The sequence below is a fragment of the Nocardioides fonticola genome, assembly GCF_039536805.1.
Taxonomy (GTDB): domain Bacteria; phylum Actinomycetota; class Actinomycetes; order Propionibacteriales; family Nocardioidaceae; genus Nocardioides; species Nocardioides fonticola.
Genome location: NZ_BAAAZH010000023.1, coordinates 1 through 53,835 on the forward strand (window position 1 = coordinate 1; position 53,835 = coordinate 53,835).

At 72.6% G+C, this 53,835-nt stretch carries 61 protein-coding genes; 23 read left to right on the forward strand and 38 right to left on the reverse strand.

Annotated features, from left to right (window positions below; translation table 11 throughout):
- From infB to ABD671_RS14785, 5 genes are all read left to right on the forward strand, one after another.
- On the forward strand, positions 1-2,582 hold a 2,582-nt coding region (infB, locus tag ABD671_RS14765; RefSeq protein WP_344734183.1), incomplete at its 5' end, for a translation initiation factor IF-2.
- Positions 2,583-2,719: 137 nt separating this feature from the next.
- The gene (gene rbfA, locus ABD671_RS14770) at positions 2,720-3,202 is read left to right on the forward strand and encodes a 30S ribosome-binding factor RbfA (protein ID WP_344734184.1); all 483 of its coding nucleotides are present in this window, start codon (positions 2,720-2,722) and stop codon (positions 3,200-3,202) included.
- Entirely contained in the window at positions 3,199-4,074 is an 876-nt protein-coding gene (truB, locus tag ABD671_RS14775; protein ID WP_344734185.1) for a tRNA pseudouridine(55) synthase TruB, read from the forward strand. The genes rbfA and truB overlap by 4 nt, the downstream gene beginning before the upstream one ends.
- 26 nt (positions 4,075-4,100) lie before the next feature.
- On the forward strand, positions 4,101-5,039 hold the full coding sequence (locus ABD671_RS14780; RefSeq protein ID WP_344734186.1) for a bifunctional riboflavin kinase/FAD synthetase: 939 nt from the start codon (positions 4,101-4,103) through the stop codon (positions 5,037-5,039).
- Entirely contained in the window at positions 5,036-6,037 is a 1,002-nt protein-coding gene (locus tag ABD671_RS14785) for a hypothetical protein (protein ID WP_344734187.1), read from the forward strand. Before ABD671_RS14780 ends, ABD671_RS14785 begins: the two co-directional genes overlap by 4 nt.
- A gap of 92 nt (positions 6,038-6,129) precedes the next feature.
- Here the strand turns inward: ABD671_RS14785 and ABD671_RS14790 are convergent, their stop codons facing one another.
- Genes ABD671_RS14790 through ABD671_RS14805 form a run of 4 tightly spaced genes read right to left on the reverse strand, consistent with a single transcriptional unit; the run spans position 6,130 to position 10,190 of the window.
- Positions 6,130-6,387 carry an HPr family phosphocarrier protein gene (locus tag ABD671_RS14790; protein ID WP_344734188.1) on the reverse strand — a complete coding sequence of 86 codons (258 nt, stop codon included), beginning with the start codon at positions 6,385-6,387 and terminating at the stop codon, positions 6,130-6,132.
- 26 nt (positions 6,388-6,413) lie between these two features.
- Complete coding sequence (locus tag ABD671_RS14795; RefSeq protein WP_344734260.1) at positions 6,414-8,453, reverse strand: PTS fructose transporter subunit IIABC; 2,040 nt, start codon at positions 8,451-8,453, stop codon at positions 6,414-6,416.
- 13 nt (positions 8,454-8,466) lie between these two features.
- Positions 8,467-9,426 (reverse strand): 1-phosphofructokinase family hexose kinase, encoded by a 960-nt coding sequence (locus ABD671_RS14800; protein ID WP_344734189.1) that lies wholly within the window; start codon positions 9,424-9,426, stop codon positions 8,467-8,469.
- Entirely contained in the window at positions 9,423-10,190 is a 768-nt protein-coding gene (locus ABD671_RS14805; protein ID WP_344734190.1) for a DeoR/GlpR family DNA-binding transcription regulator, read from the reverse strand. Before ABD671_RS14805 ends, ABD671_RS14800 begins: the two co-directional genes overlap by 4 nt.
- A 90-nt stretch (positions 10,191-10,280) precedes the next feature.
- Between ABD671_RS14805 and ptsP the strand changes: the two genes are divergently transcribed.
- Positions 10,281-11,981, forward strand: a complete 1,701-nt coding sequence (ptsP, locus tag ABD671_RS14810; RefSeq protein WP_344734191.1) for a phosphoenolpyruvate--protein phosphotransferase — start codon at positions 10,281-10,283, stop codon at positions 11,979-11,981.
- Between the two features lie 168 nt (positions 11,982-12,149).
- On the opposite strand, the gene ABD671_RS14815 is transcribed toward ptsP, so the two are convergent.
- Positions 12,150-14,270 (reverse strand): molybdopterin-dependent oxidoreductase, encoded by a 2,121-nt coding sequence (locus ABD671_RS14815; protein WP_344734192.1) that lies wholly within the window; start codon positions 14,268-14,270, stop codon positions 12,150-12,152.
- A gap of 174 nt (positions 14,271-14,444) precedes the next feature.
- Between ABD671_RS14815 and rpsO the strand changes: the two genes are divergently transcribed.
- The 3 genes from rpsO (at position 14,445) to ABD671_RS14830 (ending at position 18,651) form a co-directional block, all read left to right on the forward strand.
- Positions 14,445-14,720 carry a 30S ribosomal protein S15 gene (rpsO, locus tag ABD671_RS14820; RefSeq protein ID WP_344734193.1) on the forward strand — a complete coding sequence of 92 codons (276 nt, stop codon included), beginning with the start codon at positions 14,445-14,447 and terminating at the stop codon, positions 14,718-14,720.
- A 304-nt stretch (positions 14,721-15,024) separates the two neighbouring features.
- Positions 15,025-17,277 carry a polyribonucleotide nucleotidyltransferase gene (locus ABD671_RS14825; RefSeq protein WP_344734194.1) on the forward strand — a complete coding sequence of 751 codons (2,253 nt, stop codon included), beginning with the start codon at positions 15,025-15,027 and terminating at the stop codon, positions 17,275-17,277.
- A 6-nt stretch (positions 17,278-17,283) separates the two neighbouring features.
- Positions 17,284-18,651, forward strand: a complete 1,368-nt coding sequence (locus ABD671_RS14830) for a M16 family metallopeptidase (protein ID WP_344734195.1) — start codon at positions 17,284-17,286, stop codon at positions 18,649-18,651.
- Positions 18,652-18,713: 62 nt separating this feature from the next.
- Here the strand turns inward: ABD671_RS14830 and ABD671_RS14835 are convergent, their stop codons facing one another.
- The 3 genes from ABD671_RS14835 to ABD671_RS14845 are packed head-to-tail and all read right to left on the reverse strand — an operon-like array spanning position 18,714 to position 20,426.
- Complete coding sequence (locus ABD671_RS14835; protein ID WP_344734196.1) at positions 18,714-19,265, reverse strand: hypothetical protein; 552 nt, start codon at positions 19,263-19,265, stop codon at positions 18,714-18,716.
- Positions 19,262-19,855 carry a transposase gene (locus ABD671_RS14840; protein ID WP_344734197.1) on the reverse strand — a complete coding sequence of 198 codons (594 nt, stop codon included), beginning with the start codon at positions 19,853-19,855 and terminating at the stop codon, positions 19,262-19,264. The genes ABD671_RS14835 and ABD671_RS14840 overlap by 4 nt, the downstream gene beginning before the upstream one ends.
- A 55-nt stretch (positions 19,856-19,910) precedes the next feature.
- Complete coding sequence (locus ABD671_RS14845) at positions 19,911-20,426, reverse strand: class I SAM-dependent methyltransferase (RefSeq protein ID WP_344734198.1); 516 nt, start codon at positions 20,424-20,426, stop codon at positions 19,911-19,913.
- 71 nt (positions 20,427-20,497) lie between these two features.
- Between ABD671_RS14845 and dapB the strand changes: the two genes are divergently transcribed.
- Positions 20,498-21,271: a 4-hydroxy-tetrahydrodipicolinate reductase gene (gene dapB, locus ABD671_RS14850; protein ID WP_344734199.1), complete on the forward strand. Its 774-nt coding sequence runs from the start codon at positions 20,498-20,500 to the stop codon at positions 21,269-21,271.
- 187 nt (positions 21,272-21,458) lie between these two features.
- Entirely contained in the window at positions 21,459-23,150 is a 1,692-nt protein-coding gene (locus ABD671_RS14855) for a M4 family metallopeptidase (protein WP_344734200.1), read from the forward strand.
- A gap of 81 nt (positions 23,151-23,231) precedes the next feature.
- Here the strand turns inward: ABD671_RS14855 and ABD671_RS14860 are convergent, their stop codons facing one another.
- Genes ABD671_RS14860 through ABD671_RS14870 form a run of 3 tightly spaced genes read right to left on the reverse strand, consistent with a single transcriptional unit; the run spans position 23,232 to position 24,884 of the window.
- Positions 23,232-23,540, reverse strand: coding sequence for an AzlD domain-containing protein (locus ABD671_RS14860; protein WP_344734201.1), 309 nt, complete (start codon positions 23,538-23,540; stop codon positions 23,232-23,234).
- Positions 23,537-24,235: an AzlC family ABC transporter permease gene (locus tag ABD671_RS14865; RefSeq protein ID WP_344734202.1), complete on the reverse strand. Its 699-nt coding sequence runs from the start codon at positions 24,233-24,235 to the stop codon at positions 23,537-23,539. The genes ABD671_RS14860 and ABD671_RS14865 overlap by 4 nt, the downstream gene beginning before the upstream one ends.
- Before the next feature lie 58 nt (positions 24,236-24,293).
- A complete protein-coding gene (locus ABD671_RS14870; protein WP_344734203.1) occupies positions 24,294-24,884 on the reverse strand; it encodes a GNAT family N-acetyltransferase in 591 nt (196 codons plus the stop codon).
- A gap of 62 nt (positions 24,885-24,946) precedes the next feature.
- Between ABD671_RS14870 and ABD671_RS14875 the strand changes: the two genes are divergently transcribed.
- Positions 24,947-25,960 (forward strand): aldo/keto reductase family protein, encoded by a 1,014-nt coding sequence (locus ABD671_RS14875; RefSeq protein ID WP_344734204.1) that lies wholly within the window; start codon positions 24,947-24,949, stop codon positions 25,958-25,960.
- Positions 25,961-25,982: 22 nt separating this feature from the next.
- Here the strand turns inward: ABD671_RS14875 and ABD671_RS14880 are convergent, their stop codons facing one another.
- Complete coding sequence (locus tag ABD671_RS14880) at positions 25,983-26,573, reverse strand: DUF3043 domain-containing protein (RefSeq protein ID WP_344734205.1); 591 nt, start codon at positions 26,571-26,573, stop codon at positions 25,983-25,985.
- A 146-nt stretch (positions 26,574-26,719) separates the two neighbouring features.
- Here ABD671_RS14880 and htpX point away from each other — a divergent pair, with 146 nt between their 5' ends.
- Positions 26,720-27,646: a zinc metalloprotease HtpX gene (htpX, locus tag ABD671_RS14885; RefSeq protein ID WP_344734206.1), complete on the forward strand. Its 927-nt coding sequence runs from the start codon at positions 26,720-26,722 to the stop codon at positions 27,644-27,646.
- 92 nt (positions 27,647-27,738) lie between these two features.
- A complete protein-coding gene (locus ABD671_RS14890) occupies positions 27,739-28,965 on the forward strand; it encodes a sensor histidine kinase (protein WP_344734207.1) in 1,227 nt (408 codons plus the stop codon).
- Between the two features lie 30 nt (positions 28,966-28,995).
- Here the strand turns inward: ABD671_RS14890 and nadA are convergent, their stop codons facing one another.
- Positions 28,996-30,180 carry a quinolinate synthase NadA gene (nadA, locus tag ABD671_RS14895; protein ID WP_344734208.1) on the reverse strand — a complete coding sequence of 395 codons (1,185 nt, stop codon included), beginning with the start codon at positions 30,178-30,180 and terminating at the stop codon, positions 28,996-28,998.
- Between the two features lie 44 nt (positions 30,181-30,224).
- Complete coding sequence (locus tag ABD671_RS14900) at positions 30,225-31,094, reverse strand: GNAT family N-acetyltransferase (RefSeq protein ID WP_344734209.1); 870 nt, start codon at positions 31,092-31,094, stop codon at positions 30,225-30,227.
- Between the two features lie 34 nt (positions 31,095-31,128).
- Between ABD671_RS14900 and ABD671_RS14905 the strand changes: the two genes are divergently transcribed.
- Positions 31,129-32,214 carry a glycerate kinase family protein gene (locus tag ABD671_RS14905; RefSeq protein ID WP_344734210.1) on the forward strand — a complete coding sequence of 362 codons (1,086 nt, stop codon included), beginning with the start codon at positions 31,129-31,131 and terminating at the stop codon, positions 32,212-32,214.
- A gap of 129 nt (positions 32,215-32,343) precedes the next feature.
- Complete coding sequence (gene erpA / locus ABD671_RS14910) at positions 32,344-32,706, forward strand: iron-sulfur cluster insertion protein ErpA (RefSeq protein ID WP_344734211.1); 363 nt, start codon at positions 32,344-32,346, stop codon at positions 32,704-32,706.
- 125 nt (positions 32,707-32,831) lie between these two features.
- On the opposite strand, the gene ABD671_RS14915 is transcribed toward erpA, so the two are convergent.
- Positions 32,832-33,047 carry a hypothetical protein gene (locus tag ABD671_RS14915; protein WP_344734212.1) on the reverse strand — a complete coding sequence of 72 codons (216 nt, stop codon included), beginning with the start codon at positions 33,045-33,047 and terminating at the stop codon, positions 32,832-32,834.
- A 91-nt stretch (positions 33,048-33,138) separates the two neighbouring features.
- On the opposite strand from ABD671_RS14915, the gene ABD671_RS14920 reads away from it, so the two are divergent.
- The 3 genes from ABD671_RS14920 (at position 33,139) to ABD671_RS14930 (ending at position 34,719) form a co-directional block, all read left to right on the forward strand.
- Positions 33,139-33,438, forward strand: coding sequence for a hypothetical protein (locus ABD671_RS14920; protein ID WP_344734213.1), 300 nt, complete (start codon positions 33,139-33,141; stop codon positions 33,436-33,438).
- A 153-nt stretch (positions 33,439-33,591) separates the two neighbouring features.
- Positions 33,592-34,392, forward strand: a complete 801-nt coding sequence (locus tag ABD671_RS14925; RefSeq protein ID WP_344734214.1) for a tyrosine-type recombinase/integrase — start codon at positions 33,592-33,594, stop codon at positions 34,390-34,392.
- A gap of 18 nt (positions 34,393-34,410) precedes the next feature.
- Positions 34,411-34,719, forward strand: coding sequence for a DUF2510 domain-containing protein (locus tag ABD671_RS14930; protein WP_344734215.1), 309 nt, complete (start codon positions 34,411-34,413; stop codon positions 34,717-34,719).
- A 7-nt stretch (positions 34,720-34,726) separates the two neighbouring features.
- Here ABD671_RS14930 and ABD671_RS14935 read toward each other — a convergent pair whose 3' ends face one another.
- The 9 genes from ABD671_RS14935 to ABD671_RS14975 form a co-directional block, all read right to left on the reverse strand.
- A complete protein-coding gene (locus tag ABD671_RS14935) occupies positions 34,727-35,128 on the reverse strand; it encodes a hypothetical protein (RefSeq protein ID WP_344734216.1) in 402 nt (133 codons plus the stop codon).
- Positions 35,129-35,193: 65 nt separating this feature from the next.
- Positions 35,194-35,709 (reverse strand): ImmA/IrrE family metallo-endopeptidase, encoded by a 516-nt coding sequence (locus ABD671_RS14940; RefSeq protein ID WP_344734217.1) that lies wholly within the window; start codon positions 35,707-35,709, stop codon positions 35,194-35,196.
- Positions 35,710-35,949: 240 nt separating this feature from the next.
- Positions 35,950-36,243 (reverse strand): hypothetical protein, encoded by a 294-nt coding sequence (locus ABD671_RS14945; protein ID WP_344734218.1) that lies wholly within the window; start codon positions 36,241-36,243, stop codon positions 35,950-35,952.
- Positions 36,240-37,070, reverse strand: a complete 831-nt coding sequence (locus ABD671_RS14950) for a tyrosine-type recombinase/integrase (protein WP_344734219.1) — start codon at positions 37,068-37,070, stop codon at positions 36,240-36,242. The genes ABD671_RS14945 and ABD671_RS14950 overlap by 4 nt, the downstream gene beginning before the upstream one ends.
- A complete protein-coding gene (locus tag ABD671_RS14955; protein WP_344733622.1) occupies positions 37,067-37,240 on the reverse strand; it encodes a hypothetical protein in 174 nt (57 codons plus the stop codon). The genes ABD671_RS14950 and ABD671_RS14955 overlap by 4 nt, the downstream gene beginning before the upstream one ends.
- Entirely contained in the window at positions 37,237-37,605 is a 369-nt protein-coding gene (locus ABD671_RS14960) for a hypothetical protein (protein WP_344734220.1), read from the reverse strand. Before ABD671_RS14960 ends, ABD671_RS14955 begins: the two co-directional genes overlap by 4 nt.
- Positions 37,602-37,964 (reverse strand): hypothetical protein, encoded by a 363-nt coding sequence (locus ABD671_RS14965; protein WP_344734221.1) that lies wholly within the window; start codon positions 37,962-37,964, stop codon positions 37,602-37,604. Before ABD671_RS14965 ends, ABD671_RS14960 begins: the two co-directional genes overlap by 4 nt.
- Positions 37,961-38,263: a hypothetical protein gene (locus ABD671_RS14970; protein ID WP_344734222.1), complete on the reverse strand. Its 303-nt coding sequence runs from the start codon at positions 38,261-38,263 to the stop codon at positions 37,961-37,963. The genes ABD671_RS14965 and ABD671_RS14970 overlap by 4 nt, the downstream gene beginning before the upstream one ends.
- Positions 38,264-38,358: 95 nt before the next feature.
- A complete protein-coding gene (locus tag ABD671_RS14975) occupies positions 38,359-38,667 on the reverse strand; it encodes a hypothetical protein (protein WP_344734223.1) in 309 nt (102 codons plus the stop codon).
- A gap of 115 nt (positions 38,668-38,782) precedes the next feature.
- Between ABD671_RS14975 and ABD671_RS14980 the strand changes: the two genes are divergently transcribed.
- Entirely contained in the window at positions 38,783-38,983 is a 201-nt protein-coding gene (locus ABD671_RS14980; protein ID WP_344734224.1) for a hypothetical protein, read from the forward strand.
- Between the two features lie 93 nt (positions 38,984-39,076).
- Positions 39,077-39,538, forward strand: coding sequence for a helix-turn-helix domain-containing protein (locus ABD671_RS14985; RefSeq protein ID WP_344734225.1), 462 nt, complete (start codon positions 39,077-39,079; stop codon positions 39,536-39,538).
- A gap of 136 nt (positions 39,539-39,674) precedes the next feature.
- Here the strand turns inward: ABD671_RS14985 and ABD671_RS14990 are convergent, their stop codons facing one another.
- From ABD671_RS14990 to ABD671_RS15010, 5 genes are read right to left on the reverse strand one after another with little or no spacing between them, the layout of a single operon-like run.
- On the reverse strand, positions 39,675-39,893 hold the full coding sequence (locus ABD671_RS14990; protein ID WP_344734226.1) for a holin: 219 nt from the start codon (positions 39,891-39,893) through the stop codon (positions 39,675-39,677).
- Positions 39,890-40,081 (reverse strand): hypothetical protein, encoded by a 192-nt coding sequence (locus ABD671_RS14995; protein ID WP_344734227.1) that lies wholly within the window; start codon positions 40,079-40,081, stop codon positions 39,890-39,892. The genes ABD671_RS14990 and ABD671_RS14995 overlap by 4 nt, the downstream gene beginning before the upstream one ends.
- Positions 40,078-40,287, reverse strand: coding sequence for a hypothetical protein (locus ABD671_RS15000; protein WP_344734228.1), 210 nt, complete (start codon positions 40,285-40,287; stop codon positions 40,078-40,080). The genes ABD671_RS14995 and ABD671_RS15000 overlap by 4 nt, the downstream gene beginning before the upstream one ends.
- Positions 40,284-41,042, reverse strand: a complete 759-nt coding sequence (locus ABD671_RS15005; RefSeq protein WP_344734229.1) for an endonuclease/exonuclease/phosphatase family protein — start codon at positions 41,040-41,042, stop codon at positions 40,284-40,286. Before ABD671_RS15005 ends, ABD671_RS15000 begins: the two co-directional genes overlap by 4 nt.
- The gene (locus tag ABD671_RS15010; protein WP_344734230.1) at positions 41,039-41,677 is read right to left on the reverse strand and encodes an N-acetylmuramoyl-L-alanine amidase; all 639 of its coding nucleotides are present in this window, start codon (positions 41,675-41,677) and stop codon (positions 41,039-41,041) included. The genes ABD671_RS15005 and ABD671_RS15010 overlap by 4 nt, the downstream gene beginning before the upstream one ends.
- Positions 41,678-41,805: 128 nt before the next feature.
- Between ABD671_RS15010 and ABD671_RS15015 the strand changes: the two genes are divergently transcribed.
- Positions 41,806-42,033 (forward strand): hypothetical protein, encoded by a 228-nt coding sequence (locus ABD671_RS15015; protein ID WP_344734231.1) that lies wholly within the window; start codon positions 41,806-41,808, stop codon positions 42,031-42,033.
- 39 nt (positions 42,034-42,072) lie between these two features.
- Here ABD671_RS15015 and ABD671_RS15020 read toward each other — a convergent pair whose 3' ends face one another.
- The 6 genes from ABD671_RS15020 to ABD671_RS15045 all read right to left on the reverse strand — a co-directional run bounded on the left by ABD671_RS15020 (position 42,073) and on the right by ABD671_RS15045 (position 51,985).
- A complete protein-coding gene (locus ABD671_RS15020) occupies positions 42,073-42,603 on the reverse strand; it encodes a hypothetical protein (RefSeq protein WP_344734232.1) in 531 nt (176 codons plus the stop codon).
- Positions 42,600-43,007, reverse strand: a complete 408-nt coding sequence (locus ABD671_RS15025) for a hypothetical protein (protein ID WP_344734233.1) — start codon at positions 43,005-43,007, stop codon at positions 42,600-42,602. The genes ABD671_RS15020 and ABD671_RS15025 overlap by 4 nt, the downstream gene beginning before the upstream one ends.
- Positions 43,008-43,042: 35 nt before the next feature.
- Entirely contained in the window at positions 43,043-45,538 is a 2,496-nt protein-coding gene (locus ABD671_RS15030; protein WP_344734234.1) for a beta strand repeat-containing protein, read from the reverse strand.
- A gap of 71 nt (positions 45,539-45,609) precedes the next feature.
- Positions 45,610-46,752, reverse strand: a complete 1,143-nt coding sequence (locus ABD671_RS15035; protein WP_344734235.1) for a hypothetical protein — start codon at positions 46,750-46,752, stop codon at positions 45,610-45,612.
- On the reverse strand, positions 46,752-48,632 hold the full coding sequence (locus tag ABD671_RS15040) for a hypothetical protein (RefSeq protein ID WP_344734236.1): 1,881 nt from the start codon (positions 48,630-48,632) through the stop codon (positions 46,752-46,754). Before ABD671_RS15040 ends, ABD671_RS15035 begins: the two co-directional genes overlap by 1 nt.
- Entirely contained in the window at positions 48,629-51,985 is a 3,357-nt protein-coding gene (locus ABD671_RS15045; RefSeq protein WP_344734237.1) for a hypothetical protein, read from the reverse strand. The genes ABD671_RS15040 and ABD671_RS15045 overlap by 4 nt, the downstream gene beginning before the upstream one ends.
- A 25-nt stretch (positions 51,986-52,010) precedes the next feature.
- Here ABD671_RS15045 and ABD671_RS15050 point away from each other — a divergent pair, with 25 nt between their 5' ends.
- Positions 52,011-52,214: a hypothetical protein gene (locus ABD671_RS15050; RefSeq protein ID WP_344734238.1), complete on the forward strand. Its 204-nt coding sequence runs from the start codon at positions 52,011-52,013 to the stop codon at positions 52,212-52,214.
- A 1-nt stretch (position 52,215) separates the two neighbouring features.
- Here the strand turns inward: ABD671_RS15050 and ABD671_RS15055 are convergent, their stop codons facing one another.
- The 3 genes from ABD671_RS15055 to ABD671_RS15065 form a co-directional block, all read right to left on the reverse strand.
- Entirely contained in the window at positions 52,216-52,557 is a 342-nt protein-coding gene (locus ABD671_RS15055; protein ID WP_344734239.1) for a hypothetical protein, read from the reverse strand.
- Positions 52,558-52,595: 38 nt separating this feature from the next.
- Complete coding sequence (locus tag ABD671_RS15060) at positions 52,596-53,168, reverse strand: hypothetical protein (protein ID WP_344734240.1); 573 nt, start codon at positions 53,166-53,168, stop codon at positions 52,596-52,598.
- An 86-nt stretch (positions 53,169-53,254) separates the two neighbouring features.
- A complete protein-coding gene (locus ABD671_RS15065; RefSeq protein ID WP_344734241.1) occupies positions 53,255-53,791 on the reverse strand; it encodes a phage tail tube protein in 537 nt (178 codons plus the stop codon).
- Between the last annotated feature and the right edge of the window lie 44 nt (positions 53,792-53,835).

The following is a 53,835-nucleotide window of genomic DNA, read 5'->3' on the forward strand; positions in this document are numbered from 1 at the left end:
CCGCCAAGCCCGCTCCGGCCCCCGAGGCACCCGCTGCCCCCGAGGCTCCGGCTGCGGCCGCCCCGGCCGCCCCGGCTGCCCCTGCCGAGGCTGCTCCCGCGCCGGAGGTGCCGGCTGCTCCCGCCGCCGCTGCCCCGGCTGCTCCCGCCGCGCCGAAGCCGCCGGCCCCGCCGGCCGGTGGCGCGACCCCCAAGGCCCCGGCCCCGCGGCCGGTCGGTCGCCCCGGCGCGCCGCGTCCGGGCAACAACCCCTTCGCGTCCTCCCAGGGCATGGGACGCCGTCCCGCCCCGGGCCCCGGTGGCGGCGCGGCCGCCCCGGCACCCGGTGCCGGCGCCCCGAGCGGCGACCAGCGTCCGCCGCGTCCGCCGGCCGGTCGCGACGGCTCGGCCCCGCGTCCGGGCATGCCGCGTCCCAACCCGGCGATGATGCCCAAGTCCCCGGCCGCCTTCGGTGCGCGTCCCGGCGGCGGCCCCGGCCGTCCCGGCGCTCCCGGTCGCCCCGGTCCCGGCGGTCGTGCCGGCGCTCCGGGCCGTCCCGGTGCCGGTGCCGGCGCGGGTCGTCCCGGCGGCGGTGGCTTCGGCGGCGGTCCCGGTGGCGGTGGCGCCCCCGGCCGTCCCGGCGGTGGCGGCGGTGGCCGTCCCGGCCAGCGTGGCCAGACCCAGGGTGCCTTCGGTCGCCCCGGCGGTCCCTCGCGCCGTGGTCGCAAGTCGAAGCGGGCCCGTCGCCAGGAGTTCGAGGCCATGGAGGCCCCGACGATCGGCGGCGTGCGCGTCCGCAAGGGCAACGGCGAGACCGTGCGTCTCGCCCGCGGTTCCTCGCTGACCGACTTCGCGGAGAAGATCGGCGTCGACGCCGCCTCGCTGGTGCAGATGCTCTTCAGCCTCGGCGAGATGGTCACCGCCACCCAGTCCGTGGGCGATGAGACCCTCGAGCTGATCGGCGAGGAGCTGAACTACGTCGTCCAGGTCGTCTCCCCGGAGGACGAGGACCGCGAGCTGCTCGAGTCCTTCGACATCGAGTTCGGCGAGGACGAGGGCGACGAGTCCGACCTGGTGGTCCGTCCGCCGGTCGTCACCGTCATGGGTCACGTCGACCACGGCAAGACCAAGCTCCTCGACGCGCTGCGCAACGCCAACGTCGTCGACAAGGAGGCCGGTGGCATCACCCAGCACATCGGTGCCTACCAGGTCGCGGCCGAGGTCGACGGCACCGAGCGCCGCATCACCTTCATCGACACCCCGGGTCACGAGGCGTTCACCGCCATGCGTGCCCGTGGTGCCCAGGCCACCGACATCGCGATCCTCGTGGTCGCCGCCGACGACGGCGTCATGCCGCAGACGGTGGAGGCGCTCAACCACGCCAAGGCGGCCAACGTGCCGATCGTGGTGGCGGTCAACAAGATCGACAAGCCGGAGGCCGACCCGACCAAGGTCCGCGGCCAGCTGACCGAGTACGGCCTGGTGCCCGAGGAGTACGGCGGCGACGTCATGTTCGTCGACGTCTCGGCCAAGTCCGAGCTCAACCTCGACGGGCTGCTCGAGGCCGTCGTCCTCACCGCGGACGCCTCCCTCGACCTGCGCGCCAACCCGACCCAGGACGCCCAGGGTCTGGTCGTCGAGGCCCACCTCGACCGCGGTCGCGGTCCGGTGGCCACGGTGCTGGTCCAGCGCGGCACGCTGCGCGTCGGCGACTCGATCGTGGCGGGTCCGGCCTTCGGCCGCGTCCGCGCCATGCTCGACGAGCACGGCCAGGAGATCGCCGAGGCCACGCCGTCGCGTCCCGCGATGGTGCTCGGTCTGTCCGCCGTCCCCGGCGCCGGCCAGAACTTCCTGGTCGTCGAGGACGACCGGATGGCCCGCCAGATCGCGGAGAAGCGGGAGGCGCGCGAGCGTGCCGCCCAGCAGGCCAAGCGCCGCGTGCGTCGCACCCTCGAGGACTTCATGGCCTCGATGGAGAAGGGCGAGAGCCAGGAGCTCAACCTCATCCTCAAGGGCGACGTGTCCGGTTCGGTGGAGGCCCTCGAGGACGCCCTCGCGCAGATCGACGTCGGCGACGAGGTCAGCCTGCGGGTCATCGACCGCGGTGTCGGTGCGATCACCGAGACCAACGTGGACCTCGCCGCCGCCTCCGACGCCATCATCATCGGCTTCAACGTCCGGCCCCAGGGCAAGGCGGGCCAGATGGCGGAGAAGGAAGGCGTCGAGATCCGCTACTACTCGGTCATCTACCAGGCGATCGAGGAGATCGAGGCGGCCCTCAAGGGCATGCTCAAGCCCGAGTACGAGGAGTCCACCCTCGGCCAGGCGGAGATCCGCGCGATCTTCCGGTCCTCCAAGATCGGCAACATCGCGGGCTGCATGGTCACCAGCGGCGTCATCCGCCGCAACGCCAAGGTCCGCGTGCTGCGCGACAACGCCGTCATCGCCGACAACCTCGACCTCGCCTCGCTCAAGCGGGAGAAGGACGACGCGTCGGAGGTCCGCGAGGGCTTCGAGTGCGGTCTGGTGCTGCGCAACTTCCAGGACATCCGCGAAGGCGATGTCGTGGAGGCGTTCGAGATGCGCGAGATCCCGCGCAACTGATCGGCGCCAGGTAGGACACCGACACCCTCGGGTGTCACCCCACAGCCGGCGCAGGTCGCCGTCCCTTCGCGGACGGCGCCTGCGCCGGCTGGTCCGGGCTCCTCGCCCGGACATGTGAGACGAGAGAGGCACACCCCATGGCCAATCCCCGCGGCCGCCGCATCGCCGACCGGATCCAGGTGATCGTCGCCGAGATGCTCGAGCGGCGCCTCAAGGACCCCCGCCTCGGCTTCGTCACCGTCACCGACGTGCGGTTGACCGGCGACAACCAGCACGCGTCGGTCTACTACACCGTGCTCGGCACCTCCACCGAGCAGGCCGGCACCGCGCAGGCGCTGGAGTCCGCGCGCGGACTGCTGCGCTCGGAGGTCGCCAAGCAGCTCGGCATGCGCACCGCGCCCACCCTCACCTTCGTCCATGACGCCCTCCCCGAGGAGGCCGCGGCGCTGGAGGAGGTGCTGGCCAAGGCGAAGGCCCACGACGAGGAGCTCGCCGCCCAGCGCGGCGCCGCCTACGCCGGCGACGCCGACCCGTACAAGAAGCCCCGCGACCTCGACGACGACGAGGACGACGACGACGACGACTGGGACGACGAGGACGAGGACGACGAGCGCGCGTGAGCGCGGCGTCCCCCGTCACCCCCGGCCTGGTCGTCGTCGACAAGGCGGGGGGCATGACCTCCCACGACGTCGTCGCCCGGGTGCGGCGGCTGGCCGGCACCCGCAAGGTCGGGCATGCCGGCACCCTCGACCCGATGGCCACCGGGGTGCTGGTGCTCGGTGTCGACCGGGCCACCCGGCTGCTCGGCCACCTCATGCTCACCGACAAGGCCTACGACGCCGTCGTCCGGCTGGGGGAGTCGACGACCACCGACGACGCCGAAGGCGAGACGCTCGCGGTCGCCCCTCCCGACGCCCTGGCCGCCCTCACCGAGGACGCCGTCCGCGAGGCGTTCGCCGCCTTCGTCGGCGACATCGAGCAGGTGCCCACCGCCGTCTCGGCGATCAAGGTCGACGGCAAGCGGGCCTACCAGCGGGTGCGCGACGGCGAGGACGTGCAGCTCGCGGCACGACCGGTCACGGTGCACGCGCTCGAGGTGCACGAGGTGGCCCTGCCCGAGGTGCGCATCTCGGTGCGCTGCTCCAGCGGCACCTACATCCGCGCCATCGCCCGCGACGTCGGCGCCCGGCTCGGCGTGGGCGGCCACCTCACCGCCCTGCGACGCACCGCGGTCGGCCCCTACGGTCTCGACGTCGCCGCCACCCTGGAGGACCTCGCCGACGGCTTCGCGGTGCTCCCGATCGCCGACGCCGCGCGGGCGGCGTTCCCGGCGGTCGACCTCGACGACGCCGGCGCCGCCGACGTCCGGGTGGGGCGCTCCCTCGACGTCGCGCTCCCGGCCCTGACGGCGCTGTTCGCGCCCGACGGCACCTTCCTCGCGCTCTACGAGCCGCGCGAGGGGCGCGCTCGGCCGGTGGCCGTGTTCGTCTGAGCGCGGGCGTTCCGTAGGCTTCCCCTGTGCAGATCTGGCGCTCCTTCGACGACGTCCCGGCCGACCTCGGCCGCACCGTCGCGGTGATCGGCAACTTCGACGGCGTCCACCTCGGTCACCGGCACGTGGTCAGCCGGGCGCGGGAGATCGCCGACGAGCGCGGCCTGCAGGTGGTCGCGGTGACCTTCGACCCCCACCCCATGGCCGTGCTGCGGCCCGAGCACGCCCCGACGACCCTGACCTCGATGGAGGTGCGCGCCGCTCTGCTCGCGGAGGCCGGCGCCGACGCCGTGGTCGCCGTCCCCTTCTCGCGCGCGGTGGCCTCCTGGACGCCGCAGGAGTTCGTCGACCGCGTGCTGGTCGAGGGACTGCACGCGGCCGCCGTCGTCGTCGGAGCCAACTTCCGGTTCGGCAACCGGGCGGCCGGCGACGTCGCCACCCTCGTCGAGCTCGGCGCCACCCGCGACTTCACCGCCGAGGGCATCCCGCTCGACGGCGGCCCGCAGGTGTGGTCCTCCACCTACGTGCGCACCTGCCTGGCCGCCGGCGACGTCGCGGGCGCCGCCGAGGCGCTCGGACGCCCCTACACGGTGCGCGGCGTCGTCGTGCAGGGCGACCAGCGCGGGCGCGAGCTCGGCTACCCGACCGCCAACGTGCCGACCGACGGCCTCACCGCCGCGCCCGCCGACGGCGTGTACGCCGGCTGGCTGACCCGCCTCGACACCGGCGATCGGCTGCCCGCGGCCATCAGCGTCGGCACCAATCCCACCTTCGACGGCGTCCGCGAGCGCCGGGTGGAGAGCTACGTGCTCGACCGCACCGACCTCGAGCTGTACGGCGTCGAGGTCGAGGTCGCCTTCGTCGAGCGCATCCGCGGCATGGAGGCCTTCGACTCCGTCGAGGCGCTGCTGGAGCAGATGGCCGACGACGTCGCCCGCACGCGCGACGTGCTGGCGGACGGGTGACCGAGGGCGCTGCGGCCCCGGCCGTCGCCGCGGCCGAGGCCTGGTTCCTGCGCCACGGCCTGCCCTACTTCGTCGACGACATCCGCGCTCAGGTGCGGCAGCGGCTGAGCCGTCCCCGCCTCGTGGCCGTGGCCACCTCGGCGCTCGCGCTCGGGGCGGCGGCCGGCGTCCTGGTGGCGCTGGTGGAGTCGGCGTCCGCCGGCGTGGCCGCGGGCGTCAGCGTGGTGCTGGGCTGGCTGGCGCTCTACGGCCTGCGGGCGCTGAAGGCCTCGGTGATCGCCGCCTGGGCGCTGCGCCGCGCCTTCGGCAGCCTCGGACTGCTCGTGCCGCTGGCCACCCGCGCCCTGCCGATGCTGCTGCTGTTCATCACGTTCCTCTTCATCAACACCGAGGTGTGGCAGGTCGCCTCCGCCCTGCACGGCGGCGTGCTGTGGACGACGATCCTCTTCTTCGCCGCCGCGGCCATCGGCTTCCTCGTGCCCCGGATGGCGCAGGAGCTCGACGAGTACGACGACCGGGTGCACGAGGACGACCTGCGCGCCGCGACCCGGGGCACCCCGCTGGAGGCCGTCGCCGAGGAGATGCTCGCCGACGACGAGGTCGACCTGCCCGAGCAGGCCCAGGTGACCGGCCTGCAGATGGTGAACCTCGTGCTGGTGCTCGTGGTGGCGCAGGTCGTGCAGGTCTTCCTGCTGGCGCTGGCGGTCTTCGGGTTCTTCCTCGTGTTCGGGGCCGTGGCCATCGACCCGCACGTGATCGAGGCGTGGGTGGGGGAGGCCCCGCACTACCCGCCGGGTCCGCACTGGTTCAGCATCGAGCTGATCCGGGTGGCGACCTTCCTCGCGGGCTTCAGCGGCCTCTACTTCACCGTCACCGCCATCACCGACGACACCTACCGTCGGGAGTTCTTCACCGCGATCATGCGCGAGCTCCAGCGCGCCGTCGGCACCCGCGTGGTCTACCGGGCGCTGCGCGACGCGACGCCGTCCGCAGGCTGAGTGGGCTGCACGGCCTTCCACGGGGCTGGACGCACCCCGCCCCCGCCACCGGGGGAGCGGTGACGGGGGCGGGGTGAGGATCGCGCCGGCCCTCAGGCGTCGAGATCCTTCGCGACGAGGGCCGCGATGGCCTCGACGTGCTCGGCGTTCTCACCCGACACCTCGATGGTGTCGCCCTTGGCAGCACCCAGGGTCATGATGAGCAGCGCCGAGTCGGCCTCGACGGGGTCCTCGCCGGGGACGGCGAGGTAGACCTCGGCACCGAGTTCCTCGGCGGCCTCGGCGATGATCGCGGCCGGTCGGGCGTGCAGTCCGACGGCGGAGCCGACGGTGACGGTCTGGGTGGGCATGGTGTCCTCTCGGGTCGGGTGGGGGATCAGGCCGCTGCCGCGACGGGCTGTCGGGAGGCGGCGGTCGACTTCAGGATGATGACGAGAGCCGCCGCGACGGCCACGCCGGCTGCCAGGGCGATGAAGAAGCCGGCGATGCCGTCGACGGCGAACAGCACGAAGATGCCGCCGTGCGGAGCCCGCAGGCTCACCCCGAAGAGCTCGGAGAGGGCACCGGTGACGGCGCTGCCGGCCATGATCGAGGGGATGACCCGCAGCGGGTCGGCCGCCGCGAACGGGATGGCCCCCTCGGTGATGAAGGAGATGCCCAGCGGGATCGCCGCCTTGCCGTTCTCCCGCTCCGCCACGCTGAACAGCTGCGGGCGGATGAAGGTGGCCAGGCCGAGCGCGATCGGCGGCACCATGCCGGCGAGCATGACCGCGGCCATGATCTTCAGCTGGGGCGCGTCGGTGGCGGTCGCCGCGGCGGTCAGGCCGGTGGTGGCGAAGACGTAGGCGGTCTTGTTGAGCGGGCCGCCCATGTCGAAGGCCATCATCAGGCCGAGGACGGCGCCGAGCACGATCGCGGAGCCGCCGGACATCGAGTTGAGGCCGTCGTTGAGCTGACCCATCAGCTTCGAGAGCGGCTGGCCCAGGACGGCGAGCATCACGAAGCCGGAGACGAGGGTCGCGCCCAGCGGGATCACGAGCACCGGCATCAGGCCGCGGGCCCAGGTGGGCACCTGGAGGCGCCCGATCCACAGGGCCACGAAGCCGGCCAGGACGCCGCCGATGATGCCGCCGAGGAAGCCGGACTGCGTGGTGCCCGCGATGGCGCCCATGACGAAGCCGGGGGCGATGCCCGGACGGTCGGCGATCGCGAAGGCGATGTAGCCGGCCAGCGCGGGCACCAGGAAGCCGAAGGCCGCCCCGCCCAGCACCAGGAAGAGGGCGCCGAGGTAGGTCAGCAGGCCGCCGTGCGCCAGCGCGGCGCCGTTCGCCATCACGTAGTCGTCGGGGTTGGGCAGGTTGAAGAGGCTGGAGTTCAGCACGATGTGCTGCGCGGTGTTGACGCTGGCGTCGCCGAACGTCGAGCCGAGCGCGATCTCGTAGCCGCCGAAGAGGAAGGCGAGCGCGATGAGCAGACCACCGGCCGCGACGAACGGGATCATGTAGGAGACGCCGGTCATCAGGATGCGGCGGGTACGCCCGCCCCAGCTCTCGCCGGCCGAGGCCGCCGGGATGCCGGAGGCGTCGCCCGAGCCGCCCTCGACGCGCTGCGCCGTCGGGTCGTCGATGGCGCGCAGCGCCTCGGCGATCATCGCGTCGGCGTCGTCGACGGCCTTCTTCACCCCGCCGGAGACCAGCGGCTTGCCGGCGAAGCGGTGCCGGTCGCGCACCCCCACGTCGACGGCGAAGACGACGGCGTCGGCCGCGGCGATGATCTCCGCCGGGATCGGGGTGGAGCCGGCCGAGCCCTGGGTCTCCACGACGATGTCGACGCCGGCCTTGGCGGCAGCGGCCTGCAGGGCCTCGGCGGCCATGTAGGTGTGGGCGATGCCCGTGGGGCAGGCGGTGACGGCGACCAGGCTGCGTCGTCCGGAGGTCGCCGTGGCCGGGGCGGCGGGAGCCGCGGGCTCGAGGACGCCGGAGACCAGCGCCACGACCTCCTCGGCGGAGGTCGCCGCCCGCAGGCCGTCGGTGAACTCGGACTTCACGAGCGCCCGGGCCAGCTTGGTGAGCAGCTCGAGGTGGGTGGCGTCGCCGCCCGCGGGAGCGGCGATGAGGAACACCAGGTCGGCGTCGCCGTCCTTGGCCCCGAAGTCGACGCGCGGTGCGAGTCGGGCGAAGCCGAGGGTGGGGGTGGACACGCCGCTGGTGCGGCAGTGCGGGATGGCGATGCCGCCCCGCAGGCCGGTCGCTGAGGTGGCCTCGCGGGCCTCGGCGTCGGCGATCAGCTGCTCGACGTCGGCCGCCCGGCCGGCCGCGCCGAGCGTCTCGGCCAGAGCGCGGATCACGGCGTGCTTGTCCGAGCCGAGATCGGCATCGAGACGGACGAGCTCGGGGGTGATCAGCTCGGTGGTGATGAGATCAGACACGTCAATCTCCCAGGGTGGTGGACAGTCCGCGGACGGTGACCAGTTCCGGGTGGACCTGGGTCGGCAGCGGGATGGTGGTGCCGGGCAACCCGGCTGCCGCACTGCCGTAGGCCACGGCGAGTGCGAGTCGGTGGGCGGTGGGCTGCTGGCGCAGCTCACCGAGGAGGTAGCCGAAGAGGCTGGAGTCGCCGGCGCCGACGGTGCTCACGACCGTCGTGGGCGGCGGCGTGGCGTGCCAGGCGCCGGTGCGGTCGACGAGCACCGCGCCGTGGCCGCCGAGGGTGGCCAGCACGGTGTCGACACCGGCCTCCACGAGCGTGAGAGCGGCCTTCGCGGCGGCCTCGGGGTCCTGCTCGAGCTGCTCGGCGTCGCCGCCGGTGAAGGAGGCGAGCTCCTCGGCGTTCGGCTTCATCAGCGCCGGTGCCGCCCGATCGAGACCGGCCACCAGCGCGGCCAGCGGCTCGTCGCTGGTGTCGACGGCGACCCGGGCCGGCAGGTCGGCCAGCGCGGCCACGAGGTCGGCGTACCAGTCGGTCGGCGCGCCCGGCGGCAGCGACCCGGCCAGCACCACCCACGAGGCCCATTCGCCGCGCTCGTGCACCGCGCGGGCGAGCGCCTCGAGCAGCGCGCCGTCGACGACGGCGCCGGGCGAGTTGAGCTTGGTGGTGGTGCCGTCGGGCTCGGTGATGGTGAGGTTCACGCGCGGCGAGGAGGTCGTGGGCACCGGGGTGCAAGTGATGCCGGCGGCCCGCAGCTCGGCGACGAAGGGGTCGTCGGCCGGCGCCGGCAGGACGGCGTCCGTCGGGACGCCGGCGGCCACGCAGGCGCGGGAGATGTTGACGCCCTTGCCTCCGGCCTGCGAGGTGACCGAGACGACGCGGTGCACCGCGCCGCGGGTGAGCGGCTCGTCGAGCGCTGCGGTGCGGTCGAGGCTGGGGTTGGCGGTGAGGGTGACGATCATGCGATGACGACCTCCAGTCCGGAGTCTTCGAAGCGGCGGCGGTCGGTCTCGGCGAGCTCGTCGTCGGTGATGAGCACGTCGAGCTCGTCGAGGGCGGCGAAGCGCACGAGCGCGTCCTGGCCGACCTTGGAGGAGTCGGCCGCGACGACCACCTGACGCCCGGCGCGCACCAGAGCCCGCTTGGTGGCGGCCTCCTCGGGGTCGGGGGTGCTCAGGCCGTGCTCGTGGCTGATGCCGTTGGTGCCGACGAAGACGACGTCGGCGCGCAGGCGGGAGAGCGCCTCGACCGTGTCGGCGCCGACGGCGGCCTGGGTGGTGGCCCGGACCCGACCCGGCAGCAGGTGGAGGTCGACCTGCGGGAAGGCGGCCAGCCGGCCGATGAGCGGCACGGAGTGGGTGAAGACCGTCAGTCGGACGTCGCGGGGCCAGGCCGCGACGAACCGCGTGGTCGTCGAGCCGGCGTCCAGGACGACGGTGGAGCCGGCGGGCGGCAGCAGCTCGAGGGCGGCGGCGGCGATGCGGTCCTTGGCCTCGACGTTGACCCGGTCGCGCTCCACGAGGCCGGCCTCGAGGTTCGACAGCGCGTGGGCCGGGACGGCGCCCCCGTGCACCCGGCGCAGCAGGCCGAGGCGCTCGAGGGCCGAGAGGTCGCGGCGCACGGTCTCGGTGGTGACGTCGTAGGCGGCGGCGAGGTCGGCGACGGAGAGTCGGCCGCGCTCGGCGACCAGCTGCGCCATCGCGTGCTGACGTTCCTCGGCGTACATCGTGTGTGGCTCCCGTCACTTTCTGTGTTTGTGTTGTTTTATGCCCGATCACCTTTGACTGTCAAGAGGGCGCGCGGATAACGTGTGAGCATGGTCACCGCGCACCCCGCTCCCGGCGCCGCCCTCCGCGGCACCCCGGTCGTCCCCGGCCTCGGTCTGGGTCCCGTCCTGCTCGTCCGCACCGAGATCGACCCGGACGCCGTCGCGGCCTTCGCCGCCCGCCCGGTGCCGAGCGAGGGGCGCGAGGAGGAGGCGCTGGCGCTCTACGACGCGGCGGTCGCCGAGGTCGCCGCCGGCTTCGAGCGCCGCGCCGAGGCCGGTCACGGCGCGGCGGCCGAGGTGCTCACCGCGAGCGCCGGCCTCGCGCGCGACAAGGGCCTGCGCTCCGCGGTGCGCAAGAACCTGCGGGCCTCGGACTCCACCGGCCTGCTCGACGCGCTGCACGCCGCCGTCGCGCAGTTCGTCGAGCTCTTCACGCAGATGGGCGGGCTGATGGCCGAGCGGGCCACCGACCTGCGCGACATCGAGCGCCGCCTGGTCGCCCACCTGGTCGGCGTCCCCGAGCCGGGCGTGCCCACGCCGTCCCAGCCCTCGGTGCTCGTGGCCGAGGACCTCGCGCCCGCCGACACCGCCGGCCTCGACCCCTCGCGCGTGGTCGCGCTGGTCACCGAGCGCGGCGGCCCGACCAGCCACACCGCGATCATCGCCCGCCAGCTGGGCATCCCCTGCGTGGTCGGCACCGCGGGCGCGCTCGGGCTCGCCGACGGCGTCACCGTGCTCGTCGACGGCGCCGCCGGCAGCATCGAGATCGGTCCGGATCTCGACACGGCGGCGAGCCGGGTCGAGGCCGATCGCGCCGAGCGGGCCCTCGTGGCCGCGTGGGCCGGCCCGGGTGCGACCGCCGACGGCGTCCCGGTGAAGCTGCTGGCCAACGTCGCCGACGGCGAATCGGCCGGCAAGGCCGCTGGCGAGCCGGTCGAGGGGGTCGGGCTGTTCCGCACCGAGCTGTGTTTCCTGAGCCGCGCCGACGAGCCGAGCGCCGCCGAGCAGGCCGACATCTACGCCGAGGTGCTCACGTCCTTCGCCGGCCGGTACGTCGTCGTGCGCACCCTCGACGCCGGCTCGGACAAGCCGGTCGCCTTCGCCACCCACGAGGGCGAGGAGAACCCGGCCCTCGGCGTCCGCGGACTGCGGCTCTCCTTCGACAACCCCGGCCTGCTCGGCCGCCAGCTCGACGGCATCGCCGAGGCCGCGCGCCGCGTCGGCACCGAGACCTGGGTGATGGCGCCGATGGTCGCCACCGTGGCCGAGGCCGCCGACTTCGCCGCGCAGGTGCGCGAGCGCGGCCTCAAGGCCGGCGTGATGGTCGAGGTGCCCTCCGCGGCGCTGCTGGCGCACCGCATGCTCGAGGTCGTCGACTTCCTCTCCCTCGGCACCAACGACCTCACGCAGTACACGATGGCCGCCGACCGCATGGCCACCGACCTGGCGCACCTCACCGACCCGTGGCAGCCGGCGGTGCTCCAGCTCATCGCGATCACCGCGCACGCCGGTCGCGCGGCCGCCAAGCCGGTGGGCGTGTGCGGCGAGGCCGCCGCCGACCCGCTGCTGGCGTGCGCCCTCGTGGGCATGGGCGTCAGCTCGCTGTCGATGGCTGCGGCCGCCGTCCGGCCGGTCGGCGCGCGCCTGGCCCAGGTGACGATGGCCCAGTGCGAGGAGGCTGCCGAGGCCGCCCTCGCTGCCGCCGACCCGGCTGCGGCCCGGGACGCCGTCCGGGCCATCGTGGGCTGAGCCGATCGGGTGTCGGTGCGACGGAGCTGCACGTCGACCCCGTCACACCTGCACCACTGATGACATCGGACAGGCGAACCTGCCCGAAATCGGGCTCATCGGGGCCGGAATCGGCAGGTTTCCCCGGCCGGCCGGGGAAACCTGCCCCCCGGCGACAACCTGACGGCCTCAGCCCACCCCCACCACCTCTACCGGCAACCCCGTGAGCGCGGCGTTGCCGGAGAGCGGGTCGACCCGCTCGGGGTCGGTGAGGTCGTTGACCGACACCCCGGGCACCCCGCTGGCGTGCCGCAACCGGACGCCGGGCAGCGCGTGGCCGAAGCCGTGGGGGAGCGAGACGACGCCCGGCATCATGTCGGCGTCCGCGCTGACCTCCACTTCGACGGCGCCCACCCGCGAGGTCACCCGCACGAGACCGCCGTCGGGCAGGCCCCGGGCGGCGAGGTCGTCGGGGTGCATGAGCAGGTGGTGGCGCGGCCGGCCGCGGGTGAGCCGGTCGGTGTTGTGCATCCAGGAGTTGCAGTCGCGCTGGTGCCGGCGCCCGATGAGCACCAGGCCCTCGCCGCCGGGAGCGGCCGCGAGCATCGCCTCCAGACGCGGCAGGTCGGCCACGATCGCCTCGGGCACCAGGCTGAGCCGCTTGTCGGGAGTGGCGAGCCGGGCAGGCAGCGTCGGCTGCAGCGGCCCGAGGTCGACGCCGGCCGGCTCGGCGAGCAGGTCGTCCATGCTCACCTTCCCGCCGGCCGCCAGCATGAAGGCGACGAGGTCGCGCGGGGAGGCGGCGGCCGCCGCCTCCGCCTCGGGGGAGAGGGGGCGGCCGAGCCGCTCGGCGATGCGCTTCGCGAGCTGGTAGCTGATCCACCAGTCGTGGCGCTGGTCGTCGTCGGGCTCGAAGAGCGCGGGGGTCCAGCGGGCGGTGTTGCGCACCGCGAAGGCGTGGAAGACGACGTCGTAGTGGTCGCGCTCGAGGTGGCTGGTGGTCGGCAGGATGACGTCGGCGTGCCGGGTGGTCTCGTTGAGGTAGATGTCGATGGCCGCCATGAAGTCCAGGGCGTCGAGCGCCTCGGCGAGCTTGTCGCCCGAGGGCGTGGAGAGCACCGGGTTGCCCGCGATGGTCACCATCGCCCGGATGCGGCCCTCGCCCGGGGTCAGGATCTCCTCGGCCATGACGACGGCCGGGAACTCCCCGCCGACCTCCTCGGCACCGCGCACCCGGCTGCGCCAGCGCCCGTGGGTGCCCGGGCCGGCGAGCCCGTGCGCCACCAGGTCGATCGCGGGCTCGGGGAACATCGCGCCGCCCGGGGCGTCGAGGTGGCCGGTGAGCACGTTGAGGACGACGATCGCCCACTGGCACAGGGTGCCGAACTCGTGGGTCGAGACCCCGATGCGCCCGTAGACCACCGAGGACGACGCGGTGGCGAGGTCGCGGGCCAGTTCGCGGATCACCTCCGCGTCGATGCCGCACACCGCCGCCGCGACCTCCGGGGTGAACGGGGCGGCGAGCTCGGCGAGCCGGTCGAGTCCGTCGACGTAGGACGCCGGCCGGGCGAGCCCCTCGGACAGCAGCACCTGGATCATCGCCATCAGCAGCGCGGCGTCGGTGCCCGGACGCACGAAGTGGTGGGCGTCGGCGATGCGGGCGGTCTCGGTGCGCCGCGGGTCGATGACGACCATCCGCCCGCCGCGCGCCCGCAGCTCGCGCACGCGGCCGGGGAAATCGGGCACCGTCATGAGCGAGCCGTTGGAGGCCATCGGGTTGGCGCCGATCACCACGAAGAGGTCGGTGCGGTCGAGGTCGGGCACCGGGATGAGGAACTGGTGGCCGAAGACCTCGCGCGCCACGACGTGGTGCGGCATCTGATCGACTGTCGAGGCGCTGAACATGTTGCGCGTGCCCAGCGCCTTCTTGAACGGCCGGCCGTGGGTGAACAGGCCGAGCGCGTGGGCGCTGGGATTGCCCTGGTAGACGCCGACGGCGTCGGCGCCGTGCTCGGAGATGGTCGCGGCGAGCCGGTCGGCGACGAGGTCGAGCGCGTCGTCCCACGCCATCTCCTCCCACGTGGCCTCGGCCCCGCGGCCGACGCGGCGCAGCGGACGGCGCAGCCGGTCGGGATCGGCGTGGATGTCGGCCAGCGACACGCCCTTGGGGCAGATGTGCCCGCGCGAGAGCGGATCGTCGGGGTTGCCGCGGACGCCGGTGACCCGGCCGGCATCGGTGTCGATGGTCAGGACGAGGCCGCAGATCGCCTCGCACAGGTTGCACACGCCCAGTCGGGTCTCGATCGTCACCGGGTCAACCTAGACCGAGCGATCGCTCGGCGAGAAGGGTCGCGGCGCCGCGCTTTTGGTCGAGCCGGTGCCGCGCCGATAGTCTCTCCCGGTTGCCGTCAGAACGGCCGCGGACAGAGAGCGCCCGGGGAAGAGCCCCGGAGCACCGCGCAACGAGCCGAGAGGAGCCCGCGTATGTCGATCGGTACCGACGCGGAGACCAAGAAGAAGATCATCGCGCAGTACGCGACCACCCCGGGCGACACCGGTTCGCCCGAGGTCCAGATCGCGCTGCTGAGCCACCGCATCTCCCACCTCACCGAGCACCTCAAGCAGCACAAGCACGACCACCACAGCCGTCGTGGTCTGCTGCTGCTCGTCGGCCAGCGCCGGCGTCTGCTCAACTACCTCAACAAGACCGACATCGAGCGCTACCGCTCGATCGTCGAGCGTCTCGGTCTGCGTCGCTGATCGAGTCGCCACGTGCCTTCTCGTGAACGCCTCGGACGTCGCCTTCCGGTGATGTCCGGGGCGTTCGCTATAGGCTCGTCCCGATAACTGAATCCTCATCACCCAGGAGCGACCCGCCCGTTCTGGCTCGGTCCTCGGTAGTGGCCTCCAGGCCGTCCCCTCGGGGATGCCGCCTGTGGGCCTCGATCGAAGACCGGCCGCAGACGGTGGGCTCCGTCGGCACTCGCCGTCCCCGCTGTCGACCCGGCCCCTGAGCCGGAGCGCGAACGCAGCGGATCGCTCCGCGATAGAACCAGGAAGTACCTTGACCGACTCCATCGAGCCCGTCATCTCCGCCGTCGAGACCGTCCTCGACAACGGGAAGTACGGCACCCGCACCATCAAGTTCGAGACCGGTCTGCTGGCCCGCCAGGCCGCCGGCTCCGTCACCGCCTACCTCGACGACGACACGATGCTGCTCTCGGCCACCACGGCCGGCAAGCAGCCGAAGGACCACTTCGACTTCTTCCCGCTCACCATCGACGTGGAGGAGCGCATGTACGCCGCGGGCCGCATCCCCGGCTCGTTCTTCCGCAGCGAGGGTCGCCCGGGCGAGGACGCCATCCTCGCGTGCCGTCTCATCGACCGCCCGCTGCGCCCGACCTTCAAGAAGGGTCTGCGCAACGAGGTCCAGGTCGTCATCACCGTGATGGCCCTCAACCCCGACACCCCCTACGACGTGCTGGCCATCAACGCCGCGTCGATGTCGACCCAGCTCTCCGGCCTGCCGTTCTCCGGCCCGGTCGGCGCCACCCGGGTCGCGCTCATCGAGGGCCAGTGGGTCGCGTTCCCGACCCACACCCAGCTGGAGAAGGCCGTCTTCGACATGGTCGTGGCCGGTCGGGTCACCGAGACCGGCGACGTCGCGATCATGATGGTCGAGGCCGAGGCCACCGAGGAGACCATCGACCTCGTCATGGGCGGCGCGCAGGCGCCGACCGAGGAGGTCGTCGCCGGTGGTCTGGAGGCCGCCAAGCCGTTCATCAAGCAGCTGTGCGAGGCCCAGGTCGAGCTCGCGAACGTCGCGGCCAAGCCGATCCAGGACTTCCCGATCTTCCTCGACTACGAGGACGACGTGTACGCCGCCGTCGAGGCCGCCGCGAAGGCCGACCTGGCCGCCGCGATGACCATCGCCGACAAGCAGGAGCGCGAGGCGAAGACCGACGAGCTCAAGGCCGCCCTGCTCGAGAAGCTGGGCGCCCAGTTCGAGGGTCGCGAGAAGGAGATCGGGGCGGCCTTCCGCTCGGTCAACAAGCAGGTCGTGCGCGAGCGCGTGCTGCGCGACAAGATCCGCATCGACGGCCGCGGTCTGGCCGACATCCGTCCGCTGCACGCTGAGGTCGACGTCGTCCCGCGCGTGCACGGCTCGGCGCTGTTCGAGCGTGGCGAGACCCAGATCCTGGGCGTCACCACCCTCGACATGCTCAAGATGGAGCAGCAGATCGACAGCCTGTCGCCGGAGACCCACCGGCGCTACATGCACAAGTACATCTTCCCGCCGTTCTCGACCGGCGAGACCGGCCGCGTGGGCTCGCCCAAGCGTCGCGAGATCGGCCACGGCGCGCTGGCCCGCCGCGCGCTCCTGCCGGTGCTGCCCAGCCGCGAGGAGTTCCCCTACGCGATCCGCCAGCTCTCCGAGGCCATGGGCTCCAACGGCTCGACCTCGATGGGCTCGGTCTGCGCCTCGACCCTCTCGCTGCTCCAGGCCGGTGTGCCGCTGAAGGCGCCCGTCGCCGGCATCGCCATGGGCCTGATCTCGGGCGAGATCGACGGTGAGACCCAGTACGTCGCGCTCACCGACATCCTCGGTGCCGAGGACGCCTTCGGCGACATGGACTTCAAGGTCGCCGGCACCCGCGAGTTCGTCACCGCGCTCCAGCTCGACACCAAGCTCGACGGCATCCCCGCCGAGGTGCTGGCCGCGGCGCTGACCCAGGCCCGCGACGCGCGTCTGGCGATCCTCGACGTGATGACCGAGGCCATCGACGCCCCGGCGGAGATGTCGGTCACCGCGCCGCGCATCCTCACCGTCAAGGTGCCCGTCGACAAGATCGGCGAGGTCATCGGCCCCAAGGGCAAGGTGATCAACCAGATCCAGGACGACACCGGCGCCTCGATCTCCATCGAGGACGACGGCACCGTCTACATCGGCGCCACCAACGGTGCCGCCGCCGAGGCCGCGCGGGCCGCGGTCAACGCGATCGCCAACCCCTCGATGCCCGAGGTCGGCGAGCGCTACCTCGGCACCGTCGTCAAGACCACCAACTTCGGTGCGTTCGTCTCCCTGCTCCCGGGCAAGGACGGCCTGCTGCACATCACGAAGCTGCGTGCGCTCAACGACGGCAAGCGCGTGGAGTCGGTCGACGACGTCGTCTCGGTGGGCCAGAAGATCCAGGTCCAGATCGCCGAGATCGACGACCGCGGCAAGCTCTCGCTCGTCCCGGTCGTGGAGGGCGAGGAGTCCGCCGAGTCCGCTGAGGCCGCCGAGGCCTCCGACGACGCCACCGTGGAGGCCTGACCCTCCGTGTCGTCCGCTTCATCAGGTTCGGCCACGTCGGCCCGCTCGGTCTCGCGACCGGGCGGGCCGACGCCCGCTCCCGCCCCTGTCGACGTCATCGCCACGATCACCGACGAGGCCGGTCAGGTCGTCTCGCGCGTGTGCCGCTCGGTGCTGCCGGGCGGTCTGCGGGTCGTGACCGAGCAGATGGCCGGGGTGCGCTCGGCCAGCATCGGGGTGTGGGTCGGGGTCGGCTCGGCCGACGAGGACACCACCCTGCACGGCTGCTCCCACTTCCTGGAGCACCTGCTCTTCAAGGGCACCCCGACCCGCTCGGCGCTCGACATCTCCGTCGAGCTCGACGCGGTGGGCGGTGAGTTCAACGCCTTCACCGCCAAGGAGTACACCTGCTTCCACGCGCGGGTGCTCGACGTCGACCTGCCGCTGGCCGTCGACGTCCTCGGCGACATGATCACCTCCAGCCTGCTCGAGCCCGACGACGTCGAGGCCGAGCGCGAGGTCATCCTCGACGAGATCGCGATGCACGACGACGACCCCGACGACGTCGTCCACAACCTCTTCGCCGAGCAGGCGTGGGGGAGCACCTCCCCGCTCGGCCGCACCATCGCCGGCACCGAGGAGTCGATCACCGCGCTCACCCGAGACCAGATCGAGGCCTTCTACCGGCGCCACTACCGGCCCGCCAACATGGTGGTCGCGGTCGCCGGCAACGTCGTCCACGACGACGTCGTGCGCCAGGTCGCGGCCGCCTTCGCCCGTGGCGGCTTCCTCACCGGCGACGAGGCGCCGGTGGTGCTGCGCGGCACCGGCGTCGTCCCCGAGGTGCGGCCCGGCACGATGTCCTCGCTGCGGCCCTTCGAGCAGGTCAACGTCGTGCTCGGCATGGAGGGTCTGCCCCGCAACCATCCGCAGCGCTTCGCGCTCGGCGTGCTCAACACCGCGCTCGGCGGCGGCACCTCCAGTCGGCTCTTCCAGGAGGTCCGCGAGATCCGCGGCCTCGCCTACTCGGTCTACTCCTTCGCCAGCCACCACGCCGATTCCGGCCTGATCGGGGTCTCGGTGGGCTGCCTGCCGGCCAAGCTCGACGACGTCCTCGCCGTGGTCCGCGCCGAGCTGGCGAAGGTGGCCGCCGAGGGCATCACCGCCGAGGAGCTGGAGCGCGGCAAGGGCCAGCTCCGCGGTGGCCTCGTGCTCGGCCTGGAGGACTCCGGCTCGCGCATGTCGCGGCTGGGCAAGGCCGAGCTGGTCTACGACGAGCTGCTCAGCGTCGAGGAGATGATCGCGCGCATCGACGCCGTCACCCTCGAGGAGGTCGCCGCCCTGGCGGCCGAGCTGTTCTCGCGGCCCGAGATCCTCGCGGTCGTCGGTCCCTGACCCCACCCCCGACCCCGTCGCCGACCCCGTCCCGCGGCGTCGTCCCCGGGCGTCGGGGCGGGTCAGGCCGTGCCGAGCACCAGGACGACGACCCCGGCGCAGGCCGCGGCCCACAGCACGCTCACGAGCGTGCCGATGATGAAGCGCTCGGCGGCGCCGGTGCGCGCCCCCTCCTCGGCCGCGCGCAGCTCGGGGTAGCGGCCCAGGCCCTTGACCGCCAGCACCACCGCCAGCCCCTCGGGCCAGCCGGCCACGAGGGTCGCGAAGACCGCGAGGCGCTCGAGGCCGCCGATCCACGCGCCGCCACGCAGCACCTGGCCGGCGTCGCGGAGGCGGTCGCCCGGTTCGCGCCGGTCGACGCTGTCGAAGACCAGCGTCGTCAGCGGGCCGCCACCGCTGACGGCGCAGCCGGCGGCGACGGTGACGAGCAGGGCGCGCAGCCAGGGGTCGGGGAGGCCGATCTCAGGGGCGACGGCAGCGATGCCCCCGGCCGCGGCCACGAGCCCGAGGACGACGCCGCCGAGGCGCCGCGGGGCGCGCCACGCGAGCACCCCGGCGACCAGTCCGGCGCCGAGGGCGGTGAGGGAGGCGACCCCCCAGGCGGTGGGGCTCATGCGGGCTCCGCGCCGAGCGCCGTGCGGGCCAGCCAGGTCAGCAGTTCGCGGGCCCGGCGCTCCTCGACGATGCCGGCCGCCTGGGCGCGCTGGCTGACCGCCGACTGGCTGATCGCCAGCCGCTCGCCGATCTCGGCGTAGCTGAGGCCCGTGGCCGAGAGATCGGCGACCTCCCAGCCGCGCTCGGTGCGGCGGTGGAGCACCGCCGCCCACAGCCAGGCCGTCGACTCCAGCGCCCGCGCCTCGGGGATCTCGCCCACCACCCGCAGCCGCCAGGGGCTGGTCTTCGCGCCGGTCACCGCCGTGCGGGCGTGCAGGTACGCCGGCCCGCGACCGGCCCGGGCCTCGGTCGGGACGTCGTCGATCGCACCGATGCCGATCCCGACGTTCCAGCCGCCGCTGCGCACGAGCATCCCCACGGCGTCCGCGAGGGCCTCGGGGGAGTCCAGGACGCCCTGCACCTCGTCGCCGGCGGTGCGCTGGAAGCCCGCCAGCGCCGGCAGGCCGGCGAGGCGCTCGAGCAGGTCGGGCACGAGATCGGGACCCGTGCGCGATCCCCGCTGGTCGAGGGTCAGGACGGCGACGGGCATGGTGCCAGCCTACTGAAGGCTCTCGCCTTCATCAATCGAACTGAAGGTTATTCCCTTATCGAGTGCCGATGACGCCGACGCATGCGGGCACCTTGCGCTGCACGACCTGGGTCCGGAAACCGCCCTGGGCGAGCGCGGCCGACGTCCGCTCGATCATCTGGGGAACGTCCTCGGGGCGGGTGGCCTCGTAGAAGAGGAAGACCTTGCCGCCCGGCATCAGCCGCTCGTGCAGGAGCGCGATCTCATCGGCGCAGTCGCGCACCCAGAAGAGGTTGACGTTGAAGGCGTAGACCTTCGTCAGCCGCTTCACCGGCACCCGCAGGGTGGCCAGATCGATCTGGCGCACGGTCAGCCGACCGGCGTCCACGAAGCGCTGGCAGCGGCGCTTGGTGCGGTCGACGCCGGACTCCGAGCGGTCGATCGCGAACAGCTTGCCGGTCTCCAACCGGCTGCAGATCAGCTCGGCGCCGGCGCCCGGTCCGCACCCGATCTCCAGGACGTGATCATCGGGCTGGACGTCCATGAGGTCGACGGACCAGCGGATCCGAGCCGGGATCGTCTGCAGCACCATGGGGACAAGCCTGCCAGAAACCGGGCCGGTGGATCGTGAGGGCCCGCCCGAGGGCTTGTAGGTTGTCGCGCGTGACACACCACGACGGGTCAGCGCAGCGGGTCGGCGTCCTCGGCGCACGGGGGAAGGTGGGCAGCGAGATCGTCCGGGCGATCGAGCAGGCCGACGACCTCGTCCTGGCCGGAGCGGTCGACGCCGGCGACGATCGCGCGGCCCTCGTCGAGGCCGGCGCGTCGGTCGTCGTCGACTTCACCCACCCCGACGTCGTCATGGACAACCTGCGGTTCTGCATCGAGCACGGCATCCACGCGGTCGTCGGCACCACCGGGTTCGACGACGACCGCCTCGCGCAGCTGCGCGACCAGCTGGCCGACGCGCCGGGCGTCGGGGTGCTGATCGCCCCGAACTTCTCCATCGGCGCCATCTTGATGATGCGCTTCGCCGCCCTCGCCGCCCCCTTCTACGAGTCGGTCGAGATCGTCGAGCTGCACCACCCCACCAAGGCCGACGCCCCGTCGGGCACCGCACGGCGCACCGCCGAGCTCGTCGCCAGCGCCCGCCGCGAGGCCGGGTCGGCGCCCCTGCCCGACGCCACCTCGTCGGCCAGCAGCCTCGCGGGGGCGCGGGGCGCCCTCGTCGACGGCATCCCGGTGCACGCCCTGCGCATCCGCGGGCTGGTGGCGCACCAGGAGGTCGTGCTCGGCGGACCGGGGGAGACCCTCACCATCCGCCACGACTCCCTCGACCGCGCCTCCTTCGCGCCCGGCGTGCTGACCGGCGTCCGCCGGATCCCCGGATACCCCGGTCTCACCGTCGGACTCGAGTCCTTCCTCGACCTCGGCTGACCTCGGCTGACCTCAGCTCGGCGCCGTCCCCGCCCGGGTCCGGACGGGGACGGCGGGAGCCGTCCGCGACTGCGATTTCGTGCAGATGCGAGAAGTTGTCCTGCTGCGGTGGTTCCCTCGGCCGGCCCCGACCGCCAGGGTTCACCCAGCCCGCCGTCACCCCAGGCGGCAGGCGGAGAGGGAGACGATGAATCCGAGCACCACCCGCACGCGCGCTCTCGCGGCCGGCCTCGCGCTGGCGGCCACCGGCCTGGCCGGCCAAGCCGCTCTGGGCCCCACCGCGGCCGACGCGACGCCCCGCCCGGCCCTGGAGCGGCCCGCCGACCCGGCACCGCGCGTCCAGGTGCGCGAGCTCACCCGGCCCGCCGTCGTGCAGCGCCTCGGCCGTGACGCCGCCCGGCTGCTGCGCGCCCACCCGGTCGCCGGCCGCGTCGGCGCGGGCACCGCCTTCCGGGCCGCCACGGCGCTCCGCGACACCGACGGCGCCGAGCACGTGCGGCTGACCCGCACCTACCGGGGCCTGCCGGTGCTCGGCGGCGACGTCGTCGTCCACGAGACCCCGGCCGGCGACCTCGCCGGCGTCAGCCAGACCCTCGAGCGCACCCTCACCCTCGCCGTCACCCCGCGCATCGGGGCGGCCGCGGCCCGCGCCCGCGCCCTCGCCCCCGCGAGCGCGCTGCGCGACATCGCCCGGCTGCGCATCACGGGCTCGCCCACGCTCGTCGTCGACGCGATCGGCCACGCGCCGCGGCTGGCGTGGCAGGTCGATACGGCCGGTCGCCGCGCCGACGGCACCCCCAGCCGCCTGGCGACCTACGTCGATGCCCGCACCGGCGCCGTCCTGCGCCGCGAGGAGCACATCGAGACCGCCGACGGCTCGGGCCGCTCCCTCTACTCCGGCACCGTGCCGCTCCAGGTCACGCTCTCGGGCAGCACCTACCAGCTCAAGGACGCCACCCGCGGCGGCACGTACACCAACGACACCAACAACCAGAGCGACGGCGCGCTGTGCAGCGCCCTCGGCCTCGGGTGCCGGGCCGGCACGCTGGTCACCAGCACCTCCTCGGTCTTCGGCGACGGGACGACCGCCAACCGGGCCTCGGCGGCCGTCGACGCCCAGTACGGCACCAACGAGACGTGGGACTACTACCAGCAGGTGCACGGCAGGGCCGGCATCTTCGGCACCGGCAAGGGGTCGTGGAACCGGGTGCACTACGGCAAGAACTACGTCAACGCGTTCTGGGACGGCACCAAGATGACCTACGGCGACGGCGACGGCACCACCTACGGTCCGCTCGTCTCCCTCGACGTGGCGGGTCACGAGATGTCGCACGGCGTCACCGAGAACACCGCCGCCCTGGCCTACAGCGGGGAGTCGGGCGGCCTCAACGAGGCGACGTCCGACATCTTCGGCACGATGGTCGAGTTCTTCGCGGCCAACACCGCCGACCCCGGCGACTACCTGATCGGGGAGCAGTTCGACAAGGCCAAGCACGCCGGCTTCCGGCGCATGGACAACCCGATCGCCGACGGCAAGTCGCCCAACTGCTACTCCACGAACACCAAGAACCTCGACGTCCACTACTCCTCGGGGGTGGGCAACCACTTCTTCTACCTGCTGGCCGAGGGATCGGGTCCGAAGACGATCAACGGCATCGCCCACGACTCCCCGACCTGCAACGGCTCCACGGTCACGGGCATCGGTCGCGACGCCGCCCAGCGCATCTGGTTCCGCGCGCTGACGGTCTACATGACCTCGAGCACCACCTACTCCGGTGCGCGCACCGCCACCGTCAAGGCCGCCACCGACCTCTACGGCGCGACGTCGTCGCAGGCGGCGACCGTCGCCGCGGCGTGGAGCGCGGTCGGGGTCAACTGACCGTCCGCGGGCACGCAGGTCCGACGCCGATCCGGCCGGGAGATCCGGTCGGGTCGGCGTCGGGTCGGTACCGGGCCGTCGTCAGCCCACTGCCCGCAGCACGGCGGCGGTGGCGCCCGCCCCGATGACCACGAACAGGAACGGCACCCGGGCGAGCAGCAGCACCACGGCCGTCGCGAGACCGGCCGCCCGGGCGTCGAGCACCACCCGATGGCCCTCGCCGAGCACCTGCACGGCCACCAGCGCCGCCAGGAGCGCCACCGGCAGCCGGTCGGCCATCCGCCGCACCGTCGTACGCTCCAGCACGGAGGCCGGCACCGACAGGCCGGCCAGCTTGAGCAGGTAGCAGCCGACGCCGCCGAGGAGCACCGCGGTCCAGGCCCCGCTCACGGCGCCGACCTCCCCTCACGCAGCAGGCCGGCGAGCAGGGCGACGCCGCCCGCCGCCAGCACCGGGACGCCGGCCGGTGCGAGCGGCACGAGCCCGAGAGCGACCGCCGCGGCCACGATCGCGAGCACCCGGTGGCCGGCGCTGTCCAGGCGCGGCCACAGCAGCGCGAGGAACGCCCCGCCGACCGCGGCGTCGAGCCCGTAGCTGCGCGGATCGCCGATCGTCGCGCCCGCCACCGCGCCCAGCAGCGTGAAGAGGTTCCAGAGCAGGAAGATCGTGCCGCCCGTCACGAGGAACCCGAGCCTCGCCGTCGCGGTGGAGGTACGGGTCACCGCCATCGCCGTCGACTCGTCGATGACGAGGTGCGCGGCCAGCGCACGACGCCGGCCGCGCCATCCCAGCAGCGTCGTCAGCCGGACGCCGTACAGCGTGTTGCGGACGCCGAGGAGCAGCGCGGCGGCGGCCGCGGCGACCGCCCCGCCGCCGCCGGAGAGCACGCTCACCAGCGCGAACTGCGAGGCGCCGGTGAACATCAGCAGGGAGAGCGCGCAGGTCTGGGCGACCGACAGTCCCGCGGCCGTCGCGACGGCGCCGAAGGAGACGCCGTAGAGGCCGGTGGCCACGCCGACTCCCAGGCTGTCGCGGACCACGGCGCGGCGCTCGACCTCCGACGCCGTGGCGGCCGGGTCGCTCATCCGGCCACCGGGCCCGCCTCCGCGCCCGCCGACGAGCCCGTCACCCAGCCGACCATGCTCATGCGAGCGCGGTGTGCAGCCGCACCTGCTTCACCCGCACGCGTCCCGACCCGTCGAGGTCGAGTTCGCGATGCGCGCCGTCGGGGGCCCAGCCGGCTGCGGTGAGGAAGGCGCGCAGCGCGTCGTCCTCGCTGACCACCCAGGTGACCGCGCGGGTGAACCGGTCGGCGGCGAGGGTGTCGGCAGCGGCCTGGAGCAGCCGCGACCCGTGGCCGCGTCCGCGGTCGGGAGCACCGATGGTGAACTCCATGACCTCCGCGTCGGCCACCGGATCGCAGTCGGGATCGCTCGCGGGCGCGGTCATCGCGAAGCCGACGACCCGGTTGCGGTCGAGGGCGACCAGCGTGCGCTGCCGGGCGTCGCGGGGCCGGATGAGGAGCTCGCGCCACGCGGCTGCCGCCTGCTCCTCGGCCGCGGGTCCGGAGGGGAACTCCTCGGCCGGCACGAGGCCGGCGTACAGCTCGGGCCAGGTGCGCAGCTGCAGGGTCGCCACCGCCGCGGCGTCGTCGGCCCAGGCGACCCGGACGGAATGGTCGGCGCCGCGGTCGGCGCCGCGGTCGGCGCTGCGATCGGCAGGGGTCGGGCTCATAGCCCCATCCTGCCCGCTCGGGTCGGGGCGTGCCGCTGGGGCGTCCCTCTAGGGTCGGGGTCATGGAGATCCGCAACCTGGGTAGGAGCGGCCTGAAGATCTCGGCCGTCTCCTACGGCAACTGGCTCACCCACGGCTCGCAGGTCGAGGAGGACGCCGCCGTCGCATGCGTGCAGCGCGCCCTCGAGGAGGGCATCACGACCTTCGACACCGCCGACGTCTACGCCAACACCGCCGCCGAGACCGTGCTCGGCAAGGCGCTCGCCGGAGAGCGCCGGGAGGGACTGGAGATCTTCACCAAGGTCTTCTGGCCCACCGGCCCGGGCAAGCACAACGACCACGGCCTCTCGCGCAAGCACATCATGGAGTCGATCGACGCCTCGCTGCGACGCCTCGGCACCGACTACGTCGACCTCTACCAGGCCCACCGCTACGACCACGAGACGCCGCTGGAGGAGACGATGGAGGCCTTCGCCGACGTCGTCCGCTCGGGCAAGGCCCTCTACATCGGCGTCTCGGAATGGAGGGCCGAGGAGATCCGCGCCGCGCACGCGCTGGCCCGCGAGCTGCGCATCCCGCTGATCTCGAACCAGCCGCAGTACAACCTGCTGTGGCGGGTGATCGAGGCCGAGGTCGTGCCCACGTGCGAGGAGCTCGGCCTCGGGCAGATCGTGTGGTCGCCCATCGCCCAGGGCGTGCTCACCGGCAAGTACCGCCCCGGTCAGCCCCATCCCGAGGGCTCGCGCGCCACCGACACCAAGGGCGGCGACCAGATGATCAGCCGCTGGCTGAAGGACGACGTCCTCACCCGCGTCGAGCAGCTGGCGCCGCTGGCCGACCAGGCGGGGCTCAGCCTCGCCCAGCTCGCCGTCGCCTGGACCCTGCAGAACCCGAACGTCTCCTCGGCGATCATCGGCGCCTCGCGCCCCGATCAGGTCACCGAGAACGTCAAGGCCGCCGGGGTGCGGTTGGACGCCGACCTGATGACCGCGATCGACGAGATCGTCGACCCGATCGTCGAGCGCGACCCCGCGAAGACGCAGTCGCCGCGGCGCAGCGAGTTCGCAGGCCGGTAGCCGGCGCCTCGAGGGCTCCGCGTCAGCGGTAGTCCTCGGGCAGCGCCTGCCCGAGCTTCACCTGGGGCTTGGGCAGGCGCATGAACTTCATCTGGAGCGAGCGCGTGATGGCGTAGTACGTGGTGCCCTTGAGCGGCTTGTCGGGGAAGCGCCGGGTGAGCTCGCGGCGCAGCCGGAAGCGCAGCACCAGCATGTCGACGACGATCAGCAGGGTCGCACCGAGCAGCACGGTCGAGCCGAAGGCGGCCAGCCGGGCGCTGCCGGAGTAGGTGAGCACGAGCGTGACGAGCAGGATCGGGATCACCAGCTCGACGAAGGAGAACCGCACGTCGACGAAGTCGCGCACGAAGCGGCGCACCGGCCCCCGGTCGCGGGCCGGCAGGTGCCGCTCGTCGCCGGTCTTGAGCGCCTCGCGCATGGTCCGGGTCTGCTCGGCCCGGCGCGCCCGGTCGGCCGCGATCTGCTCCTTGCGGGTGCGCGGCACGCGGGCCTTCGCGCGGGCCGCCGCCTCGGCCTCCTTGCGGGTCGGCGTGGGGCGTCCCTTGCCGCCCGGCTTGGGCGGGTTCGCGGTGGCGGTGGCGCCGGACTCGGACTTGCTGCTGCGACGGAACACGCGGGTCTCTCAGGGTCGGACGACGGGAGGCGCCCGCTCGGTGACGGGCATCGCCAGACTACCGGGGAGCCGATCCCCGGACAGCTCCTGGGAGGCCCACAGGAGGCGCTCAGCCGACCCTTGGCCGCATCCGCGAGAATGACGCCATGGCTCGCACGCGCTTCGTGGCGGATGCCGGACTCACCGCCCGCATGACCCTCGTGATCTTCCTCCTCGGTGCCGCCTTCGTCGCGCTCATCACCGTGGTGATGAGCATCCTGGCCAGCGCCGGCATGGGCTCCCTCGCCCTGCTGGCCGGTGCCGCGGGTCTCGGCATCGCCTTCTACCAGTGGTACTCCTCGGACTCCGTCGCCATGCGTGCGATGCGCGCCCGCGAGGTCACCCCGCAGCAGGCGCCCGAGCTGCACGCGATGATCGACCGGCTCTGCGCCGCCGCCGACATGCCCAAGCCGCGGGTTGGGGTCGCCGACACCAACGTGCCCAACGCGTTCGCGACCGGCCGCTCCCCGCAGCGCTCCGCGGTCGTCGTGACCACCGGCATCCTGCAGATCCTCACCGCCGAGGAGCTCGAGGGCGTGCTGGCCCACGAGCTCTCCCACGTCGCGCACCGCGACGTCCTGGTGATGACGGCGGCGTCCTCGGCGGGCATCGTCGCCGGCATGCTCTCCCAGGGCGCGCAGTTCGGCGCCTGGTTCGGCGGCGGACGCCGCGACAACAACTCCGGCCTGCCGATCTGGCTCGCCGTGCTGCTCGTCAGCATGGTCACCTACGCGGTCACGTTCCTGCTGGTCAAGCTCCTCTCGCGCTACCGCGAGCTCAGCGCCGACCGGTCGGGCGCCTACCTCACCGGCCGTCCCCAGGCCCTCGGGTCGGCCCTGCAGAAGATCTCCGGTCGCATGAACGTCGTCCCCGACCAGGAGCTGCGGGCGTCGCAGCCGATGAACGCCTTCTTCATCGCGCCGGCCATCAAGGGCGTCGACCTGCGCACGCTGACCTCCACCCACCCGACCCTCGAGCAGCGGCTCGAGCAGCTCGCCCGCATCGAGGCCGATCTGCGGGGACGGGCGGGCTGAGCGCCGAGGTACGGGGAGCTCCTGACGAGGTGTCGCAGTACCGGTAGCGTCGTCCTGCCAGCGAGGCGCCACGCACGGGAAGGGAGGGCTCGATGACGGCCGTCGAGGCAGATCTGGATCGGATCCGCACCCTCGAGATCGACCGCTACCGGGTCCTCGTCGACCCGCCGCGCACCGACCTCCTCGCCATCGTCGCGATCGCCGCGCAGTTGGCCGAGGTGCCGATGGCCGCGATCAACCTGATCACGGCCGACGAGCAGCACCAGGTGGCGACCGCCGGGTTCGACGCGGCCGTCTGTGCCCGCGAGGACTCCATGTGCAACGTGGCCATCCAGGAGTCGCGGCCCGTCATCGTCTCCGATGCCCGCGTCGACGCCCGCTTCCGGGACAACCCCTTCGTGACCGGCGAGATCGGGCTCGTGCGGTTCTACGCCAGCCACCAGCTGCGCACGCCGGACGGCGTCGTCATCGGCACCCTGTGCGTCTTCGCCGAGGAGCCCCGCACGCTGAGCCGCGAGCAGGAGACCGCGCTCGGCCAGCTGGCCGACCGCGTGGTCGACGTCCTCGAACTCGAGCTGCGCACCCGGGAGCTCAGCCAGACCATCGAGGAGCTCGAGCGCACCCGCACCGAGCTGGAACGCTCGAACTCCCAGCTCCAGGCGTTCGCCGGCCAGGTGAGTCACGACCTGCGCAACCCGATGACCGGCATGGACCTCTCGCTGTCGATGATCGGCGAGGAGCTCGACGCGCTACCGCCCGGGGGAGCGCTGCCGGAGGATCTGCCGTTCCTGGTCGAGCGGGCCCGCGCGAGCCTCGGCCGGATGCAGGGGCTCGTCGACGATCTGCTCGACTTCGCGCGGGTCGGCGGCGTCCGCGACGACCGGGACGTCGACCTCGACCTCCTCGTGCAGGAGGTGCGACAGGATCTCGACGCCCAGCTGCGCGACGCCGACCTGACGATCGGTCCGCTGCCCACGGTGCGCGGCGACGCCGCCCTGCTGCGGTCGGTGCTGCAGAACCTCATCGTCAACGCGGCCACCTACGTGCGACCGGGGGAGCGCCCCGACATCGCGGTGCGCGCCGTCGAGGCCCCGCGGGGGCCGTCGGTCGAGGTGGTCGACCACGGCCTCGGCATCGCTCCCGAGCACCGCGAGCGGGTCTTCGAGCCGCTCGTGCGGGTGCACAAGCATCTCCCGGGCTCCGGCATCGGCCTGGCGACGGTGCGCCGCATCATGGACAGCCACGGCGGGCACGTCTCCATCCAGGAGACCCCCGGCGGCGGCACGACCGTGCGCCTGGACTTCCCGGCGTCCGCCTGAGGGCTCCCGACGGTAGGAGGGTGGCGCCGGTCAGGCCGGCGGGGCGATCCGCCCCGGCAGGTCGAGCATCCGCTGGAGGGCCACCAGCGCCCACTTCTCGGTCTCGGCGTCGACCTCGATGCGGTTGACCACCTCGCCCGCGACGAGCGACTCCAGCGCCCACACCAGGTGGGGCAGGTCGATGCGGTTCATCGTCGAGCAGAAGCAGACGGTGCGGTCGAGGAAGCTGATGTGCTTGTCGGGGTGGGCGTCGGCCAACCGCTTGACGAGGTTCAGCTCGGTGCCGATGGCCCAGGAGGAGCCGGGCTCGGCCGCCTCGATCGTGCGGATGATGAACTCCGTGGAGCCCACGAGGTCGGCCTTGGTGACCACCTCGTGCTTGCACTCGGGGTGCACGAGGATCCGGACGCCGGGGATGGTGGCGCGCAGCTCGTCGACGACCTCGGCGGAGAAGCGGCCGTGCACCGAGCAGTGGCCCTTCCACAGGATCATCTTCGCGTCGCGCAGCTGCTGGGCGGTGAGGCCGCCGTTCGGCTTGTGCGGGTTCCACACGACGCAGTCGTCGAGGGAGAGCCCGAGCTGGAGCACGGCGGTGTTGCGGCCCAGGTGCTGGTCGGGCAGGAAGAGCACCTTGCCGCCGCCGGCGAGGTGCTGCTTCTGCTCGAAGGCCCACTCCAGGGCGACCTCGGCGTTGCTGGAGGTGCACACGACGCCGCCGTTGCGGCCGCAGAACGCCTTGATGTCGGCGCTGGAGTTCATGTAGGTGACCGGGACGACGGCGTCGGCGATGCCGGCCTCGACCAGGGCGTCCCAGGCGTCCTCGACCTGGGTCAGGCGCGCCATGTCGGCCATCGAGCAGCCGGCGGCCAGATCGGGCAGCACGACCTGCTGGCCGGGCCCGGTGAGGATGTCGGCGGACTCGGCCATGAAGTGGACGCCGCAGAAGACGATGAACTCGGCGTCGGGGCGGGCCGCCGCGTCGCGGGCGAGCTTGAAGGAGTCGCCGGTGACGTCGGCGAACGCGATGACCTCGTCGCGCTGGTAGTGGTGGCCCAGCACGAACACCCGCTCGCCGAGGGCGGCCTTCGCGGCCTGCGCACGGGCGACCAGGTCGGGGTCGGAGGCGGCGGGCAGGTCGCCGGGGCACTCGACGCCGCGCTCGGCGCCGAGGTCGACGCCGCGACCGAGCGGCAGCAGCGGGAGATCGACGGTCATGGGCGGATCGTATTCCTCACCGTGGGTCGCTCCGGCATCGGTGCTCAGAGCAGGCTGCCGTGGTGAACGTACGGCACCGGCGGCGCCATTCCCCGGGTGGCCAGGTAGCCGGTCGTCCGCGGCAGCAGGCCGGCGTCCAGTCCGACCGCGACGGCCCAGCTGTTGGCTCCCGACACGTGCGGCACCCAGGCGCTCCCGGGTCCCTCGGCGAGCACGGTGCGCATGAGATCGGCGGCGGTGTCCTCGTCGGTGGCGGCGAGCACCTCGAGCGCGTCGCCGTCGATCGAGGCGTAGCCGGCACGGGTGCCGGAGTCGACCACCAGCAGCCGGTGCCCGGCGTCCAGCATGAGCCGGTGGTCGATCCTGCGGGCGGCCCCCCGCACCCGCCGGTCCACCGCGTCGAGGAGGTCGAGGTCCGCAGGGCTGCCCTCCCGGACGCCGGTGACCGCGGGCAGGCCGCGCCGGTCGAGGGTGCCCTCGAGCCGCATCATCGGCGTCAACCGGAACCCGCGCCGGTGGTAGGTGCGCATCGCGCCCGGGTGCACCGAGGAGGACAGCATCGCCCGGCCGCCGGGGTCGACGGCGTCCAGCAGCGCGCGCCCGATCCCGGCGCCGTGGCGGTCGGGCAGCACCGCGAACGTCGCCAGGCACCACAGGTCGTCGCGCTGCAGGGAGGTCGCGAAGCCGATCACCCCGCCCGCCCCGCCGTCGTCCTCGCGGTCGTCCTCGGCGACGACGCACGCCCCCTCGCCCGTCTCGATGAGGTGCCGGGTGCGGGTCTGCCACCAGTCGGCGGCACGCGGCCGGGCCTCCGGGGGTGGCGCGGGCGGATCGTCCGGCAGTCCGTCGAAGGCCGGCGCCCGCACCGCCAGCGCCGCCTCGATGTCGTCGGTGGTCATCGCCCTGATGCGCACGCCCGCACCCTAGGCCGGGCTCTAGGCTGCGCGCATGCGGGTTATGGTGGCGCCGGACAAGTTCGCCGGCACCCTGACGGCCGTCGAGGCCGCCGAGGCGATCGCGACCGGCTGGCGTCGGCACGCACCCGACGACGTCCTCGACCTCGCTCCGATGTCCGACGGCGGCCCGGGCTTCGTCGACGTCCTGCATGCCGCGCACGGCGGACACCTCCTGGCCGCGACCGTCGCCGGGCCGCTCGGCGAGGAGGTGCCGGCGGCGGTCCTGCTGCATGACGGGACGGCCTACGTCGAGAGCGCCCAGGCGTGCGGCCTGCACCTCACCGGCGGCCGCGCCGCGCGCGCCGCCACCACCCGCGGCGTCGGCGACCTGCTCCTGCGGGCCCGGGACGCCGGCGCCCGCCGCATCGTCGTCGGACTCGGCGGCTCGGGCACCAACGACGGCGGTGCCGGTCTCCTCGCGGCCCTCGGCGCCACGGGCGACCGCCCCCTGGACGCCGGCCCCGACGGGCTGGCCGGGCTCGGCAGCGTCGATCTCGCGCCGGCGCGAGCGGCCCTCGCGGGCATCGAGCTCGTCGCGGCCTCCGACGTCGACTCCCCGCTGACCGGTCTCTTCGGGGCGACGAAGACCTTCGGGCCCCAGAAGGGGCTCGCCGAGGACGAGCTGCCGGCGATCGACGGCGTCCTCGAGCGCTGGGCCGAGCTGACCGACCGGCGCCTCTCGCTCGAGAAGGGCGCCGGCGCGGCCGGCGGGCTGGGTCACGCCGTCCTGCTGCTCGGCGGGCGCCGGGAGCCGGGCATCGAGCTCGTCGCCGCCGCCGTCGACCTGGCCGCGCGGGCACGGGCCGCCGACCTGGTCGTCACCGGCGAGGGAGCCTTCGACTTCTCCAGCCGCGCCGGCAAGGTGCCCTACGGCGTCGCCGCCACCGCCGAGCAGGCCCTGCGGCCGTGCATCGCGCTGGCCGGGCGGGTGCTGGTCGGTGCGCGGGAGATGCGCGCGCTGGGCGTGGAGTCGGCCTACGCGACCGTCGACCTGGTGGGAGAGGAGCGCTCGCTCGCCGATCCGGCGGGGTCGCTGGCCGAGCTCGCCGCACGGGTCGCGCGCACCTGGTCGCGCTGAGCCGGCCCGGCGGGCCCGGGGACGGCGTCGTCCCCGTCACGGGGCGGGAATAGGTGAGCGTGACCTACCATTGACTCAGACGTAGCCCGTGAACGGGACACCCGCCATCACAATCGTTGGGAGCACCACATGACCGAGCAGGTCGAGATCACCCCCGAGCGTCGCAGCGACAGCATCAACCTCAGCCCGGTCGCGGCCGCCAAGGTGAAGAGCCTGCTGGAGCAGGAGGGTCGTGACGACCTCCAGCTGCGCATCTCCGTGCAGCCGGGCGGTTGCTCGGGTCTGCGCTACCAGCTCTTCTTCGACGAGCGCACCCTCGACGGTGACGTCGTCACCGACTTCGACGGCGTCGCCGTCGTCGTCGACCGCATGAGCGTTCCGTACCTCAACGGCGCGATGATCGACTTCGTCGACTCGATCGAGAAGCAGGGCTTCACGATCGACAACCCGAACGCCACCGGCTCCTGCGCCTGCGGCGACTCGTTCCACTGATCGCGCACCGCATCGACTGAACGCACGAGGGCCCCGGACACCGCTGGTGTCCGGGGCCCTCGTGTCGTGGCGGGTGAGGCGCGATGCGTGATCGCGGGAGCGGCGCGGCCGCAGGGCCGCCCGCGTCAGTCGAGGTGCAGCTGGAGCGCGTCGGCGATGCGCCGGGCTGCGTCGGTGATGGTGATCTCGGGCTTGGCGACGTCCTGCGGGAAGTCGGCGTACTGCAGCGAGGGCGCTGCGGCGATGAGCGGGAAGCTGCGGGCGACCGCCTCGCAGTCGTCGTGCATCTGCAGCGGTGAGGACAGCTCGTCGTAGACGAGACGAGCGGCGTTGGTCGTCATGAGGCCGACGCTAGGCACTACCGGCGGGTACGCCTACGGATACCGGTCGGTATCCCGATGACCGGACTGTCCGCACCGTGGCGGTGGCCGCATGATGGACAGCGAGCAGCTGCGCGACGCCGAGCGCCTGGTCGAGCTGTACGCGAAGCGTGTGGACGCGGCCTCGGCGCTGGCTGCGTTGGAGCGTCCGACGTTCGTCGACGTCGACGCGGTGCTCGCTGTCGGCCGCGAGCTCGACGAGGCGTGCGAGGCGTTCCGGCGGCGTTGGGCGCCGCGCGCTGGCCGCGTGCTCGTCGGCCTGTACTGCGTGATGTCGATCTCGCCGGCGGGGCGTCGGGTGACCCGGATCCTGGACCGATTCGACGACTACACCCTCGACGAAACGGCCTGATCGAGTGGTCTAGGTCACCTAGGCGGGGTTCTTTACTCGGGTCGGACCTGAGGCGTAGCACTGTCCACCCCGCCGATACCCATACCCCACTCGGTACCGAGCGGCACCCAGCCAGCCCCCCTCCCCTCGGACACAACGGAGGCCTCTGCCGTCATGAACCACGAACGCACCGTCGCTGCCTACGCCACCTGGATGGGATCCTGGGGCGCGTCGCCTCGCACCATCGAGGCCCGCTCCACCTTCGCCCGCTCACGTCTGCGCGAATGGTCGCTGACCGGCTTCACCGCGGAGAACATCCAGGAGTTCCTCGCCCGCGACACCGCGGACTGGACCCGCCTGACGTACTACAACCACCTCAACGACCTGGTCGCCTGGCTCCGAGCGACCGGCGCGATCACCGGCGACCCGATGAGGATGATCCGCCGGCCGCGGCAGCCGGAGGCCGAACCGTGGCCCCTCGAGCCCGACGAGCAGAAGCTCGTGCTGTCGGTCGCCCGGGGCCCGGTCCTCACGATGATCATGCTGGGGCTCTACGCGGGACTGCGGGCCCACGAGACCGCGAAGTTCCACGGCGCCGACATCACCAAGGAACGGATCCGGGTCGTCGGGAAGGGCCGGAAGGCCAGCATCCTGCCGTGCATGCCGGAGCTGTGGGAGGTCGCGCAGACGATGCCGCGGGACCGCTACTGGTTCCCTGGTGCGACCGAGGGGCAACCCATGAAGCCGGACACCGTCTCGATGCACGTCGGGAAGCTGTTCCGTGGCCTGGGTATCGACGGCGGCTACCACCGCTGCAGGCACACCTTCGCGACCAACCTGGTGCGCAACGGCGTGCACGCGCGCGCCGTCCAGGCGCTCATGCGTCACTCCCAGCTCAACACGATCAGCATCTACACCAAGATGTCCGACTACCAGCTGCGGGAGGCGATCGAGACCTTGCGCCCGGGCGCCTGAGGTCTAGGGTGTGGGGCTGTGACCGAGCAGCCCCCGCCCGGCTTCTATGCCGATCCCGACGATCCCTCCTTCGAGCGCTGGTGGTCGGGTGACTCCTGGGGAGAACAGCGGCGCGCGAGTCAGCAGTCGTCCGGCGACGGCACCACGGCGCGGTCGATCGACTTCTTCGGCGTCGACCTCGGCATCGCGCTGGCGCTGGTTCTTCCGCCCCTCGGCATCGTGTCCGGCTTGGTCATCGCCACCCGGCCGGGCAAGACCAGCTCGGGGCTGACGATCGTGCTGATGGCGGTCCTGGTTCTGGCGGCGTGGATCGCCGTGCTCGGCTAGAGGTCCCTCAGCTGTCGGTGCTGGGGTCGTGGAACACGTAGCGGGCGACGATGAAGGCCAGGCCGAGGACGTTGACGACGACGGCGCTGAAGTAGGCGACCATCACGGTGGGGGAGACCTCGTGCCACTCCGAGATCATGTAGAGCGCCAGCAGGACGACTGATGAGCTGAGAGCGACCCAGAGGGTTCGGGTGACGGTGTTGAAGAACCGTTGACGGAAGCCGTGGGCCTGTTCCTCGCGCTGCTGGGCCATCTTGACCTTCGCGTCGACGGTCTCGTCGGAGACGTCCGCGGGCTGCTTGAAGAGGTCGTCAGCTGAGGCGACAGCGAGGGTCTCGAAAACGCGACGGCTCTCGTTGGAGATCTCCTCGAACCAGGCGTCGTCGTCGAAGAGCTGGGCCTGGACCATGGGGTACTCGTCGAACTCGGGCTCGGGCTCCGGTTCCTCGGGTGTGACCCAGGTGTCGTCGTCGCTCATTCGGGCGGCGGGGGCGGCTCGGCCTCGGCCATCATGCGGATGCGCTGGTAGCGCTGCCGCACGGCGGGCACGCTGACGCCGAAGTACTTCGCGACGAGAGCGACCGGGTCGCCGCGGTGCACCATGCGGAGGAACTCCTCGGTGGGCATGAGGAGGTGGCCGGCGAACTCGTCGGCGTAGAACTCGTGGAGGTCGTAGGGCTGCTTGTCCGAGCGGTAGTCGATGACGTTGAAGTCGTCCTGGCCGCGGTCGGTGCGCTCGATGTAGTGGCCGAGCTCGTGCGCGATGGTGAAGCGCTGGCGCTCGGGTGAGTCGGCGGAGTTGACGTAGATGATCGCGTAGTCCGGCTCGACCCGGAGCATGCCGGAGATGCCCTTTTCGAGGGGCAGGCGCTGGACTTCCATGTTGGGCATCTGCGAGGCGATGCGCTCGGGGTCGACCGGGAATCCGGCAGACCAGGTCTGCTGCAGTACTCGCGCGGCGTGTGCCCGCGCCTTGTCCTTGACCAGCATGGTGTTCCTCCTCTCGCCGACTGAGGGGGCTGTCTCGGCGAGGCCTTCCACTCGAAGGGTAGCGCTATGGGCCGAGGTGACGCTCAAGCGCCGCGCGCAACGTTGTGCGGTCTGGTCGGGGCTGCGTGGGCCGTTGGGAGGCGGGGTCGGACCGCTTTTTGGCGCCACGATGTGACATCTGCGCGAAGGATTTTCGAGCGGATGTCACATCGAGTTGGGGGGAGTAGCGCGGTGCGGCACCTAGAACAGGGTGCGGTCGCCGGCGCCGGCTTCGAAGTGGTCGGCGGCCGCGGTGCCGGCGTGGTCGGCGGCGACGCGGCGCCAGGCCGTGAGGTCCCGCTCGAGGCGGGCGCGTAGGCCGGGGTCGGTGGGTGGGTTCATGAGCTGGAGCTCGGTGCGGCGGATCTGGTCGAGTGCGTGCTCGTGCAGGGCCGCGGCCGCGGCGGCGTCGTCGAGGTCGTCGACGTCGTCGACCTGGTCGGCGATCTCGTTGGGCCGGTAGACCAGCTGGTCCCAGCGAGGTCGGACGCTCATCCGAGGACCGCCGCAGCGATGGTGTCCTGGACCTCGGTGGCGGCTGCGGCGTAGCCGGCGGTGGTGGAGATCGAGGCGTGGCCCATGGCGTCGCGGACGGCGACGAGGTCGCGGGTGGCTTGGAAGGCGAGGGTGCCGTAGCGGTGGCGGAGCTGGTGGAAGGTGATGTCGACGCCGGCGGCGCGGAAGGCACGGTTCGCGCGCTGGCGTAGCGCGTCGGGCTCGAGCGGGACGACGTCGGCGGTGACGATGTTGACCGCTGCGCTGGGGCGGGTGGTGTCTGGGGGGAGGAGCTCGTCGAGGAGGGTGCGCTGCACCCTCACGCGGCGTCGCTTGCGGCCCTTCCCCACCACGGTGAGGACGCAGAACTCGAGGTCGACGTCGCCCCAGGTCGCTCGGGCGGCTTCGGAGACCCGCAGGCCGCAGTAGGCGCCGAGGATGACGGCGCGGCGGAGCTCGGGCTTGTCGGCGACGTGCTCGCGGATCCGGTCGAGCTCGGTGCGTGCGGCGGGCCGGGGCACCGAGGAGGGGACGGTGGGGGCGAGGAGGCGGGCGGTGGGGTCATCGGTGCGGTGCTCCCAGATCGAGCACCAGCGGTAGAACGAGCGGAGGACGGCGAGCTCGTTGGCGCGGGAGGAGTCGGCGCGTGGCCGTCCGTCGGGGAAGGTGTCGCGGCTGCGCCACCAGGCCTCCATCTCGAGGCGGCTGATGGTGCCGGGGCGGGGGACGGCGCGTAGGACGGAGCGGCGTCGGCGCACGGTGTTCGCGGGCACGCGTTCGCTCTCGCACCAGTCGAGGTAGGCCTGGGCGATGTGGTCGAGGGTCACGGCTGGTCATCCTGGGGGTCGACGGTGGCCGCTGCGGCGAGTGCGCCGGCGGCGGCCTGCTGGTCGAGCAGCTCGGCGTGGATCTCGCGGGCGCACCTGCAGCCACCGATGGCTTGGAGGCAGCTGGTGAGCATCGAGGCGGCGCCGAGGCGGTGGCGGCAGATGCTCACCGGCCGCTCCTGACGGGGCGGCGTCGGCGTCGCTGCCGGGCCTCCTGGAGGTCGATGATCTGGGCGGGGATCGCGGGCTTGCTGCGTGCGGGGCAGGTGGCGAAGTGGGTCATGGCGGAGTACTCGATGGGGCGGTCGACCTGCTCGTCGGCGTGGAGTACTCGCGCGGTGAGCCGGCCGCCGGGGGTGGGGGTGACGGCGACGTTGCCGGCGAGGTCCTCGAGCGGGTCGAGCGGCATGAGCTTGCCGCCGCGGCCGTTGGGGCCGGCGACGGTGATGGCCCAGACGATGTCGCGGCGGCATCCCTCGCAGCGCGATCGCGCGATCGGCGGGGCGGGAAGGAGGCGCGGGTCGGGGGCGGTCATGGCCGGGTCCGGATGGTGACGTCGTCGGGGTGGATGGCCAGGGTGGCGAACTGGCCGCGGCCGCGGCTGGTGATGCGGACGACGCCGGTGCCGTGCATGAAGGCGTGGGCGCGGGCGCGGCGGATCTCTTCGGCGCCGAGCTCGGAGAGCTGGGTCTCGGCGCGGACGGTGCGCTGGCGGAGCTCGCCGACCATGACGGTGGACTCGTGGAGCGCGCGGCGCAGGTTGGAGATCTCCTGGACGGCGGCCTGGTGGTCGCGTTCGAGGTCCTGGAGTCGGTACAGCTCGAGCGCGAGGTCGGGTGCGAGGTGCTCGGCCAGGTCGCGGAGCTCGGCGGCGACGTCGCGGGCGGTGGTCACGGTGCACCTGCGGCGGCGTGGAGGCGGTCGAGGAGCTCCTGGCCGCGGCCGGACTGGATCGGTGGCGGTCCGACGTCCTCGCCGAGCCAGGCCAGGATGTCGGCCATGCCCTGGCGGACCAGGTGGCGGGCCCGCAGGCCGGCGAACTCGATGTCGGGGATCGGGGCGGTGCCGATCAGCCAGGCGGTGGGGGTGACGGCGACGGTGCCGTCGCGCAGATGCGGGGCGAGGACGACCTGGCGGGAAGCGATCGCGGTCGAGGCGAACAGGTCGCGGCCGAGGGTGTGTCCGGCCGTCACGGTGAGGTGCGCATGGCTCCCATGGTGGGCGTCGGTGCCGACGGTCTGGGGGCCGACACACCGGGCCTTGTCCGATAAGTGTGGTTATCGGACGGTTACGGGTGCCGGGCTCGCCCCTCCTGGGCACTGAGCCGGGCGAGCACGACGGCGGCCTCGGTGTCCCGCGTGGCCAGGTCGGCGCCAGCGGCTTCGAGGAGCGCGCCGATGCGCGGTGACCAGGGGTGCGTGATGGGGTCGTGTTGCCAGCCGCCGAGCGCGACGCCGGCGGCGCGGCCGAGCACCGAGGGGACGCGGCTGATGGCGTGGAGCTCGGCGATCGCGACGTCGTCCGGGGTCTTGTCGATCGCGTGCCGGCGGGCGGTGCCGAGCAGGCGGGCGGTCAGCATCTCCACGGAGTCGGCCATGGGCCGGACGGTAGCCCGGGGCGGGGACAGGGCCGCGCGTGCTTCCCTCAAACCCTTGTCATTCATAAACCTTTGAGGTAGCCTGTACTTGTCAATGAGAGGAAAGGAGGTGATCATGATGGACAAGGACCTCAAGAAGGTGATCCAGGCCCTCGAAGCTCAGGGCTTCGAGATCCGGCTCACCCGGCGGGGACGCCTCGCCGTGTTCAACGGCGAGGAGTACGTGACGACGTTCTCTGGCAAGCCGGGCGACTGGCGGGCCTTCAAGAACGCTCTCGCGGCTCTCCGCCGAGCAGGGTTCCGCTGGCCGACCTAGGCCAGCAGGGAAGAGGACCGGGGCGCAGCAATCGCCCCGGTCCTCGGACCCCGATCGTGACACACCACCACATCAGGGAACGAGGACCGGACCATGACCACCAAGACCACCACCAGCTACAACGCGATCATCGAGGTCGACCGCCGCGACACCACCACCGACGACGTCGACGACATCCTCGACCAGCTCGAGACCTACCACGCCTCGCTGAGCGAGAGCGCCCGCGGCTTCCTCGAGGCCACCATCACCCTCCCGGCCACCAGCCTCGCCCAGGCCTCGGCCACCGCGATCGCCGTCGTCGAGAAGGCCACCGGCGCGCCGGCGATCGCCGCCGAGCTCATGACCACCGCCGAGTTCGACCGCCGGTTCGGGTTCGAGGTCGTCCCCGACCTCGTCTCGGTCACCGAGGCCGCCGAGATCCTCGGTGTCTCCCGGCAGGCGATCGCGCAGCGGATCCAGTCCAAGACGCTCGCCGCGGTGCAGATCGGCAGCACCTGGGCCATCGTGCGCTCCTCGCTGCGCCCCGGGCAGCCCGGACGCCGGCCCAGCGCCTGACATCGAACGCAGAACAGCGCCCCACCCGCCGCGTAGGCGAGTGGGGCGCTGGTGCGAGGTGCCCGTGAGGGCTCCTCATCTCAGGACGATGTGAAGTTGTGTCCGGCTCCTGCCCGGCGAGCGGCCGGGCGAAACCTCAGGCGGCCGGCGGGACGACGTCGTCCTGGCCCTGGCCACCCACGTTCATGAGCACGGCGATCAGGCCGGCCATCCCGGAGGCGGAGGCGACGCCGAGCCAGTCGGCGTCGACCAGGCCCGCGCCGGACGCGGCGAGCATTCCGGCCGCGGTCTGCGCGGTGGTGCGGACGCCGCGGGTCGCGGCGCGCGCCCAGAACGTGGTGGTCCAGATCTTCATCGCTTCCTCCCGGAGGCGGTCGAGGGCCGCTGGGCGGCCCGGTTCATGGCTCGGCCAGCGGCCAGGACGGCGCCGGCACCGATGAGGAGGCCGCCGAGGATGCCGCCGGCGACACAGAGGAGCGGCTCGACGACCAGGTGGACGCCGCCGCGCTCCTCCTCGAGCGGGTCGACCGCCGGGGCGGTCACGGGGTCATCACCACGCGGGTCGCGCCGCCGTGGCCGTGGATCGCCTCGACGGAGGCCAGCGAGGGCCAGACGACGGTGGACTGGTGCTCGCCGACGACCCATCGCACGACCGCGGTGCCGTCGGAGAACTCGACGCCCTCGGCCACGACGCCGGTGCCGGAGATCCCGGAGACGTCGGTGTCGCGGTGCAGCTCGAAGGTCCTCACGAGCGCGCCTTCCGCCGCCGGCGGGGGAGTCGGAGGGTGGCCAGGACGGCGCGGTGGTCGGAGCCGCCGCGGTCGAGCTCGGTCATCTCGACGTCGACGTCGGGGTCGGTGATCGCTGCGTCGTACCCGGCGCCCGGGTGCGCGGTCCCGCCGAGCTGGCGGGCGAACCGGACCAGCTCGAGCGCGCGGACGTTCATGTCCCCGATCCACACCCGGACCCGGCCGGGCGGGATCGAGGCCTCGGCGTCGACGAGCAGCTGGGTCTCGTCCTCGAAGCTGGGGGCGTTGCGTCCGGGCACCGGGATGCGGTGCAGCCCTACCAGGTGGATCCGGTGGCCGGCGAAGTCGAACTCGACCCACGGGAAGCTCCGGCCCTTCCGCTGCCGGTCGTGCACGGGCCCGACCCACGGGAACAGGTGCTGGATCCAGCCGCGGCGGATGACCCGGCGGCGAGCGCGGACCAGGAGGACGACGTCGTCGGCCTCGGGGTGGTTCGAGGGGTCGTGGATGACCTGCCAGCCGAGCGGCTCGTAGGCGGCGCGTAGGCCGCGGGCGATGGTGTAGCACTCCTGGAGGACGACGACGTGGGGCCGGTGGGTGCGGATCCAGGCGTCGAGCGGGCCACGCACGGTCGCGAGGGGCCGGCCGGTCTTGACGTTCCAGGTGAGGATCCGGAGCTGCGGCCGCCGCACCCGGGCCACGACGCGCTCGGCGGCGGCCCGGACGGCCCCGGCGGCACGACTGACGGCGCTCACGGACGGACCTCGTGCTGGATCCGGGTGGCGGCCTTGCGGGCGAGCCGGATGAACTGTCGGCGGGGCCACCAGCCCGGGTCCCAGTGGGTCGAGCGCTTGAACGCGGCGGACATGACGGCGTGGGTGGTGATGCCGCCGTCGGCGGGTCGGCGGCCGCGGGCGTCCCAGCGGCGCACGCCGGCGACGTCGAGGTAGCGGATCGGGATGCCGTAGGCCAGGTGGGCGCGGGCGACGTCCTCGGCGAGACCGGCGAGCATGCGCTTCTGCTCGGGGCGGGCCCACCGCCAGGACCGGCGCAGCGCCTTCCAGCGTGCGGTGCCGGGCTTGTCGTCGGGGACGGGGCCGGGGATGTCGGTCATCTCCCAGCCGAGGGAGTCCTCGTTGTAGCCGCAGTGGTAGGCCACGGTGTGGTCGCCGACGCACTGGATCAGCTCGTCGGGGTCGCGGACGTAGTGCGCGGACGCCGGCCGGTCGACGGTCTGGAAGTAGCGGGCCGTCGCGCGGGCGCCGCCGGGGGCGCACCGGGAGACGGTGGAGTGGATCACGGACAGCGCCGGGGTCTGGTCGCCGCCGTGCCAGCGGGCGGGGATCAGGGGCGGTGCGGGGGGCGCGATCGCGCGGGTGGGCTTCGGCATGGGTGCCTCCTGGTGGACGCGGTCGGACGCGGACAGGCCCCCGCTGGCGTCCGGTCAGCGGGGGCCTGGCTGTGGGGTGCTCGGCGCCGCGGCTGCTGTGCGTGACAGCCGGCCTACGGTCCGGGGCCATGGAGATGCGACTGACGACAGAGGCACGGGCGTGGCTGCTCGAGCAGCTCGGCGCGGCCCGGGCGAGGTGCCTGCGGGCCTGCGACGCCGACGACAGGCGCGCGGCGGCGGCCGCGGTGCGCACCTTCGCTGCGCTCGCGGCGGAGCTGTGGCTCGCGGACGGCGGCGGGTGCGCTCAGGCTGCCCGGGAGGACAGCGAGTACCTCGCCGAGCTCCTGAGGATCTGACGGCGGCTGGGAGCCCGGATGTGTCGTCGGGATGTGTCGTCAGCTGAGGTCGGCGGGCGGATCGGCCAGGATCGCGGCGTGGATGGTGTCGAGCGCGGTCTTGGACGCCTCGGCGGCGTTGTCGAGGGCACGGTTCGCGACGTGGACCTCGCCGTCGAGCTGGGACTCGATGCGGCCGAGCCGGGTGGTGATGTCGGCGAACGCGGCATCGCCCTGCTCGAGGCGCAGCGCCATCGCCTGGACGACGGTCTCGATGCGCTGCTGGGCGTCCTTCATCGATGAGCCGCCGTTGGGGTGGAGCTCGTGGTGGATCTCCCGGATCTGGGCGGCGACCTGGGCGACCAGGACGGCGATCGGGGGCACGGCCGGCTGCTCAGGGGTGCCGGTGCGGGGGTTCGCGGGGATCGCGGGCCGGCCGTCGACGAGGACGCTCCAGTCGCGGTCTCGCTCCCAACGGGCCTTGACCCGCGGGAGCCCCCAGCGGATCCAGACGCCGACCATCGAGATGAGCGCGCCGGTGGCGAGCAGGAGGACCTCCCACTCGTGCACCGGCCCGGAGGGGTCGATCACGCGGCGCCCCCGGCGAGCGTGTCGGCGAGCTGCTCGGGGGTGATGCCTGCCGACTCGAGCAGTGCGGCCAGCGCGGCGAGGCTGGAGCCGGCCTCGGGTGCGGACGGCGTCTCGGGCGGGGCGGGCGGGATCCAGGTGTCGTCGTCGGTCCTCGACCAGCCGGGGCCGACGGGTGAGTCCAGGTCGAGCGGGATGAGGGTCTGGTCGGCCGGCGGGGTGTACCCGGTGCCCATCTCGAGGACGGGGCGCTGCTCGATGATGGGTTCGCCGTCCTCGGAGGTCCCGGTGACGACGTCCTCGAACTGCTGGACGCCGTCGACGTAGACCGGCGTGGGCTGGGGTTCGTCGGCGAGAACGATGACGTTGACGACCAGGCCGGTGGCGTCGATGAGTGCTGCGCGCATGGAGATCTCCTTGACGGGTCGGTGGTGGGTGCGGCTCAGAAAATCTCGCGGATGATGAGGATCCCCTGGGATCCGTCGCCGCCCTTGCCGGACGTGAACCCGTTCAGGCACGACCCGCCACCGCCACCGCCGGCGCCGTAGCGGCCGCCGTTGCCGCCCGCGCCACCGTTGCCCGTGATCGACGACGCGCCGCCGCCGCCACCCGCTCCGAGCGCGATCGTTCCGAGCGTGAGGGTCTGCGCGTCCCATCCGGCAGTGCCAGCGCCACCCGGGACGGCGCCGGCGGCGGGACTCGAGGCGTTCGTGAACCCGTAGGCGGCGACGCCCGCGCCGCCGGCGAACGCGGCCGGTGCCGTCGAGATTCCGCCACCCGAGCCTCCTCCCGGTGCCGACAGCCCCGAGGAGTTGCTGCCTTGCGATCCCGCGGCCCCGTTGTTCCCATTGGCCGAACCCGCCGAGAGGAACTGACCGATGTTGGTCGTCCCGGCCGCGTTCGCTGCGATCTGCCCGCCGCGGTTCGACGTGGTGTTCGGGGTCGCATACGCCAGGTAGTCCGAGTCGTTCGTTCCGAAACGGGTCGTCCCGCCCTTGCCGCCGTCGTTCCCGGCCGTTGAGTTCGTCGACACCGCCGCGCCACCGGCGCCACCGGCGCCCACGGTGCATGGAACCGAGGCCGCGACCTGTGAGGCCAGCAGACGGCGGGCGAACGCGGACCCGCCAGGGCCTGCGGCACCGCCCGAGCATGCCGTGCCCGAAGCGACCACGGCGCCCGAGCCGCCACCGTTGCCGCCCATCACGCCTTCGACCTCGATCACGACCGCCCGGGCGTCCTTCACGAAGGTGCCCGACGCGGTCATGACGGTGACGCGGGACCGGGAGCCGGCGAACGCGACGACCTGCCAGACGCCGGCGGCGCTGCAGGTCAGGGTCACGGAGTCACCGGCAGCGGTGAGGACGACCTGGAGGGCGCCGTCGATGGTGCCGGCGCTGGTCACGGCGATGGTGACGGTGTTGGTGGTGCTGTCGGTCTTCTTGACGGTGTACGTCATGCCGGCACTTCCGGTCGGCAACGTGATGGTGACCGCGCCACTGGTGGCGTCGACGAGGTTGAGGGGCGGGGAGGTCGCGGCGAGCGTCGTGGACGTCGTGCGGGTGGCGGTCTCGTTGGCGTAGGCCCATCGCAGGCCGGTGGCGGCGGTCGAGTCGGCGATCAGGGACTGGCGGTCGGCGCCCACGGCGAGGCGCGCGGGAGCGTCGTTCGCGGTGGCTGCGATGAGGTCGCCCTTGGCGTCGACGAGCGCCGCGGCGATGCGGGCGCCGATCGCGTTGTAGACGTTGGTCGAGAACGCCGGGTCGGAGCCGAGGGCGGTGGCGACCTCGAGGAAGTTGTTCAGGGTGGCGGGGGCGCCGGCGGTGAGGGCGTCGACGTAGGCCTTCACGGCCTTCTGGGTGGCGACGCGCTGGTCGGAGTTCGCGGCCAGGGCGCCGTCGGTGTCGATGGCGATGCCGGAGTCGGCGATGACCTTGCCGGTGGCGCCGTTGAAGGTGGCGAGGTTGCCGGAGGTGCTGGTGGTGGGTCCGACGACGGCGCCGTCGATGTTGGTCTGGATGACGGTCCAGTTGTTGCCGACGGTGGCGTGGTTGCCGGTCGCGGTGCCGTCGGTGAGGCAGAGCAGGATGTCGCCGGCTTCGACGTTCGGGCCGGCGGCGCCGCCGATCTTCCCGGCGACGCTGAAGCGGTAGGTGTCGCCTCGGTTGCCGGCGGGGTAGTTCGGGTTGGTGGAGGCGTCGGTGGTGCCCTTGAACACCATGGCGTCCTGGGCGCCGATGATCGCGTCGGTGTAGGCCTTCACGGCGGCCTGGGAGGGGACGGCGGTGTTGCTGGTGCCGAGCGCGGTGTTGGTGTCGAGGGTCGCGACGGCTGCGGATCCGAGGCCGAGGGTGGTGCGGCCGGCGTTGGCGTCGGCGAGGGCGAGCAGGCCGCGGCCGAACGGGGTGGTGGTGAGCGCGGCGATCGCGGTGAGGTCGGCGTCGAGGGGCTGCCAGCCGGCGTTGAGGATGGCCAGAAGCGCGGCGTAGGTCGCGGAACTCGTCGAGGCGAGGTAGGCGGCGACCGAGCCGTCGAGGGCGTAGTTCGGGGGCTGCAGCTGGGTGGCGACGACGGAGGTGAGCAGGCCGCTGGTGGTGACCTGCAGCCAGCCGGAGTGCCACTCGCCGCGGCCGCCGAGGCCGCCGTTGGCGCCGGGGTCGATGTAGTAGATGTCGACCTGGTACTGGATGCCGGTGGGGTTGATGTCGGCGGCGCTGGTGGCCCAGTCGATGAGGTTGCTGATCGAGAAGGTGCCGTCGGTGTTCTTGGTGACGATCGCCGAGCCGAGGAGCAGCTTGCCGGTGGTCTTGTCCAGGGGCACGGTGCCGGGGAGCAGGTTGGTGCGGACCACGATCCTGGCGGCGGCGAGCTGCGCGGGCGTGAGGTCGACGCCGAGCAGGTCGGTGAGGTCACCGGTCAGGGTGCGGTAGGTGATGGCCACAGGTCACTCCTCGCGATCGCGGGTCTGGGTGGTGGTGCTGGAGGGGTTGCGGGCCGGGCCCGGGTCGCTGGTTAGGCGACGGGGGTCTGGAGGGCCCACTTCGGGCCGTCGGCGGTGGCGATCTGGATGACCTCGGGCAGCGAGTCGGTCTCGGCGAGGTAGGGCACGAGCTCGAGGACGCCGGTGGTGGTGTCGTAGGAGCTGGTGCCGATGAGCCAGGCGACGGCCTGGCCGGGTGCGAGGGTGCCTTCGGTGTCGAGGACGCCGAGCTGGTTGACGACGGTCATCTCGCCGTTGAGCTGGCCGGCGACGATGAGGCGCGGGTCGAGGGCGACGCCGCCGAGGTTGGTGACCTGGCCGGGGACGAGCTCGACACCTTCGCTGTAGGGCGGGGTGGAGATCCCGGCGTCGACCATCAGGTTGAGGATGGTGACGGCGGCGGAGTCGGTGAGGGCGCCTCGGTCGGTGAGGTCGGACCACTTCTCCCTGGGGTTCCACCTCTTGGCTGCGGCGAGGGCGGTGGCGGAGGTCGACCGGGACACCGCCCAGGCGGTCGGCTGGGCGGGGGTGCCGCCGGTGGCGGTGGCGCGGCGGCCGACGATGAAGGTGGTCTGGCCGGATGGGCTGGTTGGGATCGCGGGGACGCCGGGGGCGATCGCGACGGTCGGGGTAGTGGGCTTGGCGCGGTAGTAGGGCGTCCGGGTGTGCGGGTCGATGCCCCACAGGCGGCCGTTCTTCTGGCAGAGGTCGCCGAGGAGGTTGGCGAGGTAGACCGGCTCGAAGGTGCCTTCGAGGATGGTGGAGCTCGAGGTGGTGGGGAACACGCCGCCGGTGGAGGGGTAGATCCAGCCGCGCATCGGCTGGGAGAAGCTGCTGCGCTGGGTGGCCTGGTAGACCGCGGCGTTGGGGATGGTGGTCGGGTTGCCGCTGGAGTCGAGAGCGAGGAAGTCCTCGGCCTGCCGGAACAGGCCGTCGGCGGTGAACTCCCAGGTGACCCGGTTGGGTTCGGAGAGCAGGCCCACCCAGATCCGCATGCCGGCGAGGTAGATCTCGACGAGGGTGCCCTGGCGGAGCAGCGGGTGGGTGTAGCCGCGGCGCAGGCCCATCCGCCAGGACGCGGCGAGCGGGCCGCCGACGGCGGCGTGGGAGTACTTCAGGGCCTCGACGGTGCCGATGCTGGTGGCCGGGATCCCGGCGAGCCGCACCTCGAGCATCAGGCGACGCCGTCGAGGTTGCGGGCGTTGTGGATCCATCGGGGCGGGTAGACCGCGCCGATGGTGGGGTTGGCGGCGCCGCTGGTGACGACGAACAGGGGTGCGTTCGGGGGGACCAGGAGGTGGGGGTTCCACACGGGGGAGACCTGGCCGGCGTGGTAGGCGTCGATCCGGGAGGCGTCGGTGCCGATGAAGATCGCGCCGTTGGGTCGCTTCAGGGTGGGGGCGTCGATCCAGGCGCGGTTGTTCGCGGTGCCGAGGGCCTTGGTGCCGGAGCCGGCTGCGATGACGGTGAGCGCCATGTTGTCGGCGACGTGGAAGATGAAGAACTCGTCCCACTGCCAGGAGTCGCCGGAGTTGACCTTGGTGATGTCGAGTTCCACCAGCGCGCTGCTGCCGTCCGCGACGATCGCCGGGGGCAGGCTGATGGAGCCGAGGGTGACGAAGTTGGTGGTGCCGAGCTGGACCGGGGTGAGACCGCTGTAGGTGCGGCTGGCCAGGGTGGTTGCGCCGGCCTTGAGGCGCACTGTGACGTTGATCGGTCCGGTCATGACACCGAACCCGGCGGGGGAGGCGGCGACGAGCATGTAGGAGCCCTCAGGGAGGGGCTCGGCGGGCACCTGGAACACCGTGGTGCCGGGGGTGATGTCGAGGGCGCTGAAGCCGCCCGAGATGTAGCTCGGTCCGGTGGAGCCGCCAGTGAGGGTGGAGGCGTAGCGGCGCAGGTCGGGGGTGTAGCCCAGGACGCCGAGCAGCGGGTTGGAGTACACCAGGACGTCGCCGAGGCCCTGGGTGGCGTGGGAGATCTCGATGGTGCCCTCGGTGCGCGCGGACCCGTACATCGGGAGCAGGACCGTGGACTCGCGGCCGCTGGTGGACAGCGCCGGCGGGGTGGGGCCGCGGCGCAGGTCGTCGAGGCGGGTCCCGACACCCGACGGCGGGACCTCGTCGGCGGGCTTCCCGGTGGGGTTGTAGACGACGTAGGTCTCGGTGATCTCGACGACGACCTCGGCGACCGAGGAGTCGGTCGACCGGAACGCGAAGGTCCGGAACCCTGACCCGGCACCGGAGTAGGCGTTGCCGGCGCTGGGGGCCTCGACGCCGTCGATCCACATCCGCAGGCTCTGGGAGGTCTTGTAGTTCGTGTCGGCCTTGATGGTGACGAACGGGGTGGTGGTCAGGTTGACCGCGAGCCCGGAGAAGGTAAGGGTCCCGCGGACGGTCTTGTAGTAGGACCCGCCACCGATTGCGGTGTAGGCGATGGTGGCGACGTTGACGAGGACCGACCCTGTGCCCTGGTACTTCACCGAGGTGTCGAGGCCGGCGGCGCCGCTGATCCCGGTGAGGCTGTCGCAGGCGTTGATCTGGGTGTCGGTGCCGCCGGCGACCGCGCCGGCCTGGACGCGGATCCACCGGTCGGAGCGTCCGAAGGGCCAGCAGCGCAGCGCGATCGGGAACACCCGCTTGCCTTGGAGTTCGTGGAGGTCCCACAGCTCGTCGTCGTCGTCGAAGCCGATGTCGCCCCACAGGACGTCGAACACGGTGGTGGCGCCGGCGCCGTCGGGCGGTGTCCAGGCGAACTCGATGTAGCCCTTGGCCACCTCGAGCGCGAGCTTCTCCTCGAGCACGGCCAGCGCGTCGGAGTTCGGCCCGGAGAGTGCGACGACGAGGTTGATGTCGCGGTTGTTGTGCCGGATCAGCTCCTCGACGGCGCCGTCGCGCAGGGACGCCTCGAACGAGGTGACGACGGGTTCGGCCTTCCCGCGGCGCAGCATGTAGACCTCGACGAACGCGCCGGCGGGCTGGGCGAGCGGGGAGAGGTCGAGGTCGCCCAGGCTGAGCCTGTAGGTGGCCTCCGGCATCACGCCCGCTCCGGTCATCCTCGGGTCCTTCCTGCGCGGCCGGCGCCGACCGAGGACCTGATGCCCTTGGTGACCCCGGGAGCGACTTCCTTGACGGCCTTCTCGACCTTGTCCAGGCGCTTGTTCACGCTGCGGAGCTGCCGCTCGGCGGACCGCTCGACCTCGAGCGCCGCGCGGTAGTCCTCGCGGAGCGCGTCGATGCGCTGACCGAACGCGGCGTCGCCGCCGGCGCGGGCGGCCTGCCCGACGACCTGGGCGCGGGTGTCGTAGAGCCGCTGGTAGCGGCGCAGGTCGCGAAGGGAGCCGTTGGCGTAGGCGTCGAGCTGGTCGGGGGTCGCGGTGTTCAGCAGCTCCGCGAGCGCCTGACCACGCAGGCCGCGGCCGCCGCGCCGCAGCAGCGCGATGATGCCCCGCATCTGGCGGGCGTTGCTGATGTCGCCGCGCAGGATCGACTCCGGTGACGCGGGCGCGGCGCCGTAGCCCAGGCCCACGTTGGCCTGGTACTCGACCTGGGCGGCCTGCTGGAGGAACGCCTTCTGGCGGTCGGGGTCCCAGCTCGCGAAGTCGGCCGGCATCGGCAGGTTGAGCGAGCGGTAGCTGGGGCTCGAGCTCGAGCTCACCGCTGGCCCGAACAGGTCGCTGGTGAGGCGATCGCGCAGCGACTGGACCAGCTCGGTGCGGACCTGGCGCTCGGCGTCGAGGCGGTCCTTGGCGGCCTGTGTCGCGGCCTTGTCGCGGTCGAGCTCGTGCTGGAGCAGGGTCCGGCGAGACTTCACCTCGGCGACCGAGGCAGCGGCCGCGGTTCGGAGCGCGGTGGAGAGCGTCTCCGCCGATCGCAGGGCCGGCGATGTGGCTGCGTAGGTAGATCCGACCAGGCCGCCGGTATCGAACCCGGGGAGGTGGCCGTAGCGGCTGCGGAGCATCGGCCAGTCGCGGCGCACAAGCTCCTGGGGGATGACGACCTCGCCGGCGTGCACGATCCCGCGCGGCTCGTGCTTCCCGCCCGGGCCGGTGTAGCCGCCGCTGGCGTAGGGGGTGCTCGGGTCGCCGTCCCGTCCGCCACCAGAACGCGAGTTGAGGCCGTTCATCTGGGTGACGTAGTACTCGGTGCGGATGGACTTCGGGATGGTGGAGAGCGCCTGCTTGATTCGCTGGATGTCGTCGTAGGCCTTCTGGCCGCCGGCGAGCTGGATGTCGGTGAGGACCTTGTTCGGGATCGCGAGGAGCGACCGGGCGAGCTGCTCGGCTCGGTCACGGTTCACGCCCATCTGGACGGCGGTCTCGATGAAAGCGGACTTGGCGCTCTCGTAGCGGCTGACGTTGTTCCGGACGGCGTCCGACTGGTTGTTCCACGCGCCGGCGAGCTGGGAGAGGGCCTGGCTGTTGGCGATCGCTTCCTTCGAGTTGCCTCGAATGCCGGCCTGGCTCTTCTTGGCCTGCTCGGTGGCGTCGTTGAGAGCCTGTCGCCACGCGATCTGGGCGTCGAAGGCAGCCAGGGTCTCCGAGCGCTGTTCCTTCATCGCCTCGGCGAGCCCGTGGAGCTCAGAGCGGGTGAGGCCGGCCGCGTTGCCGGTCTCCTGGAGGACCTGGCGGAAGCTGCGCGTCGGCGGCTCGGCCTCCTTCGCTGCCGCGCCGGCGTTCGCCAGGGCGGTCTGGTACTGCGGAAACGACTTGGTGACCTCGGCCAGGCTGAGGCCCTGCGCTTCTCCCTGGCGGGCGAACTCCGCGAAGGCGGCCGCGGCCTGATCGGCGTTTCCGGACTCCACCAGCGAGGCGAGTGCGTCGTCGACCTGGCGGAGCTTGGCCTGCGCCTTCTCCATCGAGGTGTCGAAGTCGAGGAGTCCGACCGACAGGATCTTGATGCCGCCCGTGAAGGCCTTCTCGCCGTAGTTGCCGAGCTGGAGGAGTCCGTTGTTCACGGTCCCCAGGGAGTCGCCGACCTGTGCGAGGTCGTCGGACACCGAGCCGCGGCCGATCGCTTCGAGGTTCCGGGCGAGTGCGCCGTCGTCGAGCTTCCCGCCGATCTGGTCGACCGCATCGTTCAGAGCCATCAGGCCAGCGATGGTGGCGCCCAGCTTGAAGCTGGTGGACAGGGATGCCCCAGCGGCCTCGCCAGAGGTCTTGACCCTGGTCAGGGTCGCACCGACCAGCGAAGCTGCACGGTTGAAGGCGAGCACCGCGGCGACGGCGGTGAAGAACGGCGTGCCCAGGGGAGAGTCGGCGATGATGCCGATGATCTTCGCGAGCTCGGTGAGCACCGGGAGGACTGCCTGGCCGATTGGAGCGGTTGCGCGCACGATACCGACGAGGGCGGTGGCGATCGCGCCGAGCAGCTCGAGGACGTCGGGCCCGGTCTCGCGGATGTAGTCGACGAAGTCCTGGAACCCAGCGTTGTCCTCCAAGCCGGCGGACCAGTCGGCGAGCGAGCTGGTCATCCGCTCGAGTCCGCCGGCGAAGTCGGCGGTGAGGGGGCCGAACGCGACCGTGAGGTTGGCGAGGGTGAGGGCAAGGTTGCCGACCGACCGGCCGAAGGACTCCAGCAGCGGTGCGCCGTCGGACTCGATGTAGTCGAAGAACGGCCGCCACTTGTCGCCGGCGAGGGCCTCGCCTGCGTCCGCTGACAGCTCACCCATCGCGGACGCGAGGTTGAACACCAGGAGCCGCAGCTGGGGGAGCAGCGGGAGGAGCTCGGTGATGCCCTCCTCGACGCCGGGGAGGAGGCCCTTTCGCGCGATCATCTGAAGGCCGACGAGCTGGGGCTGGAGGTCGTCGAGGAACTGGACGAAGTGGGCTCCGGCGGGGCCGAGCTTGTCCATCTCGATGCGGAGCTTCTCGGCGTTCGCCTGGGTCGGCTCGAGCTGGTAGGTGTTGAGCGCCTTGAGGGCGTCGCCCATCCCGTTGACAGCGGCGAGCAGCACGCCAACGCCGCCTGCGGCTGCACCGAAGGCTGCGCCGAGTCCGATCACGGCGGGGATGCCGGCGGCGGCGATCGGGACGAGCGCGGGGCCGACGGTGAAAGCGAGGTCGCGGAAGATCCGGACGCGGCCGGAAAGCTGGTCGATCTCCTTCGAGGTGCCCTGGGTGGTCTTCCGCAGCCCACCGAGGCCGTCCTCGGCGTCGACGGCAGCCTTGGCCTGGTCCTTCAGCGCGGCGCGCAGCCGTGCGGCCCGCTCGTCGGCGATCGCCGTCTCGAGGTTGTAGTCCTTGGTGGTGCGCGTGGTCTTGCTCGTCGTCCGGTCGACGTCGACGAGCTGCCCGTCGAGTGAGTCGAGCTCACGCTGCAGCAGCTTCGCGGCCGCGGCCTGCTTGAGGAGTCCACCGGTGAGCTGGTCGTCGAGCTCGATCCGGACAGATTCACGCCTGGTCGCCACGGTGCACCTCCTCTAGGTTGGGCGGATGGACACACTTCGCCAAGGGCTCGGATGGCTGCTGCTGGGCGTCCTGGTGTGCAGCGCCTCGATCGCTCTGAGCAACACAGGTCAGACCGCTGCGATCCTGGTGAGCTCCCTAACAGGCCTGATCGGCCTTGGGTTGATCGTGTTCGGTCTTGGGAAGGTTCTGTGGTTCCTGCTGCGGCCTGCCAAGCGGCCTGACGCCTAAGTCACCCTCCGGCGAGGAACTTGTCCTCGGGGTTGAGGTCGACGGGCGCGGCCCAGATGCTGGCGCCGTCTTCGTAGCGGTAGATCTTTCCGGCGCCGGGGGCGAAGTCCTTGACCCATCCGGAGTAGGTGCCGTCGTGGAACGGCTTCTCGGCGTGGAGGTGGTCGTACATCCGTTGGGCCGCCGCGGCCTCGCGGGTGGCGTAGCAGATCGAGCGCTGGGGGTACCAGCGCTTCGTCGGATCTCCGCACTCCTCGCGCGGTCGACCGCACTGGGGGCAGCTGTCCTGCTCGATCTCCCACCTGGCGATCCACCAGCCACGCTCCTGCTCGGGCAGCGCCATCCAGACCTCGAGGGTCAGGCCCAGCGACGCGGCGATGTCTAGGTCTCGTCGGAGAGTGCCGAGACGCTCGAGGGCAGCACGTCTTTTGGGTCAGAGCCCTCCGCTCGGTTGATCTCGAAGGCGGCGTATACGACCTTCATGTAGTCACCGGGGGCCAGGCTCTCCAGAAACTCGGCGAGGTGGTCGGGGTGGAGCTTCGGCTCGACGATGCACGCCTCGAGGAGGGGCTTGCGCAGCGTGGTGATGTTGGCGCCGAACTCCTGGTCGCTGGGGTGGATGTAGACCAGGCCGTCGTCCCGGGTGATCTCGCGGGGTGGGTGCTCGGCGAGGAGGTCGAACCACTCGGTGGGCTTCATGGCGCCGACGCGGATCAGGACGGTGCGTGCGATCGCTTCGCGGGCGAAGTCCTCGTAGGCCTGGCGGGCTGCGGTGACGTCGGGGTGCTCGCCGCCGAGACGAGGGCGTCCGCCGCCGTGCTCCTGCTGGGCGAGCTCGACCGCCAGGTTGAGTTCGGCGAGCTGGCTGACGTCGTCGCCCTGGAAGATCCGGATGGGCCCAGCCATGCGGCGGCTCACCGTCGGCGGGGTGTTCGGGGTGGGGCTGTCGCTCATGGGGTGGGTGCTCCTTCGTCGACAGGCTCGACAGTGGGCTCGGTGGGGCGGCTGTCGAGACCCGCCCCACCGAGCGTTCAGGTGCCTCAGGCGAGGATGGCGACCTTGAAGGCGGGCTTGCTGGTGATGACGTAGGTGCAGGTCGCGGCGGACTCGGCGAACTCGTCGTCACCGGACTTGACCGGCATGGACGGGCCGAAGGCGACCGGGAAGACGTCGACGAACTGGCCGGCGGCGATGTTGGTGGCCTTCGCGACGGCGAGGCGGTGGACCAGGAAGCCGGTGGTGCCCTCGGGGATCTTCTCCCAGAGCTTGATGCCGTCGGCGCCGGTCGCGGCCTGGGGGTCCATCTGGTAGGTCAGGACGCCGCCGCCGTAGGTGGTGACGCCGATCAGCTGGCCCACCGAGCTCTCGGCGAGGCGCCGGCGGCGGGTGCCGACGTTGGTGTCCTGGGTCGGCGACGGGGCGCCGTCGGCGAAGATCATGTTGGAGAAGTCGAGGGCGGAGGCGCCGGACGCCTCGGCCACGGTGGGCGCGAGGGTGGCCGACGCGATGGTCGGCACGAAGATCCAGTTCTCCGCGAGGTAGACCTTCTTGAACGCGGGGTTCAGCGGCTCGGGCATGTTGCTACTCCTTCAGCTCGGCCGTGCGGCCGCTCGGGGTGGTG

Bases quoted from the DNA above. Each gene is read 5' to 3' on its own strand.
- ABD671_RS14805 (WP_344734190.1), bottom strand. From the start codon at position 10,190: ATGTACGCCGAGGAACGTCAGCACGCGATGGCGCAGCTGGTCGCCGAG.
- ABD671_RS15065 (WP_344734241.1), bottom strand. From the start codon at position 53,791: ATGCCCGAGCCGCTGAACCCCGCGTTCAAGAAGGTCTACCTCGCGGAG.
- ABD671_RS14870 (WP_344734203.1), bottom strand. From the start codon at position 24,884: ATGAGCCCGACCCCTGCCGATCGCAGCGCCGACCGCGGCGCCGACCGC.
- ABD671_RS14980 (WP_344734224.1), top strand. From the start codon at position 38,783: ATGATGGACAAGGACCTCAAGAAGGTGATCCAGGCCCTCGAAGCTCAG.
- ABD671_RS14890 (WP_344734207.1), top strand. From the start codon at position 27,739: ATGACGGCCGTCGAGGCAGATCTGGATCGGATCCGCACCCTCGAGATC.
- htpX (WP_344734206.1), top strand. From the start codon at position 26,720: ATGGCTCGCACGCGCTTCGTGGCGGATGCCGGACTCACCGCCCGCATG.
- ABD671_RS14935 (WP_344734216.1), bottom strand. From the start codon at position 35,128: ATGGTCCAGGCCCAGCTCTTCGACGACGACGCCTGGTTCGAGGAGATC.
- ABD671_RS14800 (WP_344734189.1), bottom strand. From the start codon at position 9,426: ATGATCGTCACCCTCACCGCCAACCCCAGCCTCGACCGCACCGCAGCG.
- ABD671_RS14845 (WP_344734198.1), bottom strand. From the start codon at position 20,426: ATGGTGCTGCAGACGATCCCGGCTCGGATCCGCTGGTCCGTCGACCTC.
- rpsO (WP_344734193.1), top strand. From the start codon at position 14,445: ATGTCGATCGGTACCGACGCGGAGACCAAGAAGAAGATCATCGCGCAG.
- ABD671_RS14865 (WP_344734202.1), bottom strand. From the start codon at position 24,235: ATGAGCGACCCGGCCGCCACGGCGTCGGAGGTCGAGCGCCGCGCCGTG.
- ABD671_RS14835 (WP_344734196.1), bottom strand. From the start codon at position 19,265: ATGAGCCCCACCGCCTGGGGGGTCGCCTCCCTCACCGCCCTCGGCGCC.
- ABD671_RS14925 (WP_344734214.1), top strand. From the start codon at position 33,592: ATGAACCACGAACGCACCGTCGCTGCCTACGCCACCTGGATGGGATCC.
- ABD671_RS14855 (WP_344734200.1), top strand. From the start codon at position 21,459: ATGAATCCGAGCACCACCCGCACGCGCGCTCTCGCGGCCGGCCTCGCG.
- ABD671_RS15060 (WP_344734240.1), bottom strand. From the start codon at position 53,168: ATGAGCGACAGCCCCACCCCGAACACCCCGCCGACGGTGAGCCGCCGC.
- erpA (WP_344734211.1), top strand. From the start codon at position 32,344: ATGACCGAGCAGGTCGAGATCACCCCCGAGCGTCGCAGCGACAGCATC.
- ABD671_RS15025 (WP_344734233.1), bottom strand. From the start codon at position 43,007: ATGCGCGCAGCACTCATCGACGCCACCGGCCTGGTCGTCAACGTCATC.
- ABD671_RS14920 (WP_344734213.1), top strand. From the start codon at position 33,139: ATGATGGACAGCGAGCAGCTGCGCGACGCCGAGCGCCTGGTCGAGCTG.
- ABD671_RS14990 (WP_344734226.1), bottom strand. From the start codon at position 39,893: ATGAAGATCTGGACCACCACGTTCTGGGCGCGCGCCGCGACCCGCGGC.
- ABD671_RS15010 (WP_344734230.1), bottom strand. From the start codon at position 41,677: ATGCCGAAGCCCACCCGCGCGATCGCGCCCCCCGCACCGCCCCTGATC.
- ABD671_RS14915 (WP_344734212.1), bottom strand. From the start codon at position 33,047: ATGACGACCAACGCCGCTCGTCTCGTCTACGACGAGCTGTCCTCACCG.
- ABD671_RS15015 (WP_344734231.1), top strand. From the start codon at position 41,806: ATGGAGATGCGACTGACGACAGAGGCACGGGCGTGGCTGCTCGAGCAG.
- nadA (WP_344734208.1), bottom strand. From the start codon at position 30,180: ATGACCGTCGATCTCCCGCTGCTGCCGCTCGGTCGCGGCGTCGACCTC.
- ABD671_RS14975 (WP_344734223.1), bottom strand. From the start codon at position 38,667: ATGGCCGACTCCGTGGAGATGCTGACCGCCCGCCTGCTCGGCACCGCC.
- ABD671_RS15055 (WP_344734239.1), bottom strand. From the start codon at position 52,557: ATGGCGCTGCCCGAGCAGGAGCGTGGCTGGTGGATCGCCAGGTGGGAG.
- ABD671_RS14985 (WP_344734225.1), top strand. From the start codon at position 39,077: ATGACCACCAAGACCACCACCAGCTACAACGCGATCATCGAGGTCGAC.
- ABD671_RS15050 (WP_344734238.1), top strand. From the start codon at position 52,011: ATGGACACACTTCGCCAAGGGCTCGGATGGCTGCTGCTGGGCGTCCTG.
- ABD671_RS15035 (WP_344734235.1), bottom strand. From the start codon at position 46,752: ATGCTCGAGGTGCGGCTCGCCGGGATCCCGGCCACCAGCATCGGCACC.
- rbfA (WP_344734184.1), top strand. From the start codon at position 2,720: ATGGCCAATCCCCGCGGCCGCCGCATCGCCGACCGGATCCAGGTGATC.
- ABD671_RS15040 (WP_344734236.1), bottom strand. From the start codon at position 48,632: ATGACCGGAGCGGGCGTGATGCCGGAGGCCACCTACAGGCTCAGCCTG.
- ptsP (WP_344734191.1), top strand. From the start codon at position 10,281: ATGGTCACCGCGCACCCCGCTCCCGGCGCCGCCCTCCGCGGCACCCCG.
- ABD671_RS14790 (WP_344734188.1), bottom strand. From the start codon at position 6,387: ATGCCCACCCAGACCGTCACCGTCGGCTCCGCCGTCGGACTGCACGCC.
- ABD671_RS14840 (WP_344734197.1), bottom strand. From the start codon at position 19,855: ATGCCCGTCGCCGTCCTGACCCTCGACCAGCGGGGATCGCGCACGGGT.
- ABD671_RS14905 (WP_344734210.1), top strand. From the start codon at position 31,129: ATGCGGGTTATGGTGGCGCCGGACAAGTTCGCCGGCACCCTGACGGCC.
- ABD671_RS14875 (WP_344734204.1), top strand. From the start codon at position 24,947: ATGGAGATCCGCAACCTGGGTAGGAGCGGCCTGAAGATCTCGGCCGTC.
- ABD671_RS14945 (WP_344734218.1), bottom strand. From the start codon at position 36,243: ATGAGCGTCCGACCTCGCTGGGACCAGCTGGTCTACCGGCCCAACGAG.
- ABD671_RS14940 (WP_344734217.1), bottom strand. From the start codon at position 35,709: ATGCTGGTCAAGGACAAGGCGCGGGCACACGCCGCGCGAGTACTGCAG.
- ABD671_RS14960 (WP_344734220.1), bottom strand. From the start codon at position 37,605: ATGACCGCCCCCGACCCGCGCCTCCTTCCCGCCCCGCCGATCGCGCGA.